The following is a 56409-nucleotide window of genomic DNA, read 5'->3' as shown; positions in this document are numbered from 1 at the left end:
GAGGGCGATCCCAACGAGATGCCGGCGATCCCCGAGGCGCAGAGCGACAATTTCCTCGGCTTCGAGGTGACGATCGACGGCGTCGACGCGAAGCCTCAGCTCGAGCAGAGGGCGTTTGCGCTGGGCATCGACATCACCGCCGACCTCAAGGCGCAGAACGTGCCGCTCTATCCGTTCGGCGATGCCGCCAAGGCGGCGCTGGCGAAACTGCCCAAGGATGTCACCAAGGACTGGGAAGACCGCGGCATCATCATCGAGGATACGGCCGATGACGGCTCGGGCATGCAGACCGCCTATGTGCCCTTCTGGCAATTGCGCTCGACCTATTGGTGGCGTTCGACCTTCCCGGCCAACAAGGAGATCCATGTCTCGCACCGCTACAAGCCAAGCGTTGGCGGCACCTCCTCGGTCAGCTTCTTTTCCGAGGGCCAGTTCCAGGATCCGCAATACAGTGCCTATAAGACCCGCTATTGCATGGACGGCGCGTTCGAGAATGCGGTCCGCAAGGCCGCGAAGGAAAATCCCGACGGCTATCCGAAATATTATGAGAGCCGGATCGCCTATATCCTCACTACGGGCGGCAACTGGGCATCCGGCACCATCGGCAATTTCAAGCTGACGATCGACAAGGGCAGCCCCAAGAACCTCGTCTCCTTCTGCGGCGACAATGTCAAAAAGGTCGGACCGACGACGTTCGAGATCACCGCGAAGGATTTTTATCCCGAGCGCGACATCGACATCCTGCTGCTCGAGCCGTCCGACAATGGCGGGAACGGCGGCTGATGGACATCGCGATCTATGTCGCCATCGCCGAAAACGGCGTGATCGGCCGCGAGGGCGGCCTGCCGTGGCGGCTTTCCACCGATCTCAAGCGCTTCAAGGCCGACACGATGGGCAAGCCGATCATCATGGGCCGCAAGACCTATGAGGGCATCGGCCGGCCGCTGCCCGGCCGGCTCAACATCGTGGTGACGCGCGACAAGGCCTGGCGCGCCGACGGCATCGAGGTGGCCCACTCGCTTGACGATGCGATCGCGCTGGCCAAGGTGCGCGGCCGCTGCATGGCGGGCGCCGAGGAGATCTGCGTGGTCGGCGGCGGCGAGATATATGCCCAGGCCTTGCCGCTGGCCGACCGGCTGCATGTGACGCATGTGCTGGCCAGCGTCGATGGCGACGCGCATTTCCGGCCGATCGATCCGAGCGTCTGGCAAGTCGTCAGCGCCGAGGATTTCCCCGCCGGCGAGAAAGACAGCCACGCCACGCGTTATACGGTTTACGAGCGCCGACGCGACGATCGTTGACGACGACAAAGGGTCGCTACCGATCCAAATCGCATGGGGACGATGGCCCATCGCGTTGAAAGCGGATCGACGCGTCCCTATAGAAGAACGGTGTTGCAGCGGTCCGCGTCCAACCGGACGCACAAGAGGTCGCCGTAATACTTTGATTTTGGCGCATGATTCCTTTTCGAAAACCGATATGGGTTTTCTGGGTCTTGCGTTAGGATTGCGCCGCAAGGCCTGAGGGAACCGAAGCGAAAGGACATTCATGCCCTGGAACGACAAGAGCGGCGGCGGCGGCCCATGGGGCGGCGGCGGCAATCAGGGACCCTGGGGGCAGGGACCGAAAGGGCCAAGCGGACCGCAGGGCTCCCCGCCCGATCTCGAGGACATCATCCGCCGTGGTCAGGACAGGCTGCGGCGCGCGCTTCCGGGCGGCGGCGGCGCCAGCCCGGCGGTGCTCGGGCTCATCGCTCTGGCGCTCGTCGTGCTGTGGGCCTTCAAGGCGATCTATACCGTGCAGCCCGACGAGGTCGCCGTCGAGTTGCGTTTCGGCCAGCCTAAGACCGAGCTCTCGCAGCCTGGCCTGCATTTCCACTGGTGGCCGATCGAAACGGTCGAGACGGCCAAGATCTCCGAGCAACTGGTCAGCATCGGCGGCGGCGCGAGCAGCGGCTCCGGGCTGATGCTCTCGGGCGACCAGAACATCGTCAACGTGCAGTTCTCGGTGGCCTACCAGGTCTCGGATCCCAAAGCCTACCTGTTCGACGTCTCCGATCCCGACGGCATGCTGGCGCAGGTCGCCGAGAGCGCTATGCGCGAAGTTGTCGGCCGGCGCCCGGCCCAGGATATCTTCCGCGATGATCGCCAAGGCATCGCCACCGGGGTGCGCGAGATCATCCAGGGCACGCTCGACGGCTACAAGACCGGCCTCCAGGTCAACGCGGTCTCGATCGAGGACGCGGCGCCCCCGCGCGAGGTGGCCGACGCGTTCGACGAGGTGCAGCGCGCCGAGCAGGACGAGGACAAGTTCGTCGAGCAGGCCAACCAGTACTCCAACCAGAAGCTCGGTCAGGCGCGCGGCCAGGCGGCGCAGATCCGCGAGGACGCGGCCGCCTACAAGAACCGGGTCGTTCAGGAGGCGGAAGGCGAGGCGCAGCGCTTCATCTCCGTCTACAACGAATACGCCAAGGCGCCCGACGTCACGCGCAAGCGCCTTTATCTCGAAACCATGGAGAGGATCCTGAAGGACTCGAACAAGGTCGTCGTCGAGCCTGGCAACGGTCAAGGCGTACTGCCTTACCTGCCGCTGCCGGCTTTGCAGCCGAAAGCGCCGCCGTCGCCCCTGGGCGCCACGACGGGAGGTAACCAGTGATGGCCAACCGTCTTCCCATCATCGCCGTCATCGCGGCTGTCCTCCTGTTCCTGCTCTATTCCTCGGTGTTCGTGGTCAATGCCGGCCAGCAGGCGATCGTGCTGCGGTTCGGCGAGATCATCGACGTCAAGAACGAGCCCGGCATCTACTTCAAGGCGCCATTCGCCTTCTTCGATGCCGACAGCGTGCAGATGGTCGAGAAGCGCGTGATGCGCTTCGACCTCGACAACATCCGCGTCCAGGTCTCTGGCGGCAAGTTCTACGAGGTCGATGCTTTCATCGCCTACCGCATCTCGGATCCGCGTACGTTCCGTGCGGCTGTGTCCGGCCAGGTTGAACTGGCCGAGGCCCGCCTGAGGACACGTCTCGACGCGGCGCTGCGCCGTGTCTACGGCCTGCGCGACTTCGAGGCCGCGCTCTCCGAGGAGCGCGGCAATATGATGCGCGAGGTGCGCGATCAGCTTCGCCCCGACGCGACCTCGCTTGGCCTCGACATCGAGGATGTGCGTATCCGCCGGACGGACCTGACCGCCGAGGTCTCGCAGCAGACCTATGACCGCATGAAGGCCGAGCGCCTGGCGGAAGCCGAGCGCCTGAGGGCGCGCGGTAACGAGGCGGCGCAGCGCATAAGGGCGCGGGCCGACCGCGAGGTCGTCGAGATCGTCGCCGAGGCGCAGAAGGAATCGGAAATCCTGCGCGGCGAGGGCGAGGCGCAGCGCAGCGCGACCTTCGCGGATGCCTATAAGCGCGATCCCTCCTTCTTCGACTTCTATCGCTCGATGAACGCCTATGGCACGGCGCTGGACAACACCGGAACGACGATGGTGCTCTCGCCCGAGTCCGAGTTCTTCCGCTACTTCCGCGATCCGGGCAGCAAGCCCGGTCCGGCTCCTGCCGCGCCTGCGACCCAACCCGGCACCGCCCAGTAGCGGGCGGTGCAGGATTTTCTGGCTGCAATCGGCCTGGTCCTTGTGATCGAAGGGCTGGTCTATGGTGGGTTTCCAGCCTTGGCCCGGAAACTCGCCGCCGAGATGCTGTCGATGCCGGAAAATGTGCTGCGCATCGGCGGGCTGGTTGCGATCGCCGTCGGCGTTGCCGTTGTCTGGCTGGTGCGCGGCTGACGAAATTCCTTGGTGCGGCGGCGATTGACGATTTATCCTTCGCCAATAGCTATGGCCGCAAACGTGCCGTATTTCTTGCCAACATGAACCGGACAGGCGCCTTTGCGGATGCGCCTTTCCTTTTTCAGAACCACCGGGAGGCCATGATGATATCCGACACCCTGTTGCGCGCGGCGCGGCGTATGGTCTTCGCCGGCGCCACGGCGTTCGCGGTCGGCATTGTCGCCGTTCCGTCCTTCGTCACGCCGACGATCGCCTCCGATGGACCGCCTTCGGTCGCCGATCTCGCCGAGCGGCTGCTCGGCGCGGTGGTCAACATCTCGACCTCGCAGACGGTGAAAGGCACCGAAGGACCGGGCGCGGTGCCGATGCCGCAACTGCCCGAGGGCTCGCCTTTCCAGGATTTCTTCGACGATTTCTTCAAGAACCGTGGCGGCGACAAGGGGGGAACTGCGCAGAAAGTGCAGTCGCTCGGCTCCGGCTTCGTCATCGACGCCGAGCAGGGCATCGTGGTGACCAACAACCATGTCATCGCCGATGCCGACGATATCGAGGTCAATTTCTCCGACGGCATCACGCTGAAGGCGACACTGGTCGGCACCGACACCAAGACCGATGTCGCGGTGCTGAAGGTTGATCCGAAAGGTCATAAGCTGACCGCGGTGAAATTCGGCGATTCCACCAAGATGCGCGTCGGTGACTGGGTGATGGCGATCGGCAATCCGTTCGGCCTGGGCGGCACGGTCACGGTCGGCATCGTCTCGGCGCGCAACCGCGACATCAACTCCGGTCCCTATGACGACTTCATCCAGACCGACGCCGCCATCAACCGCGGCAATTCCGGCGGTCCTTTGTTCAACGCCGAGGGCGAGGTCATCGGCATCAACACGGCGATTATCTCGCCGTCGGGCGGCTCGATCGGCATCGGTTTCTCCATTCCCTCGCAGCTTGCCGCCGGCGTCGTCGACCAGCTTCGCCAGTATGGCGAGACGCGGCGCGGCTGGCTCGGCGTTCGCATCCAGCCGGTGACGGACGACATCGCCGAAAGCCTCGGCATGGCGACCGCCAAGGGAGCGTTGGTCGCCGGCGTCATCAAGGGCGGGCCGGTCGACAACGGCACGGTCCAGGCCGGCGACGTCATCATCAAGTTCGACGGCAAGGATATCCATGAAATGCGCGACCTGCCGCGTGTCGTGGCGGAAAGCCCGGTCGGCAAGGCGGTCGATGTCGTCATCGTGCGCAAGGGCATCGAGCAGACGGTCAAGGTGACGCTCGGCCGGCTCGAAGATGGCGAGAAATTGGCCAGCGGCGAAAACGGCAGCACCGATCAGGGCAGTGGCGACAAGGCACCGCCTCCGGTATCGACGGCTTCGGTGCTTGGCATGACGGTCGGCGAGCTCAACGACCAGACGCGGCAGAAGTTCGGCATCGCTGCCGACGTGTCGGGCGTTGTCATCACCGATGTTGCCAAGGATTCGGCCGCCGCCGAGCGCGGCATCCAGCCCGGCGAGGTGATCACCGAGATCGCGCAGGAATCGGTCGGCACGCCGAAGGACGTGATGGACCGGATCGGCGCTCTGAAGGAGCAGGGCCGCAAGAACGCGCTCCTGATGCTGGCCTCGAAGACCGGCGAACTGCGCTTCGTGACGATCCGGATGGATTGAGTCCGGAAGCCGGCGCAACCAGCTGATTTCAACGAAAAAGGGCGGCTAGCGAGCCGCCCTTTTTCGTGCCTGCCAATCCTCGCGCGACAGCCGGTACATGACATGCCGTTTGAGATGCGGGTGGCTGTCGGGCACGTCGGGATGGTCGAAATCGGCGCTGGGATCGGCGCGCATGCCGAGCCGCTTCATCACCGCGGTCGAGCGATGGTTTTCGGCAACCGCAAATGACACGATCTCGTCGAGCTTGAGGGTTTCGAAGCCGAAGGCGAGCCAGGCTGCCGCTGCCTCGGTGACATAGCCCTTGCCCCAGAATTCCGGCGCCAGCCGCCAGCCGATCTCGATCGTGCTGTACGGCAGCGACGGCACATCATCCGTATCCAGGAGACCGACGAAGCCGATGCATTCGCCGGTGGCCGCGATCTCGGCGGCGGCGAAGCCATAGCCATCCTCCTCGATCCAGCCGCGGAATTCGTCCATCTTGGCGTCGGTCTCGGCCCGATTGCGACGAAACGGGAAGAACTCCATGACGCGCTCGTCGGAGTTGATGCGGTGGAAGAGCTCGCGGTCACGATCCTCCCAGTTGCGCAGGATCAAGCGTTCGGTTCGAATAGGTCTCACTCGGCGAACTCCTCGCGGAGATAGCCCTGCAGATAAAGCAGCGCGGTCAGGTCGCCGTGATCGATGCGGATCCGCGCCTGCTCGGCCACCGCCGGCTTGGCGTGGAGCGCGACGCCCGTGCCGGCAAGGCGGATCATGTCGAGATCGTTGGCGCCGTCACCGACCGCGATGGCATCCTCTGTCGTCAACGCGAACCTCGCGGCAATCTCCAGCAGCGCTTCGGCCTTGGCGGCGCGGCCGAGGATAGGCTCGGCCACCATGCCGGTGAATGCGCCGTCTTCCTCGATCAGGCGATTGGCCCGGTTTTCCTGGAACCCCAGCATGGCGGCGATGCGGCTGGTGAAGACGTCGAAGCCGCCCGAGACCAGCGCCGTCCAGGCGCCGTTGGCGCGCATCGTCTGCACCAGGGCGCGACCGCCGGCGGCGAGCGTCAGCCGGTTGGCGATGATGCGGTCGACCACGGCGGTGTCGAGGCCTTTCAGCAAGGCGACACGCTCGCGCAAGGCGGGTTCGAAGGCGATCTCGCCATTCATCGAGCGCGCGGTGATCGCCGCGACATGGTCCTTGACGCCGATCTCGTCGGCAAGCTCGTCGATGCATTCCTGGTCGATCATCGTCGAATCCATGTCGGCGAGCAGGATCTTCTTGCGCCTGCCTTCGGCGGGCTGGACGACGATATCGACCGGCTCGGAAGCCAGCGCGGCGCGCAGATTGGCGGTCATTTCGCCGACATCGGGCGTCCGCGGCAAAACGAGATCGCAGGCGACGTCTTCGTCCAGCCAATGAAGAGCGCTTGCGCCGGCAGCCCGCAAGGCCATATTCGCAAGCGAGGCCGGCACGGCGCGGGCTTCTGGACGGGACACTAAAGTGGCGATCAGCGGCATCGAACATTCCGGCAGGCAGGCGGGCGAAGGCCGCGTCAAGAACGCGATCCTGATAGCCGGGCCGACAGCCAGCGGCAAGTCGGCACTGGCGCTCGATCTTGCCGAGCGCGCTGGCGGGGTCATCGTCAACACCGATTCCATGCAGGGCTATTCGGTGCTCGACGTGCTGACCGCGCGGCCGACCGCCTCCGAAACGGCACGCGTGCCGCACTTCCTGTACGGCCACGTGCATCCCTCCACGGCCTATTCCACCGGCGCCTGGCTGCGCGATGTGACAAAGCTGATCGAGAACGGCTCCCTGTCGGGCCGTCCGGTTGTTTTCGTCGGCGGCACCGGTCTCTATTTCCGCGCCCTGGCCGAGGGCATCTCGGATATGCCGGACATTCCACCGGCGGTGCGTGAGCGCTGGCGCTACGAGCTCAAGGAACAAGGAGCCGAAAGGCTGCATCGCCTGCTGATGCATGAGGATTCAACCATGGCCATGCAGCTCAGGCCGACGGACGGCCAGCGGATTGTGCGGGCGCTCGAGGTGCTCGACGCGTCCGGTCGCTCGATCCTGGAATGGCAGGCGGCGCGCGGCCGCCCGTTGATCGACCGCGACAGCGCCCGTTTCCTGGTCATCGAGCCGGACCGAGCGCAACTGGTCCGGCGCATAGAGGCGCGTTTCGACCAGATGCTCGACAAGGGTGCACTGGACGAAGTGCGGCAGCTCACGGCGCTCGGCCTCGACCCGGACCTGCCGGCGATGAAAGCGATCGGGGTGCGCGAGCTGCAGGCGGCGATGGCCGGACAGTCGGGCTTTCCCGAGGCGATCGAGCGGGCCAAGATCGCGACCCGCCAGTATGCCAAGCGCCAATCAACCTGGTTCAGGCACCAGCTTGGCGCGGAGTGGCGCAGGCTGCGGCCGGGCGATGAATCGACGGTCCTTGACTGACGAAAAGCTTTTTCAATCAGCGTCTTAAAATCCTTTGTTCTAATTCTCGCCAGGGTTGTCCGGGTTAACGGTCCGTAAGGTCCGCTATGGCATAAGCTCAAGGGTTACAGTGGCGCGGGGAGTAGATGCGTTTCCACAAGGCGGAATCCGCATTTTTCGTGTTTATCTTTGTGATCCTGGCCGCTGGCCTGGTGACCATCCATTCCTATGGCCAGTTGCAGGACATCGCCTCGGACCTCGACGCCGCATCGCGCGTCGACAAAATCGTCTATCTGAACAAATTGCTGTTCGTCACCGGGGCGTTGCTGGCGACCGCCCTGTTCTTCGGCACCTTCTTCATCTATCCGCTGATCCGTGGCCAGGTGCGGGAAGAGGGGAAGCTCAGGGCCATGACGGTCTCGCTCAGCGCCCGTTCGCAGACGCTCGAGCAGGCCGCGCTCACCGACGGTCTGACCGGCATGCAGAACCGCCGCTATTTCGACGATGCGCTCCGCGAATACCTCCAAGAGTTTCGCCGCATCGACAGGCCTGTCGGGCTGATGATCCTCGATCTCGATCATTTCAAGCAGGTCAACGACACGCATGGTCACGATGTCGGGGACGAGGTGCTGCGGGCCGTCGCCACCTGCCTGAGAGGCATGACGCGCTATCACGATGTGGTGGCCCGGCTGGGCGGCGAGGAGTTTGCCGTCGTCACGCCCAATATGGATGTCGAGCTACTTGCCAGATTCGCCGAGCGTATCCGCAAGGCGATCGCCAACCTGTCGATCCTGTCGGGCAATGTGCGGCTGAAGGTCACCACCAGCGTCGGCCTCGCCGTCTGGGACCACAAGGAGAGCGCCGAGGATTTCTACCGACGCGCCGACCGCCAGCTCTATGAGGCGAAGAAGCAGGGCCGCAACCGCGTCTGCGCCTAAAATTCCGAAGATGAATTCGTGAGGCCGGTCGTATGCCGCCGTTTTCTGCGCTTCCGGTGCTCACGGACTTGATGTCCGCTCCGCTCCGGTTCTCGCAAACGACACCATCCGACTCGGCCTGACGAATTCCCTATCGGAATTTAATCACCGTCCGACGTCAGGCGGTTAGTCGTTGAACTGGCGCATGCCGAAGGTCGAGGGCTTCAGGCCGTAGCGGGTGTCGAAGTCGTCGTCCGGCTGGGGACGGGGGGCGGCGGTGGCCGGCTTCTTATAGTCCGGGTCGCCGGCCTGCCGGGCCGAGTCCACCGCCTCGGCGAAGGCCATGGCCTGCTGCGGCTTCGGCACGTTGCGGAGCCGCTCGACGATCATGGCCAGATCGACGTCGCTGCCGTCCACGGAGGGCTCGACCTGCTCTCTCTTCGCGGTTCCGGGGATGAACTCCTGCGCCAGCTTCTCGAATTTCAGCCGCGTGGTGGTCGCGACGCCTTCGCCGAAGGCGATGGCTTCGCGCTGCCCCATCGACGACAGGAACGCAAGCGTGGAAGCCGAAGAGTCGGCGATCGCCGAGCGGATGATTGCCTGGTCCTGCTCGTTGGCAAGGCGCATGGCGAAGAAGGTAGAGCACTGCGACAGGATGGTCGGGTCGAGCTCGCCCGGGCGCTGGGTGACGACACCCAGATAGCAGCCATATTTGCGGCCTTCCTTGGCGATGCGCGAAAGCGCGTGCCTGGTCGGCGCGAAGCCGAGGCGCGGATCGGCCGGCATGTAGCGGTGCGCTTCCTCGCAAAGCAGGAGCAGCCTCAGCCGGCCTTCGCTCCACAAGGCCAGGTCGAAGGCCAGGCGCGCCAGCACCGAGCAGACCGAGTTGACCACTTCCGAAGGCATGCCCGCCATCTCGAAGCAGGTGACCGGGCGGCCGTGGTTGGGGACACGGAAAATATTGCCGATCGTCTCGTGGATCGTGTCCTCGATCAGGCGGGAATTGAACATGAAGCGGTAACGCGGATCGGCGGCCGCCGATTCGATGCGCGTCTTCAGCGACTTCAGAATCGGGCGATCGTTCTTGCTTTCGAGCAGGCCCATGCGCTCGTCGATCTGCTTGATGAGATCGGCAATGCGGTATGGCACCGGCGTATCCGCCGTCAGCGCATCGCTGCCACGTCTGACATAGGTGCCGGAACTGGGGTTGCGATAGAGGTTCTTGGCCGCCGGGATCAGGTCGCGCAGGACATCCACTTCCTCGGGCACCGTCTCGCGGCCGCGAAACAGCACTTCGGCGAATTCCTCCAGCCTGAACATCCAGAATGGCAGGTCAAGCGTCTTGGAATCGACCTTGACGCAATATTCCGGCAGCGAGGCCGCGAACTCGTTATGCGGGTCGAGGATGAGCACGCGCAGGTCCGGCCGCGCCTCGATGGATTTGCGCAGCAGCAGCGAGACAGCCGTGGACTTGCCGACGCCGGTTGTGCCGACGATGGCGAAATGGCGCGCGAGCGTGTCGTCGATGGCGATGTTGGCGTCGATCGATTCATCCTGCGACAGCGTGCCGATGGTGACCGAATGGCGTCCGGCCAGATCGTAGACCGCTTGCAGGTCGCGGCTGCGAATACGGTGGGCAATGGCGCCGATATGCGGATAGGCGGTGATGCCGCGATCGAAGATCGGCTTGGCGCCCGGCTCCGCGCCGTCGCGCACCTCGCCAATCAGTTCGATGCTGACCTCGATCGGGTTCTGGCCCTCATTGCTCCAGGCGCGGTCCGATTTGCCGATCTCATAGACAAGGCCGACCGTGCGCGTGGTGCCGAGATTGATGGAGATCATCTTGCCGACCGTCCATTGGCCGGTGACCGTGCCCTCGGCATCCTCGGCGTAGGCGCTGATGGTGGCGCGCGCGCCGTCGCATTGCACGACATTGCCGAGAATGCGTTTGTCGCTTTGCAGGGCATTGCGGCGCTCCTGCGAAATCGGTTCGCCAACGGAGGCTTCGCGTTCGACAAACATCACTGACCTGGTCCCATTCCCTGGAGCGTCGACCTTATCCAGGCGGGGTTAAATTGAGGTGAGGTCGAATGGTGTAGACGGTATTAAGCCGGCCGCGACAATTCGATCGAATCGCCTCTTCCCAGATCTCGCAATTCCGATATATTGGACGAATGAACGATATATCGAATGACATCACCGCCACGATTGGCAGGCGAATACGTTCCGAAAGGACGGTGAGGTGCTGGTCGCTGGCCGAGCTTGCGGCGCGCTCGGACGTGTCCAAAGCGATGCTGAGCGCTATCGAGCGCGGCACGACCAGTCCGACCGCGGCACTCCTGGTGCGCATCGCGGCCGCCTTCGGCATGACACTGTCGACGCTGATCGCGCGGGCCGAACTGCAAGGCGGCGGCGTTTCGCGCAGCGACGACCAGCCGGTGTGGCAGGATCCGGCAACCGGTTACATCCGGCGGCATCTGTCGCCGGCATCGCAGATGCCGCTGGAACTGATCAGGGTCAGCCTGCCGGCAGGCGCCAGGGTCAGCCTTCCGGCTGCGTCTTACGCCTTCATCAAGCAGCAGATCTGGCTGATCGACGGAAGGCTGGATTTCACCGAGGGTGATGTGGTGCACCGGCTCGAGCCCGGCGACTGCCTGGCGCTGGGGGCGCCGGCGGACTGCGTCTTTCATGCTCCCGGACCGGGAGCGGCGGAGTATCTCGTGGCGCTGGTCAGGGACTGATCGGGATGCCTCGACGACCGAAACGCTCGCACAATGGCGGGCCGCCGCTCGACGACTATGAAGGACCGCCCTGGGGCAAGGGCGACGCCTATATTTTCCTCGCCTGGCGCGTCGCCCACGACAAGGCCTGGAAGGCGCCAAGCCAGGCCGTCATGCTGATGCGGCTGGAGAGAGCCGAACGGCTCGGGCTGACCTATGAGGAATATACGCTCGAGATACTGGAGCGTGGGCGTCATCTCAGCGAGGACGATGCCGACCGGATCGCTGAAATCCGGCGGGCGCGACGGCGCAAGCGGATCAGCCATTTCGAATGACCTTTTCCCGATGCCTGATCGCATGGAGAACACCAGCATGAACGCACTTGAAATCCGGGCCTTGACCGAAGATGCGGCAACCGCCGCGATGCTCGCCGATCTGTTGATCGAGACCGTTGCCGCCGGCGGATCGGTGAGCTTCATGCATCCGTTGCCGCCGGACGCGGCGCGGGATTTCTGGCGCAAGTCGCTGGCAGCGGCGGCGCGCGGCGAGAGGGCGGTGCTGGGCGCATGGCAGGATGGGGTGCTTGCAGGCACTGTCACGCTGCTGCTCGACTTTCCGCCCAACCAGCCGCACCGCGCCGAGATCGCCAAGCTGATGACCGGCCGGGATCATCGCGGCAAAGGAGTCGCGATGCGCCTGATGCGGGCCGCGGAGGAACTTGCCGTCGAGAAGGGCCGCACGCTGCTCGTGCTGGATACGGCGAGCGAGGAGGGCGCGGCTGGGCTTTATGAGAAGCTCGGCTTCACGCTGACCGGCGAGATCCCGGACTTTGCCCTGAAGCCGCATGGCGGACTGACCGGGACGCTGATCTACTGGAAGCGGATAGGGCCGGTCCGACCATAAGCGCCGTCCTGCTGCGAGCGCGGTGACACGCGACCGATGGCAGATATCCTGTCGCGACGCATCGAGTGCCATACGCAATGGGAAGCCCGGCCATCGCCGGGCTTCCACCGAGGCTCCGTCGCATCAACTTTTGTGATAGACCTCCTGCAGCCCATAGACCGGGGTAGGCAACCCGACCTGCCTGGCCTTCAACTGCAGCGCAAGATACTGCGAGTAGTGCCGCGACTGGTGGAGGTTGCCGCCATGGAACCACAGCGCCTCCTGCTGCGTCGGCTTCCACATGTTGCGCTGCTCGCCTTCCCAGGGACCCGGATCCTTGGTGGTGGCGGAGCCGAGGCCCCAGACCTTGCCGACCTTGTCCGCCACCTCCTGCGAGATAAGATCCGCGGCCCAGCCATTCATCGAACCGTAGCCGGTGGCGTAGATCACCAGGTCGGCCGGCAATTCGGTGCCGTCAACGAATTTGACGCCGGTTTCGGTCAGTTCCTGCACAGCGGCTCCCGGTCCGCTCTTCAGCTTGATCGAGCCGTCGATGACGAGGTCGCAGGCGCCGACATCGATGTAATAGCCGGAGCCGCGGCGCAGGTATTTCATGAACAGGCCTGAGCCGTCGTCGCCCCAGTCGAGCATGAAGCCGGCCTTTTCCAGGTCTTCGTAGAATTTCGCGTCACGCTCCTTCATCTGTTCGTAAAGCGGAATCTGGAACTCGTGCAGGATGCGGTAGGGTAGCGAGGCGAAGATCATGTCGGCCTTGCGCGTCGTCATGCCGTTCTCCACCGCCTGCTCGGAGTAGAGCGCGCCAAGCCCGATATCCATCAGCGTGTCCGACTTGACGATGTGGGTGGACGAGCGCTGCACCATTGTCACGTCGGCGCCGCCTTCCCATAGTGCCGCGCAGATGTCGTGCGCCGAGTTGTTGGAGCCGATGACCACCACCTTCTTGCCCCGGTATTTATCCGGGCCGGGATGGGTCGAGGAATGCTGCTGCTCGCCCTGGAAAATGTCCTGACCCTTGTATTTCGGCCAGTTCGCCTTGCCGGACATGCCGGTCGCCAGCACCAGCTGCTTGGGCTTGAGCGTGATCTCCTTGCCGTCGCGTTCGACGACGACGGTCCACTCCTTGGCCTTCTCGTCATATTTGGCGGATTTCGCTGATGTGGAGGACCAATAGTTCAGCTCCATCACCTTGGTGTACATCTCCAGCCAGTCGCCGATCTTGTCCTTCGGCGCGAAGACGGGCCAGTTCTTCGGAAAGTCGATATAGGGCAGGTGATCGTACCAGACCGGGTCGTGCAGGCAGAGCGACTTGTAGCGCTTGCGCCAGGAGTCTCCGGGCCGCTCGTTCTTCTCGATGATGATGGCGGACACGCCGAGCTGCTTCAGCCGGGCACCGAGCGCGATACCGCCCTGGCCACCGCCGATGATGACGACATAGGGTTGCTTGGTATGGCCGAGCTCGGCGATCTCATCGTCGCGCTCCTCGCGCCACGTCTTGCGGTCCTTGCCGTGTCCGTGCTTGGCGCCGAGCGGACGGGTGAAGCCAGCTTTCTCCTCATGCCCTTTCAGCTCCGCCATGGTGGTGAGCAGCGTCCAGATCAGGTCGCCCTTGAAGCGCACAAGGCCAAAGCCGCGCGCGACGCTCGTCTCGAAGGTGATCCAGGCGGCGATGACGCCGCCATCCTCGCTCGCTTCCTCGCCCTTGGCCACCGCCCAGCCGGTCGGCCTGGTGTTGGCCAGCGTCGCCTGCAGCATGTCGCGAACCTGGTCCTGGCCTTCCACGGTCTTCAGGTTCCAGGTGAAGGTGACGAGGTCGCGCCAGTAGCAGTCGGCCTGGAAGCAGTTGACGGCGCTGTCGATGTCGCCGGCTTCCAGCGCCTTGCCGAATTTGTCGAGCAGCGCCTGCGCCTTGGTGGTGGGTGTTCTCTCGAGCATTTGTTCTCCTCCACTTGCTAGAGTGCGGCATGAGCAGCAAGCGGCGTGCCAACCGCAGCGCTCATCATGGATGCAATGGAATCAAGCTGTTAGGGCGCTCTTCCGTCGCCTTTGCTGTTGCGCTCCTGTTGCAGGCGCTATGGCGCGCCACAGTCTGCAGTATCAGTTCGGTGCCTCCAGCCGCAGGCGCTTCATCCGGCGATGCACCGTGGTGCGGTCGACGGCGAGACGTCGCGCGGCTTCGGAAATGTTCCAGCCGGTCGCCGCCAGCACGGCCAGCAGGGCTGCGCGCTCTTCCTCGGGCGAGGCGGCGCGAAGCGCGACAAGGCTGGCGGAAGGCGCCGGTGACGCCACACGGGGCGTGGCGAAATCGGGCAGGTCGGAAGGCTGGATCGTCTCATCGTCGCAAAGGGCCACCGCCAGGTCCACGGCGTTGACGAGCTCGCGGATGTTGCCGGGCCAGCCATGGCGGATCAGCGCCAGCCGCGCCGCGGGCGACAGTCTTGCTGGCCGACCGGCAAGGCGCGCGCGCTCGCCAACCAGCCGTTCCAGCAGCCATTCGAAGTCGGTGCGCTCGCGCAATGGCGGCAATGTCAGCGATGCGGCGTTTAGCCGATAGAACAGGTCCTCACGGAAACGGCCCTCGGCAACCAGCTGGCGCAAGTCGTGGTGCGAGGCGGAGATGATCTTGATGTCGACAGGCCGGGGCGCAATGCCGCCGACGGGGATCAGCTCGCGCTCGGCGATCACCCGCAGCAGTCGCGATTGCAGCGCGTAGGGCATGTCGCCGATCTCGTCGAGGAAAAGCGTGCCGCCGTCGGCGCTCTCGATCAGCCCCTTGCGTCCCTTGGCCGTGGCGCCGGTGAAGGCACCGGCGGCGTGCCCGAACAGCTCGCTCTCGATCAGATGTTCGGGAATGGCCGCGCAATTGATGGCGACGAACGGGCCGGAGCGCCCCGAGCTGTCGTGGAGCGCGCGGGCGAGATATTCCTTGCCGGAACCGGTCTCGCCATGGATCAGGACCGGGATGGTGGTGCGCGCCAGCTTGGCGGCCCGCGTCTGCATGGCCGCCATGGCCGGATCGCCGCCCGAAAGCTCGGCGATCGGTTTCGGCAGCGCCTCGACAGGTGCGCGGCGTCCGCTCGACGGCTGCGGCTCGATGGCATGCGCGAACAGCGCGCTGCCGTTGCGGCCGAACACCAGCCGCTCTTCGGTCGGGCGCCCGCGCGTCAAATTCGGCAAGTCGTCGATGTCCATGTCGAGGTAACGCGAGATCGGCTGGCCGATCGGCGAGGAGAGCCTCCAGTCGACGCCTCCGGCCTGCGCCAGAAGCAGGGCCCCGCCGCGCGTGGTGCCGAGGACGCGACCCGAGGCATCGAGCGCCACGGCTGCCTCCGGATCGACATCGAGAAATTCGGGCGAACGCGAGAAGCGCAGCACCCATTCCGAATGCATCTGCGCCATCAAATTGGCGAGCTCGATGCGCCGGGCGGACGCCGTCACCAGGTGAAGGGCAAGGTTCTGGCTGACCTTCGGCTGCGGCGAGCGCAGCAGCGAGATGTCGAGCACGGCGGTCAGTTCGCCCTTGGTGTCGAAGATCGGCGCGGCGGTGCACGAGAGCGGCGTGTGGGTGGTGTCGAAATGGTCGGTCTGGTGGATGGTCATCGCCTCGCCGGTGACGATGCAGGAGCCAACGCCGCAGGTTCCGGTGCGGCTCTCGGACCATTCCGAGCCGAGATAGAGACCGGCCGTGCGCAGCTGATCCATGAACAGCGGGTCGCCGAGAAAGTCGACGGTGACGCCTTTCGCGTCGGCGAGCAGCAGGACGTAGTTCTGGCCGGCCACCTGCTTGAACAATGTCTCCAGCCCGCTGCGGGCAATGGCGATCAGCCTTTCGGACTGCTCGCGATGCTCGCGCAGCTGGGTATCGGGAACGATGTAGGCTTCGGTCGGACGTGCGGGGTCGAGCCGGTGCGTGTCGATGCAGCGCAGCCAGGACTGCACGACGATATCGTCGCGGGCCGACCGCGCGCCCGACAGAACCTCTTCGATCTCGCGGATATGCTCCCGTTCGCCAGCCATGCGTCCTCCTCGCAGCCAACGTCACACCATTGCATGTCGTGCCCCAAAACCGCTCCACCCTACTGGGCGACATGCATCGGCACATACTGGTGCCTCGGCGGCGCGCGCTCAACTGTACTATGGTAGCGCGAGACAGCGCGGTTTCTCACAGGCGGGTGAATTCGCGCCCGACCCCATTGACGAGCCCGCGTTTTCGCCCTTATTGTCCGCGCCCATGAAAACGGCACTCATTCTCGTAGGCTGGCGCGTGGGCAAGGCGGTGTAACCGCCGGGCGAAAACCTCCCATGCGCACCACACAGGCTCCCTCGGGGGCCTTTTTTATTGCCTGAAATCCAACTAAACGACCAGCAACGCCCAAACGGCGACAGTACGGGACCAGACCGATGAGCAATGGACAGAACGAGCGGCGCGAAATGACGGGCGCCGAAATGGTGGTGCAGGCGCTGAAGGACAACGGCGTCAAGCATGTCTTCGGCTATCCGGGCGGCGCGGTTCTCCCAATTTACGATGAAATTTTTCAACAGGACGATGTCGAGCACATCCTGGTCCGGCATGAGCAGGGCGCCGGCCACGCGGCCGAAGGCTATGCGCGCTCGACCGGCAAGGCCGGCGTGCTTTTGGTGACGTCTGGCCCCGGCGCCACCAATGCCGTGACGCCGCTGCAGGACGCGCTGATGGATTCCATCCCGCTGGTCTGCCTCACCGGCCAGGTGCCGACATCGCTGATCGGCTCCGACGCCTTTCAGGAATGCGACACGGTCGGCATCACGCGGCCCTGCACCAAGCACAACTGGCTGGTGAAGGACGTCAACGAGCTCGCCGCCACCATCCATGAGGCGTTCCATGTGGCGACGACCGGCCGCCCCGGCCCGGTCGTGGTCGATATCCCGAAGGACGTGCAGTTCGCCAAGGGCATTTACGTGCCGCCGCAGACGGCGCCGCGCACCAGCTATCAGCCGAAAGTTCAGGGCGACCTGGAAAAGGTCAAGGCCGCGGTCGAGCTGATGGCGGGCGCGAAGAAGCCGATTATCTATTCGGGCGGCGGCGTCATCAATTCCGGCCCGGAGGCCAGCCATCTGCTGCGCGAGCTGGTCGACCTCACCGGCTTCCCGATCACCTCGACGCTGATGGGGCTCGGCGCCTATCCGGCATCCGGCAAGAACTGGGTCGGCATGCTCGGCATGCACGGCACCTACGAAGCCAATATGGCGATGCATGATTGCGACGTGATGATCTGCATCGGCGCGCGCTTCGACGACCGCATCACCGGCCGTCTCAACGCGTTCTCGCCGAATTCGAAGAAGATCCACATCGACATCGACCCGTCCTCGATCAACAAGAACGTGCATGCCGATATCGGGATCTTGGGCGATGTCGGCCGCGTGCTGGAGGATCTGGTGCGTCTGTGGCGGGCGACCGCCAAGACCGACAAGAAGGCGCTCTATCCGTGGTGGGAGCAGATCGCGAAATGGCGCGCGCGCGACTCGCTCGCCTACAAGATGAACAGCGACGTTATCATGCCGCAATATGCGATCCAGCGGCTCTATGCGCTGACCAAGGACATGGACACCTACATCACCACCGAGGTCGGCCAGCACCAGATGTGGGCGGCGCAGCACTATCATTTCGACAAGCCGAACCGCTGGATGACCTCGGGCGGCCTGGGCACGATGGGCTATGGCCTGCCGGCGGCGCTCGGCGTGCAGATCGCGCATCCCGATGCGCTGGTCATCGACATCGCAGGCGACGCCTCGGTGCAGATGACCATGCAGGAGATGAGCTCGGCGGTGCAGTACGAGGCGCCGATCAAGATCTTCATTCTGAACAACCAGTATATGGGCATGGTGCGCCAATGGCAGCAGCTGCTGCACGGCAACCGGCTGTCGCATTCCTACACCGAGGCGATGCCGGATTTCGTCAAGCTGGCGGAGGCCTATGGCGGTCACGGCATTCGCTGCGACAAGCCGGACGAGCTCGATGACGCGATCCGCGAGATGATCTCGGTGAAGAAGCCGGTTCTGTTCGACTGCCGCGTGGCGACCTTGGCCAACTGCTTCCCGATGATCCCGTCCGGCAAGGCGCATAACGAGATGCTGTTGCCCGACGAGGCTACCGACGAGGCGGTGGCCAACGCCATCGACGCCAAGGGCAGGGAACTGGTGTAAGCAGCCATAAAGGCGGGGCTGTCGCGAGAAAGCCGTGCGCAAACAGAGAATTAGCTCAAAAGTCTGAAATCGAGATTCACGTCATGAACGCACAGCTTCAGCCGACCGGTTCGGCTTATTTCATCGCCAAGGAAACCGAGAAGCCGGAAACCCATACGCTTTCCGTGCTGGTCGACAACGAACCGGGCGTGCTCGCCCGCGTCATCGGCCTGTTCTCGGGCCGCGGCTACAACATCGAAAGCCTGACGGTTTCCGAGACCGAGCACGAGAAGCATCTGTCGCGCATCACCATCGTGACGCGCGGCACGCCGCATGTGATGGAGCAGATCAAGCATCAGCTCGAGCGCATCGTGCCGGTGCATCGGGTGGTCGACCTGACCGTGCGCTCGCATGAGCTTGGACAGGAGCGGCCGCTCGAACGCGAGCTCGCGCTGGTCAAGGTCGCCGGCACCGGCGACGCCCGCGTAGAGGCGCTTCGGCTTGCGGATGCTTTCCGCGCCTCGGTCATCGACGCCAACACCGAGCATTTCATCTTCGAGATCACCGGCAAGGGCTCCAAGCTCGACCAGTTCATCGCCATCATGAAGCCGCTCGGCCTGGTCGAGATCTGCCGCACCGGCGTCGCCGCGATGAACCGCGGTCCGCAGGGCATGTAACGATGACGCGGGGGGCGGCAATTCTGGCGGCCATCGTGGCCGTCGTCGCCACAGCGACGGCAGCGCTCGGCGACGAGCCGACGTTCGACCCCCGAGTGATGTCGAAATTGCTGAGGGAGGTCGGACGTAGGGGCACGCCCAATGCGTATTTCCAGCGATGCCCGGCGGACATCTGGCGCAAGTCGGTGCCGCGCAGCAACGTCGTGCTGCCGGAAATGAACTACGACCGTTGTGAGCGGGACGCGCTGGCCTGCGCCAGGCTTTGCTTCGAAGGGCGCAACCCCGAGGCATGTTTCGAGACCGCCAGGGTCATCCAGGAGAATGGCGGCGAGGACCAGCAACTGAAAGCCGAGGCGATGTTCGCCCAAGCCTGCGCCACCGGCAGCGCGGCCGGCTGCACAAATCGTGGCGCCGGCATGCGCCTCGGCAGATTGCCGGACAGTTTGCTCGGAAACGAGAAAGCGGCAAACCACTGCACATATGAGACCTTCAAGTTGAGCTGCAGCGAGGGCGATGCGTGGGGATGCACCATGTATGGCGCGGCGCTTCAAAACGGCGAGGGTGTAGCGAAAGACAAAGACGCGGCCACTACGGCGTTCAAGAAGGCCTGCGAAATCGATGCCAGCTTCGTAGCCTGCCAATACGCCAAATCTTACATGGAAAGCGGCCACTAGCTCGCCAATGGCAGCGTTTCGTCTGCTCGCGGGTGGACCAATCGCCTCGGCCTGACCTGAATCTCAACATATCTGGGCAGCTTTTCGGATCAGCCAAGGAGCTGTTAACAGCCGTATTAGCCGGCTGCCCGACAATTGTGCAGTGCACATTAAATTATCGTAATACCGCGTTTTGGCCCTTTTCCGCCAAAGCCGTGTCCTATCTATTCGGCGAAATTCGCGGCGAAAGACCGTGGATCGAGCTAGGATAGACCACCGGGATCGGCGTGTCGGGTAGAGGGCTTGTTTGTCGATGCGCGGAAAAATCGCCTTTGCAGTTGTGGCGGTCGCCTGCCTGGCAGGCGCCGGGCTCTACTATTCGCCCACGACGTTGACCAAGGTCCAGCAGCTGATTTCGGGCAAGCAGGCCGGCGCGGCCGCCACTGACAAGACGGCGAGCGGTGACAAGACGGCGAGCGCCCCGGACAATGCGAAAGGCGGCGGGCCGCGTTCGGCCTCGATCGTCTCCGCCACCGTGACAACCGCCGACTTTCCGATACGCCGCTATGCCATCGGCTTCGTCTCGTCCCCGGAGGTGGTCAACATCAATGCCCGGGTTTCCAGCCAGATCGTGTCGATCGCGGTGAAGGACGGGCAGATGGTCAAGGCCGGCGATCTGCTCATTTCGCTCGATGATCGCGCGCTGAAGGCGCAGCTCGCCAAGGATCAGGCGCAGCTCACCAAAGACCAGGCGATGCTGGTCAGCGCCCAGGCCGATCTGCAGCGCGCCAAGGACCTTGTCGCCAAGCAGGCCGGCACCCAGCAGACCTACGATCAGGCGCTGGCGGCACAGAAAGCCGCCGCCGCGACCATCGATGCCGACAAGGCCACCATCGACGCCGATACCGTGCAATTGAGCTACGCTACCATCTCGGCGCCGATCTCAGGCAGGCTGGGCGCCGTCAACGTCTCGGTCGGCGATCTCGTCACCACCAGCAATGGCAACTCCGGCAGCTCGACCCCGCTGGTCACCATCACGCAGATGGACCCGCTGCAGGTGAATTTCACGCTGCCGGAAAGCAACCTTGCCCTGCTGCACAAGGCGCTCGCCGATCCGCAGCAAGGCGACGTGACGCTGACCAAGGACGGCGACCCCACGCCGATCGGCAAGGGCACGCTCGACTTCGTCGATTCCAGCGTCGATACCGCTTCCGGCACCATCGCCACGCGGGCCAGCATACCGAACCCGGATCTTTCGCTGTGGCCGGGGCAATATGTGAATGTGGTGCTCGAGGCCGGCACGATGCCGCACATGACCTCGGTTCCGACGGTCGCGGTGCAGCCCAGCCAGAAGGGTCCCTTCGTCTATGTCGTCAAGCCGGACAACACCGTGGAGATGCGTCCGGTGCAGGTGGCGCTGACGGAGGGGCAAAACAGCGCCATCAGCGATGGTCTCAAGAGCGGCGAGAAGGTCGTCGTCGAAGGCCAGACACGGTTGAAGAACGGCGCGGCGGTGCATGAAGGCAAGGCTGCCGGATCCGGTGACCAGGCATCGCCCAAGGTCGCGGAGGCAGACAAGGCCGGCGGGGCGAGCCAATGATCTCCGAATTCTGCATTCGCAGGCCCGTCGCCACCCTTCTGATGTCGTTCGCCCTCATCCTGGGCGGTATTTTTGCCTACAAGTTCCTGCCGGTGGCGGCGCTGCCCAGCGCCGAATTTCCGGTGGTCAATGTTTCGGCCAGCCTGCCCGGCGCTTCGCCGGAGACGATGGCGACATCGGTGGCGACGCCGCTGATCAAGCAATTTGCGACGATCGCCGGCATCGATTCGATCTCGACCACCAATTCGCTCGGCCAGACCTCGATCGCCATCCAGTTCGTGCTGAACCGCGATATCGACGCGGCGGCCGCCGACGTGCAGGCGGCGATCGCGCGCACGCAAAAATCGCTGCCGCCGGAAATGACCTCGCCGCCAAGCTATCGCAAGGTCAATCCGGCCGACGCGCCGATCCTTCTGATGTCGCTGGTCAGCGACACGGTTCCGCTGACCGATCTCGACGCCTTCGCCGAGAACGTCATCTCGCCCTCGCTGTCGACCATAGACGGCGTGGCGCAGGTCTCGATCTTCGGCCAGCAGAAATACGCGGTGCGCATCCAGATCGATCCGACAGCGCTTGCCGCGCGCGGCATCTCCATCGACCAACTGCAGGCGGCCGTCGCCTCAGCCAACAGCAACACCCCGCTCGGCGTGCTGCAGAACAACAAGCAGCAGCTGACGATCACCGCCAACACGCAGCTTACCGACGCCGCCGGTTTCTCCAACCTCATCATCGCCACCAAGAACGGCCACCCGGTGCGGCTGGGCGAGGTGACGCGCGTCGTCGATTCCGTGCAGACCACCACGACGGCAAGCTGGTACGACGGCACGCGCGCGATCATCATGGCGGTGCAGCGCCAGCCCGACGCCAACACGGTCGACGTCGTCGACAAGGTCAAGGCGATGCTGCCGTCCTTCCAGGACCAGATGCCTGCCGCCGCCCAGATCAAGCTGCTCAACGACCGCTCGACCTCGATCCGTCAGGCGGTCGACGACGTTCAGTTCACGCTGCTCCTGACCATCGCGCTCGTCGTGATGGTGATCTTCGTGTTTCTGCGCAGGGTGACGGCGACGATCATTCCGGCCGTGGCCGTGCCGATCTCGCTGATCGCCACCCTCGGCGCCATGTTCCTGTTCGGCTTCTCCATCGACAACATCTCGCTGATGGGCCTGACTTTGGCCGTCGGCCTCGTCGTCGACGACGCCATCGTCATGCTGGAAAACATCTTCCGCCACATGGAAGAGGACGGCCTGTCGGCCTTCGACGCTTCGCTGAAGGGCGCGCGCGAGATCGGCTTCACCATCATCTCGATCTCGATCTCGCTGGTGGCGGTGTTCATCCCCGTGCTTTTGATGGGCGGCGTCATCGGCCGCATCTTTAACGAATTCGCCGTCGTGGTGACCGTCGCCATCCTGGCTTCGATGTTCGTCTCGCTGACGCTGACGCCGATGCTTTGCTCGCGGCTGTTGTCGGTGACGAAGGCCGATCGCGAGGCGCATGGCGCCGGCAGGCATGACATCGTCACTCGCGCCTATGACTGGCTCTTGAGCTTCTGCCTGCGCCACACCTTCCTGATCTTCCTGGTCTTCATTACCACGGCCGCGGCGTCGGTGTGGGTGATCCAGGTCTCGCCGAAGGGCTTCTTCCCGCAGGAGGATATCGGCCAGATCTCGGTGACGACGATCGCGCGCCAGGACATCTCGTTCGACGCCATGGCGAAGCTGCAGGGTCAAGTGGCCAGTGTGTTCTCGAAGTCGCCCTATGTCGACCATGTGGCGTGGTCGGCGGGCAGCGGCAACAACGCGCTCAACCAGGGGCAGCTCTTCGTCCAGCTCAAGGGCAAGGACCAGCGTCCCAACATCGAGAAGGTGCTTGCGGATCTCAGGCGCCAGCTCGCCGGCGTGGCGGGCATCGAGACCTATATGCAGCCGGTGCAGAACCTCAGGCTGGGCTCGCGGTCGTCGGCCAGCGCCTATCAGCTCGTGGTCCAGGGGCTCGATACCGCCCAGACGGATATCTGGGCGCAGAAGCTGAACGACGCGATGGCGGCGGACCATACAAACTTCACCGACGTCACCAGCGATCTGCAGAATAATGCCCTGCAGGCGTCGCTGGTGGTCGACCGCGACAAGGCAGCCCAACTCGGCATCGACACCAGCACGCTGCGTTCGGCCCTCTATGGAGGCTTCGGCACCGACCAGGTCTCGACGATCTTCGGTTCGGCCGACAGCTATCAAGTCATCACCGAGCTCGATCCCAAGATCGAGTGGTCGCCCGAACATATGCTGGCCATCCAGGTAAGGACGGCGAGCGGCAGTCTGGTGCCGCTTGGCGCCTTCGCCCGTGTAGACCGCACGGCCGGCGCCCTGACGGTCAATCAGCTTGGGCAGCTGCCGGCGGTGACGATCTCCTACAACCTGCCGCAGGGCGTGTCGCTCGGCGATACGGTGACCCGCATCGACCACCTCAAGGAACAGATCGGGATGCCGACAGCGATCTCGACGAGCTTTGCCGGTACCGCCAAGACCTTCCAGGATTCGCTGGCCAACCAGGGCCTGCTGATCGGCGGCGCCATCCTGACGATCTATATCGTGCTCGGCATGCTCTATGAGAGCTTCATCCATCCGCTTACCATCCTCACCGGCCTGCCGTCGGCGGTGCTTGGCGCGGTGGTGGCGCTGCGTTTTGCCGGCATGGATCTTTCGGTGATCGCGGTGATCGGCATCCTGATGCTGATCGGCATCGTCAAGAAGAACGGCATCATGATGGTCGACGTCGCGCTGGAGCTCAGGCGACAAGGCATGTCGGCGAAGGAGTCCATCCACAAGGCCTGCCTGATGCGTTTCCGGCCGATCATGATGACGACGCTGGCCGCGCTGATGGGAACATTCCCGATCGCGCTCGGCACCGGCGCCAGCGCCGAATTGCGCCAGCCACTCGGCGTTGCCGTGGTCGGCGGCCTGCTTGCCTCGCAGGCGCTGACGCTGTTCGTCACGCCGGTGATCTACGTCTATTTCGAGAATTTCTCTGGCTGGCTGCTCAGCCTCTCGTCGAAGAAGAGCCAGCCGGCGCTGCATGTGGTGGAAGGCGGCGAGCAGGGCTCGCTGTTCGACGGCGAGGCAGAGCCGAAGAAGGTGGCGGCCGAGTAGGGGCACGATCCCGAAAAGTTGCAGACTTTTCGGACAAGATCATGCCTCAGAAAACAAACCTGGAGCGAAGCTCAGCTTCGCTCCAGTTCCACTGGCCCAAGGCGTCGCGCTTGCGGCCAACGGCAGCCGATCCTAGTCTCGGGGCATGACCCACGATCATGACCACGACAACGAGCTCGATCCGTTCGCGGCGCGCGTGCGCGCGCTGGAGACCATCCTGACCCAAAAGGGCCTGATCGATCCCGCGGCCATCGACGTCATCGTCGATACATACGAGACGAAGATCGGTCCGCGCAACGGCGCGCGGGTGGTGGCGAAGGCCTGGAACGATCCGGCCTATGCCGAATGTCTGAAGCGCGACGCAACCGCCGCGATCGAGTCGCTCTCCTATACTGGCCGCCAGGGCGAGCACATGCAGGCCGTGTTCAACACCGAGGAGACGCACAACCTCGTCGTCTGCACGCTCTGCTCCTGCTATCCGTGGTCGGTGCTTGGCCTGCCGCCGGTCTGGTACAAGGCGCCGCCTTACCGCTCGCGGGCGGTGATCGATCCGCGCGGCGTGCTGGAAGAATTCGGGCTGAGGCTGCCTAAGGATAAGAAGATCCGCGTTTGGGATTCCACCGCCGAGCTTCGCTATCTCGTGGTGCCGATGCGGCCGAAAGGCACCGAGGGCTGGAGCGAGGAACAGCTCGCCGAGCTGGTCAGCCGCGACGCGATGATCGGTACGGCGCTGGCCAGAGAGCCGGATGGAGAGCCGGCATGAACGGACCACAGGATCTCGGCGGGCAGATGGGCTTCGGGCCGGTCGCGCCCGAGAAGGACGAGCCCTATTTCCACGCCGCATGGGAGAGGCGGGCGCTGGGCGTGACGCTCACCGCAGGCTCCATGGGCGCCTGGAACATCGACGAAAGCCGACATGCGCGGGAATCGCTGCATCCCGCCGACTACTATTCGTCGAGCTACTACCAGATCTGGATCAAGGCGCTGGAAACGCTGCTGAAGCGCCATGGCTTCGTCACCGAGCGCGACCTTGCCGCCGGCAAGGCAGTCGATGCGGCCGCGACGCCGAAGAGAGTGCTGAAGGCTGCTGATGTGCCGGCCGTGCTCGCCAAGGGCGGGCCGTGCGACCGGCCGGTCGCCACGCCGGCTCGGTTCCAAGCGGGCGACCGGGTGCGGACGAAGAATTTCAACCCGACCGGCCATACGCGCCTGCCGCGCTACGCGCGCGGCAGGAACGGGAGGATCGAGGCCGTTCGCGGCGGCTTCGTCTTTCCGGACAGCAATGCGCATGGCAAGGGCGAGAACCCGCAATGGGTCTATACCGTGGTGTTCGACGGGGCCGAAATCTGGGGCGAGGGCGCCGACCCGACGCTCAGCGTCTCGATCGATGCCTGGGAGAGCTATCTTGAGCCGGCATGAGGGCGCCTTGCCGGCAGGATTCGACGAGCCCGTCTTCGCCGAGCCCTGGCAGGCCGAAGCCTTCGCCCTGACCGTTGCGCTGCACGACAAGGGCCTGTTTTCCTGGAGCGAATGGGCGGAGGCCCTGTCCGCCGAGGTGAAGCAGCCGGGCGCGGCGAGTGACGGGCACGACTATTACGAGCATTGGCTGGCGGCGCTGGAGAAGCTGCTGGCGGCCAAGGGCGTCGCCGGCAAGAATGATGTCGATGCGCTCGCCGCCGCCTGGGAACGCGCCGCGCACGCCACGCCGCACGGCAAACCGATTCTGCTGGAGAACGATCCGCGCGCAACGCGATAGATCATTTTGTTCTCTTTACGTTCTTGTTTGCGGCTGGTAGCCTGAGTTGTCGGATGCGCTGGCTATTGCTGCCGACAACGGTCGGTATGGCGGCCAATCTTGTCTTTCGCTTGCGAATCCGGTCTGTCGCACTGATGGAATTTTCTCCCCAACAGGACGAGGCTTTGAAAGCGGTCGGGCGCTGGCTCAAAGAGGGCCGGCCGCAGGTCTTTCGGCTGTTCGGCTATGCCGGCACCGGCAAGACGACGCTGGCGCGCTATTTCGCCGAGCATGTCGACGGCCAGGTGCAGTTCGCCGCCTTCACCGGCAAGGCCGCGCAGGTACTGCGCTCGAAGGGAGCGACCAACGCCCGCACCATCCATTCGCTGATCTATAGGCCCAAGGGCGAGGAATCGGTCGCGGACGAGGTGACGGGGAAGACCTCGATGTCGCCGACCTTTTCACTCAACCGGCAAAGCCCGATTTCGCGCGCCAAGCTCGTCGTCATCGACGAATGCTCGATGGTCGACGAGCAGCTCGGCCGCGACCTCCAGAGTTTCGGCACGCCGATCCTGGTGCTTGGCGATCCGGCGCAGCTGCCGCCGATCTCGGGCGGCGGCTTCTTTACCGAGCACGAGCCCGATGTGTTGCTCACGGAAATCCACCGCCAGGCGCGCGACAACCCGATCATCCGGCTGGCGCTCGACGTGCGCGAGGGCCGGGAGTTCATGCATGGCGATTATGGCACGGCACAGGTGATCGGTAGGGAAGCAGTCAACCAGGAACTTGTGCTCAAGGCCGACCAGGTGCTGGTCGGCACCAACCGCACGCGCCGGCGCTACAATCAAAGGCTGCGCGAGCTGAAAGGGTTCAATGCCGACTTTCCGCAAGCCGGCGACAAGCTGGTCTGCCTGCGCAACGATCCGGCCAAGGGGCTGCTCAACGGCTCGCTGTGGAAGGTGATGACCTCGTCGCGCGAGACGGTAAAGCCCGGCATCAATCTTCTCGTCTCGCCGGAAGAGGACGATCCCGACCGCGGCGTCGCCAAGATCAAGCTGCTCAAGGCGGCGTTCGAGGATCCGGATGCCGAGATCCCCTGGCAGCAGAAGAAGCGCTTCGACGATTTCGACTATGGCTATGCCCTGACGGTGCACAAGGCGCAGGGCTCGCAGTGGAACGACGTTGTGCTGTTCGACGAAAGCTGGGCCTTCAAGGAAACAAGGCAGCGCTGGCTCTATACGGCAATCACCCGTGCCGCCGAGCGGTTGACCATCGTTCGCTGACGTTTTTGGCCATCAGGTCGGCCTTGCGCCAAGCCACTGCCAGGCGGCTTCCTCATCGTCGACATCGAAGCGTCTGACTTCGAAAGGCAGCGTTTTCGGAAAGACGCCGGCGACGAGGGAGGCCCAACTCGCTCCGCCGATGACGGCGCAGCGCACGACATGCTCCATGGCGTCGGCCACGCCTTGCTTGAGCGTGTCGGGCGAAATATTGGCCCAGTCGACGCTTTCCGCGTCCGTCAGCCGCACCAGCACGTCGATCCTCGGATGCAGCGCATAGGCGGCCTCGAGCAGGCCGAACAGGTTTTCCGCATCGGCCGGCGAGACATCGCCGACGACATCGATGGCGAAAAGCGCGTCGCGGTTCGTCTCGATGCGGCGGATCGCCGGCACGGCTTCCAGGAAATTCACTGGCAAATCCTCATCTTAGCCTCCAACTATCCCCTGGAACACGCGAAACCCCCTATCTGTTCCCACCAAAGGCGGTATAGATGCCCGCCGACCCACTGGACCCCAGCTCATGCCCGCCAAGCTCTCGGTCAATCTCAACGCCGTCGCCATGCTGCGCAACCGCCGCGACCTGCCGTGGCCGAGCGTCACCGGACTTGGCCGCATCGCCCTTGCCGCCGGCGCGCACGGGCTGACGGTGCATCCGAGGCCCGACGAGCGGCACACAAGGCATTCCGACCTGCCGGAGATCAGGGCGCTGATCGACGATGAGTTTCCCTGCGCGGAGTTCAACATCGAGGGCTATCCGACCGAGGATTTCCTGGCCCTTGTCGAGAAGAACCAGCCCGAACAGGTGACGCTGGTGCCGGACGACCCTGCGCAAGCGACCTCGGACCATGGCTGGAACTTCGTCGCCCAGGCGGCGTTCCTCACTCCGATCGTCAAGCGTTTGAAGAGGGGCGGATTCAGGGTGTCGCTGTTTTCCGATGCGGACCCTGTGGGTGTGAATGCGGCACGCGATACCGGCGCCGACCGCATCGAGCTCTATACCGGGCCGTATGGAGGTTTCCATTCCGATTCCGAAAAGGCGGCGAAAGAGTTGGAAAGGCTGGGAAAAACCGCCGACGCCGCATTCAAGGCCGGGCTCGGCGTCAATGCCGGCCACGATCTGACCGTAGAGAACCTGCCGCCATTGGCCAAACGCATTCCGGCATTGGCCGAAGTATCGATCGGACATGGGTTGACAGCGGATGCGCTGGAGTATGGCATGGCTGGTACGGTCGGGCGGTTCTTGAAGGCCTGCGGATGGTAGGGCGCCTTGCGTAGTTTCGGCAATTCCGGTGCATCCCGCGCGTCGCGGCGGCCTCGGAACGTAGCGAATCCGGTGATATGGGGTTCATGGTGCTAGCCAACGTCGGCGAAACGGAATCCCTCGAACGTGCGGGCCATGCCGAAAACGAGCGGCAGCACAGCACCAAGGTGCTCATGCTTGGGGCGCTGGGCGTCGTCTATGGCGATATCGGCACGAGCCCGATCTATGCCTTTCGCGAAGCGCTGCACGCGTCTTCGAGCTCGGTTGCCCGCAATGACGTGCTCGGCGTGCTGTCGCTGATCGTCTGGGCGCTAACGATCATCGTCACGATCAAATATGTCGCCTTCGTGCTCAGGGCCGACAACAAGGGCGAGGGCGGCACGCTGTCGCTGATGGCGCTGGCGCGCAGCGCCTACCCGCCGGGTTCCAAGCTCATCCTGGTGATTGGCCTTTGCGGCGCCGCGCTGTTCTTCGGCGATTCAATCATCACCCCGGCGATATCGGTGCTGTCGGCGGTCGAAGGCCTGGAGGTCGTCACGCCGGCGCTCGATGCCTTCGTGGTGCCGATCACTCTGATCATCTTGGCGGTGCTATTCGCCGTGCAGCGCTTCGGCACCGGCAAGGTGGCGGCGGTGTTCGGGCCGGTGACGGCGACATGGTTCGTGGCGATCGGCGCAGCCGGCGTCTACCACATCGTCGACGATCCATCCGTCTTTCTGGCGATCAATCCGTATTACGCGATCTACTATCTCGCCACCACGCCGACAGGCGCCTTCGTCACCGTCGGCGCCGTATTCCTGGCGGTCACGGGCGCCGAGGCGCTCTATGTCGACCTCGGCCATTTCGGCCGCAAGCCGATCGTGATGGCCTGGTTCGCGATTGTGTTTCCTTGCCTGCTGCTGAACTATTTCGGCCAAGGCGCCTTCGTGCTCTCGCACGGCGGCAAGCCGACCAACCCGTTCTTCCAGATGCTGCCCGAATGGGCGCTGATGCCGATGGTTGGCCTGGCAACGGCAGCCACCGTCATCGCCAGCCAGGCGGTCATTTCCGGCGCCTTCTCGCTGACCAGGCAGGCGGTGCAGCTCAACCTTCTGCCGCGCATCGAAGTGCAGCACACATCCGAGATGCAGAGCGGCCAGATCTATATGCCGCGGGTCAACCTGCTGGTGGCACTCGGCGTGATGCTCCTGGTCGTCGGCTTTGGCAGCTCGAGCGCGCTTGCCTCCGCCTACGGCATTTCGGTCACCGGCGAGATGCTGATGACGACGGTGCTTCTGTTCGTCGTCATGCGCTGGCTGTGGAAATGGCAGGTTGCGACCGCGCTGGCCCTGGTGGTGCTCTTCGGCGTCATCGATCTCGGCTTCTTCTCGGCCAATGTCGTCAAGGTCGTCGAGGGCGGCTGGGTCTCGATCACGGTCGCCTCGATCATGGGATTGGTCATGTGGACCTGGATCCGCGGCACCCGCTATCTGTTCGACAAGACCCGCCGCAACGAGATCCCGCTCGATTTCCTGGCGGCGAACCTCCTGAAGAAGAAGCCGCAGCTGGTGTCGGGCACCGCAGTGTTCCTGACCAGCGATCCGCTGAGCGCGCCGACGGCGCTGATGCACAGCCTGAAGCACTACAAGGTGCTGCATGAGAAGAACGTGATCCTGTCGGTGGTGACGGCGCCGCAGCCGGTGGTGCCCGACAGCGAGCGCGTCAAGCTGGAGACGGTCAACGAGCTTTTCATGCGGGTGACGCTGACCTTCGGCTATATGGAGCAGCCCAACATTCCGCGCGCGCTGGCCATCTGCCGCAAGCAGGGCTGGAAGTTCGACATCATGACGACGTCTTTCTTCCTGTCGCGGCGCTCGCTGAAGGCTTCACCCAATTCCGGCATGCCGGTCTGGCAGGACCGGCTGTTCATCAGCCTGGCGCGCTCGGCTGCGGATGCCACGGAGTACTTCCAGATCCGACCGGACGCGTGGTGGAGATCGGCACGCAGGTTGCGATCTGACGAAACCGGATCTTCTACCGGATGAAGAGGTCCGGCCGTTTCGTATGCCGAAACCCGTGCACGGGCTGCATGGGAGCCCTCACGCAAGGGCACTTGATATTGCACTGCAGCAAGCGTAGAGCACCGCGCGTTTTATCGGAGTGTCGTCCATGGCCCTCGCCAATGGTGGTGCAGACGCAGAACCCGCCGACCAATCGAGCCACGCTGAAATCGAGCAGCACAGCACCAAGGTGCTGATGCTGGGTGCGCTCGGCGTCGTCTATGGCGATATCGGCACCAGCCCGATCTACGCCTTCCGCGAGGCGCTGCATGCTTCCTCGGGCGGCGACGTCGCCAATCGAGCCGACATTCTGGGCGTGCTGTCGCTGATCATCTGGTCGCTGACCATAACGGTCACCGTAAAGTACATCATGTTTGTGCTGCGCGCCGACAACCGCGGCGAGGGCGGTGTGCTGTCCTTGATGGCGCTGGCGCGCGGCACTTTTCCGGCGCGTTCGGCGATCGTGCTTGGCATCGGCATCGTTGGCGCCTCCCTGTTCTTCGGCGACGCGGTCATCACGCCCGCCATCTCGGTGCTGTCGGCGGTCGAGGGCATGAATGTCGTCACGCCTGCCTTCCAGCCTTATGTCGTGCCGCTGACGCTCTTGATCCTTGCGATGCTGTTTGCGGTGCAACGCTTCGGCACCGGCGGCGTGGGCCTGGTGTTCGGCCCGGTGACAGCAGTGTGGTTTCTCGCCATCGGCCTGTCCGGCCTCAATCACATCATCGACGATCCGGAAATCTTGTGGGCCATAAGCCCGCATTACATCGTCGCCTTCCTGATCAATTCGCCGGACGTGTCTTTTGTCACCATCGGCGCGGTCTTCCTGGCCGTGACCGGCGCCGAAGCGCTCTACGCCGACCTCGGCCATTTCGGCCGCAAACCGATCGTCCTGGCCTGGCTTGCCATCGTGTTCCCGTGCCTGCTTTTGAACTATGCCGGGCAGGGCGCCTATGTGCTCGCCAAGGGCGGCACGGTCGGCCACCCGTTTTTCGAGATGAACGAAGGCTGGGCGCTGATCCCGATGGTAGTGCTGGCGGCGGCGGCGACGGTCATCGCCAGCCAGGCGGTTATCTCCGGCGCCTATTCGCTGACCCGGCAGGCTGTGCAGCTCAACATGCTGCCGCGCCTCGAGATCCTCCATACGTCCGAAAAGCAGTCCGGCCAGGTCTACATGCCCCGCGTCAATATGCTGATCGCGCTGGTGGTGATGCTGCTGGTGGTCGGTTTCGGTGAATCCAGCAAGCTAGCCTCGGCTTACGGCATCTCGGTCACCGGCAACATGCTGGTGACGACGACGTTGCTGTTCATCGTCATGACGCGAATCTGGAAATGGAACATCTGGCCGGCTGTCGCTCTGACGGTGGTTTTCGCGCTGATCGACATAGGCTTCTTCGCTTCCAACATCGTCAAGGTGTTCGAGGGTGGCTGGGCGTCGCTCGCGGTCGCCTTCGCCATCATCCTCGGCATGTGGACCTGGGTGCGCGGCAGCCGCTACCTGTTCGACAAGACGCGCCGCAACGAGATTCCGCTCGATTTCCTGGCGGCGAACCTCCTGAAGAAGAAGCCGCAGCTCGTCTCAGGCACGGCAGTGTTCCTGACCAGCGATCCGCTGAGCGCGCCGACGGCGCTGATGCACAGCCTCAAGCACTACAAGGTGCTGCACGAGAAAAACGTCATCCTCTCGGTGGTGACGGCGCCGCAGCCGGTGGTGCCGGACAGCGAGCGCGTGAAGATGGAGACGGTCAACGACCTGTTCATGCGCGTGACGCTGACCTTCGGCTATATGGAGCAACCCAACATTCCGCGCGCGCTGGCCATCTGCCGCAAGCAGGGCTGGAAATTCGACATCATGACAACGTCGTTCTTCCTGTCGCGACGCTCGCTGAAGGCTTCACCCAATTCCGGCATGCCGATCTGGCAGGACCGGCTGTTTATCGGCCTGGCCAAGACCGCCGCGGATGCGACGGAGTATTTCCAGATCCCGACCGGACGCGTGGTGGAGATTGGCACGCAGGTCGCGATCTGACAGACTGCGCCCCACAGGCTGGAGCAAGAGTCGAATCGAGGCGGGCAGCATCACGTATCACGACCAGAGTGCTGCCGGATTGGCTGGTCCGGTTCGACGGGCTGTTCGGCGGGCAGGCGGCGCAGATCGTGACGGAACTGGGCAAGCCGAGGAACGCGACGGGCGCCAAGGCCATGCGGCTGCTCGGCTGGACGCCGCGATCGCGGGAAGAGGCGCTTGTCGCGACCGCCGAGAGCCTCATCCGGCTTGGATTGCTCAAGAAGTCGAAGTGAAGCGCGCCTGAGAGGCCCTCTCAGACGCGCCAGTTTTCAACCGAGCAGGGCCGTCTTGTTCGCTTCGAGGAACTGCTTCAGCGTGCGCGGCTTGCGGCCCGAGAGTTTTTCGACGGCATCGGTCACCTCGCCTATGCGACCGGCGCGGGTGTTCACATCGAAAGAGACGATGATGCGGGCGAAATCCTCGGGAAGGCCTGCCGCCTTGACGCCTTCGGTCAGCGCCTCATCCGGCAGTTGGATGACCTCCAGCGGCTTGCCGGTGACCTCGCTTACCAGTGCCGCGATCTCTTTCGTGGTGTAGGCCTGCGGGCCAGTCAGCGTGTAGATGTGGCTTTCCTTGGAGCCGGACGCGAGGCCGGCGGCGATAGCGGCCGCCATATCGTCGCGCGCGCCGTGGGCGACGCGCCCGTCGGCAGCCGACGTGTACCACTTGCCCGACGAAATGGCGTGCGGCAGCGACATGAACAGGTTCTCCTGATACCAGCCGTTGCGGAAGATGGTGTAGGGGATGCCACTCGCCTTGATCGCCTGCTCGGTGCCGTAGTGATCGCCGGCAAAGAGCACGGGCGAGCCGGGTTCGGGATTGGGCATCGAGGTGTAAAGCAGATGCGAAACGCCCACTGCCTTGGCCGCAGCAACTGCTGTCTCGTGCTGTTTCAAACGCCGGCCTGTCTTGAGGTCGAGGTCACTGGTCGAGATGATCAGCACCCGGTCGGCGCCTGCGAACGCCTTCTCCAGCGAGAGGCTGTCATTGAAGTCGGCGGCCCTGACGGCAATGCCGCGCGCTGCAAGGTCGGCAAGGTTCTCGGGGTTGCGGGTGGCGGCGATGATGCTCGCCGGCGCCACCTTTTGCGTGTCCAGCAAGTGATTGATGACGGCGCGGCCAAGCTGGCCGGAAGCGCCGGTGACGAGGAGGGTTTCGGTCATGGGAGGGTCCCTGAAAATTGTGTCGGAGGCGGATCAAGTGGTAGTCTCAAAAAGAGACCAGCACTAAAATAGGAATTGACCTCAAGCCGTAAAGAAGGCAGTTTTCCGGGAGGTAGGCACAGCCAGGGAACCACCCCGGCCGGCCTAAGGCGCGTCGCGATCGTTCAGATTCGCTCCATGCGCTTTAGGGTTTTGATTTCACGCATGTCTCCCGAAACCGGTTTCCACTTTCGGGAGACATGCTTCAGTTTCGATCAGCGGATGTCGCGATGGACAGCAAGATCTTCAATCTGAAAGCCAAGCTCGAGGTCTATAAGGCGATGACCAACGGCGGCAATTTCGCCGACTGTCCGGTCCGCGACGTCATCCAGGGCATCAGCGGCAAATGGAGCTCGCTGCTGGTCATGGCATTGGCCGAGAAGCCCTACCGCTTCGGCGAGTTGCGCCGGCTGGTCCCGGACATCTCGCAGCGCATGCTGACACAGACGCTCTACGACCTGCAGCGCGACGGCTATGTGCATCGCGAGGTGTTCCCGACCAAGCCGCCGAGTGTGGAATACAGCCTGACCGATCTCGGGCGCTCGATGTTTGCGCCCTTGCAGATGCTGGTCCAATGGGCCGAGCTCAATCATGACGCCGTGCGCGAGGCGCGTGCCGCTTTCGACGCGGCTCAAGCCTGACGGGCGTCAAAGCGCCAGCTTGATTTGACTGCTGCGTTGGCAGATTGTCCGGCCGGCTTGGCTTGGGCGGGCAATGAGCAGATCCTACGACATCGCGATTGCCGGCGCCGGGCCGGCCGGATTGGCCGCGGCGCTCTATCTCAAGCGGGCGGGGCACAAGGTCACCATCTTCGAGCGCTTCGACGAGCCGAAGCCGGTCGGCTCCGGCCTGATCCTGCAGCCGACCGGGCTGACCGTGCTCGCCGACCTTGGCCTGCTCGACGAGATTCTTCCGCTTGGCAGCCGCATCGAGCGGCTGCACGGCACCGATGCCCAGACCGGACGCACGGTGCTCGATGTCCGCTATGATGCGCGGCGCGGCGGCCGCTTCGGCCTCGCGGTCCACCGCGCGGCGCTGTTCGGCGTGCTTTACCGGGCCGCCTTGCGCGAAGCGATCGCCATCGAGACCAGTGTCGAGGTCGAGACGCCGGAGGCGGCCGAGCGCGCGACGCTGGTCTGCGGCAATGGCAAGCGGCTTGGGCCATTCGACCTGATCGTCGACGCCAGCGGCGCGCGCTCGAAACTGCGGCACTATCTCGGCGATGCCGCCATGCCGCGGCCGCTCGCCTATGGGGCATTCTGGGCGTCGCTGGCCTGGCGTGACGGCTTCGACCGGAGCGCCCTGCTGCAGCGCTACGACAAGGCAAGCATCATGGTCGGCGTGCTGCCAATCGGCCGGCCGCAGCCTGGTGCGCAAGACATGGCCGCCTTCTTCTGGAGCCTCAAGCCGGCCGCTGCCGAACGGATCAAGGCCGAGGGGCTCGAAGCCTGGAAGGCGAGAGTGGTTTCGGTGTGGCCGGAGTGCGAGGCTTTCACCGGCCAGATCGACAGTTTCGAGCAGCTCTCGCTCGCCCGTTACGGGCACCACACGATGACGCTGCCCGCCGGCCGGCGGGTTGCCGTCATAGGCGACGCCGCGCACTCGACCAGTCCGCAGCTCGGGCAGGGCGCGAACATGGCGCTGCTCGACGCTGCGGCACTCAGCCATGCACTGGCAAAAGCGAACAGCGTCGACAAAGCGCTGGAAATTTACGCGCGCGCACGCCGCTGGCATGTGCGGGTCTTCCAGGCGCTGTCGTCGTCGCTGACGCCGTTCTACCAGTCGGACTCAGCGACCTTGCCCTTTGTCCGCGACCGCATGGTGGCCGCGCTGGCCAGAATTCCGCCGGGGCCGCAATTCCTTGCGGCCATGGTCGCCGGAACCGTGATCGACCCGTTCAGGCGGATCGGGCTTGCGGAGTTGCAATGGCCTGAAGCCGGATGACCTCCGACAGATAAGATCTTTTTGCCCGCAGGAAGGCAAGCAGCCGTTGCGGATAGTCCGCGCCGACCGCCTCCGCGATCGATTGCCGCTTGCTCAACGCCTGGCGCCAGGCGCGGACGAGCGGCTTGCCGTCGAAAATGCCGAAATCGCCGATGCGGTCAAACGTGTCGAAATAGCGGAAGATCGGCCCGTAGACGGCGTCGACCAGCAAGAAGCGCCCGCCGGCGAACCACGGGCCATTTTGCCTGGCGGCAAGTTCCGCTTCCACGCGCGCGAACATCTCGGACAAACCTCTGCTTTCATGGAGGAAAGCGGCTTCGTCGGCGGCGGAATAGAAGCGGCCTATGGCATTGAGGATAGCCGAGCCGAATTCGATCCAGGCGCGATGCCTGGCTCGCGGCAGCGGATCGGCAGGGTGCAAGGGATTGGCTTCGGTCTCCTCGAGGAATTCGAGGATGACGGCGGATTCGAAAATCACCTCCTCCGAGTGGCCGTGCCGGACGCGGAGCAGAGGCACCTTGCCGAGCGGCGAGATGGCTCTGAACCAGTCCGGCTTGTCGGCAAGGTCGACGTTGACCCGCTCGAACGCCACGCCTTTTTCGGCAAGCGCAATCGCGGCGCGCTGGACATAGGGGCACAAATGATGGCTGACGAGGGTCAGTCTTGCGGTCATCTCATTCCCCCCAGACATAATTGAGCGCGCCATCCTCGACGCGGGTCGACAGGAACATCAGGCGCGAGCCCTTCGGCGCCGGTCCTTCGAGACGCTCGCCGTTATCCATGTCGAATTTCGCGCCGTGCCATTGGCAGACGAGCGTGCCGTCCTTGCAGTCCAGCGGTCCGCCAAAATGCAGGCAGACATTGGCCGCCGCACGGATGCGCTCGCCGCTGCGCCAGACATGGACCTCGCGGCCGAAGAAGGGCGCGATCAGGCTGCCGGTCTGGGGGATATCGGCGATCTTGCAGATTTCATGTTTCATCGGAGAACTCCCTATCGATGCAATTGCATCTATATGGATGCAATTGCATCGATCGTCAAGCTTGATGCAATTGCATCTATCCGTTAGGCTGCGCCGATGACGAAGAAATCGCCGTCGCCAGAGGCCATTGCAGCCTGGGCGCGCCTCGTGCGCGTCTCGCGCCAACTGGTCGAAAGGACCGAGGATGCGCTGAAGGCAAACGGCCTGCCGCCGCTCGCCTGGTATGACGTGCTGCATGAACTGGCCGAAGCGGGCGAGGGCGGGCTCAGGCCGTTCGAGCTGATCGATCGTGTGCTGTTGGCGCAGTACGGCGTCTCACGGCTGCTGGCCCGGCTGGAGGCGGATGGCCTGGTCGAAAAGCTGCCCGTCTCCGACGATGGCCGCGGGCAGACCGTTCGCATCACGGCAAGCGGCCGGGAGATGCGCCGCCGCATCTGGGCGGTCTATGGCGCTTGCATTGCCGACCGAATGGGCGACAGGCTTTCAGCCCAGGACCTGAAGACATTGGCCAGCCTGCTCGGACGGCTGCGCGACCCGCCGACCAGCGATTAACTGGCGAGCCTTCGCAATTCCGCCGGTCATTTTTCGCGGCAGCCCTTGCATCGGAAACCGGAATGCGCAATAAGCCGAACCGTAACGTACGGTACGCATCTGAGCGACCGGAAGAACGGGAAAGACCGTGCTGCAGGCAGGCGCCGACATTGATAGAAGCGAAACGCTGACGGAGCGCCAGCAGGCCGTTCTGGACGCGGCACTCCGCCTGCTAGTGGAAGAGGGCGACAACCTGACCATGACCGCGGTGGCGCGGCGGGCCAGCTGTTCCAAGGAAACGCTCTACAAATGGTTCGGCGACCGTGACGGGCTGCTGACAGCGACGGTGCAGTGGCAGGCCTCGAAGGTGCGTGTCGCGGCGGTCGATCGCGACAGGCTGGACCTTGTTTCGCTCACCGCAAGCCTGGAACGCTTCGCTTCAGACTGGTTGAAGGTTATCTCCAGCGACACTTCAATTGCATTGAATCGTGTGGCAGTCGGTCACGCCGGTTCCGGTAAGGATGACCTCGGCGCGGTCGTGCTGCAGAATGGCCGCTTCGCGCTCGCTAGGCGGCTGAAGCCGGTGCTTGAAGCAGGGCGCCAAGCCGGGCTGCTCGATTTCGAAGACGCCGAGACGGCGTTCCGGACCTTTTTCGGCCTGGTCGGCCGCGACGTGCAGATCCGTCTGCTGCTCGGCGACCGGGTGGAATTGACTGAGGCGACGATCGGCGGCGATGCCCGCCGCGCGACGCAGCAGTTTCTCGCTCTTTTCGGAGCAACAAACCGGCCCTAAGGCCTATGATCTTCAAACGGGAAGGAAGACCAAAATGCGTGTCTATTACGATCGTGACGCCGATCTCAATCTCATCAAGGGCAAGAAGGTCGCCATCATCGGCTATGGTAGCCAGGGCCGGGCGCATGCGCTCAACCTCAAGGATTCCGGCGTCAAGGAGATCGCCATCGGCCTGAAAGCCGGTTCCGCCACCGCCAAGAAGGTCGAGGCCGACGGCCTCAAGGTGATGAGCGTGGCGGACGCCGCCAAATGGGCCGACCTGATGATGATGGCGACGCCCGACGAATTGCAGGCCGACATCTACAAGAACGAGATCGCCCCGAACATCCGCGACGGCGCCGCGATCGCCTTCGCGCACGGCCTCAACGTGCATTTCGGCCTGATCGAGCCGAAGGCTTCGGTCGACGTCGTCATGATCGCGCCGAAGGGCCCGGGCCATACGGTGCGCGGCGAATACCAGAAGGGCGGCGGCGTGCCGTGCCTCGTCGCCGTCAACCAGGACGCTTCGGGCAACGCACTTGATCTGGCGCTCTCCTATGCCTGCGGCGTCGGCGGCGGCCGCTCCGGCATCATCGAGACCAATTTCCGCGAGGAATGCGAGACCGACCTGTTCGGCGAGCAGGTGGTGCTGTGCGGCGGTCTGGTCGAGCTGATCCGTGCCGGCTTCGAGACGCTGGTGGAAGCCGGCTACGCGCCGGAAATGGCCTATTTCGAGTGTCTGCACGAGGTGAAGCTGATCGTCGACCTGATCTATGAGGGCGGCATCGCCAACATGAACTACTCGATCTCGAACACCGCCGAATGGGGCGAATATGTTTCGGGTCCGCGCATCATCACCGCCGACACCAAGGCCGAGATGAAGCGCGTGCTGAAGGACATCCAGACCGGCAAGTTCACCTCGGAGTGGATGCAGGAGTATCGGGCCGGCCTGGCGCGCTTCAAGGGCATCCGCCGCAACAATGACAGCCACCAGATCGAAGAGGTGGGTGCGAAGCTGCGGGCCATGATGCCGTGGATCGCCAAGAACAAGCTGGTCGACAAGGCCAAGAACTAAGGCGATCCACGTTTCTTTGCTTTGCGCGTCCTCGGGCTTCGCCCTGCGGTCGCGCGGGGTGATCGCCAAGAACAAGCTGGTCGACAAGGCGAATAACCAGTTCGAAATTCGATACCGCTTGGAGAAGCCGGTGGAGTGATCCGCCGGCTTTTTTCGTCAGGCTGTTTCATTCCGGTACGACTACGCTGGCACACGATTCGCTTCGCATCGCCCAGAACGTGGTGGGAGACTGGTGATGGAAACGACGGACAATGGCTCCGCATTTGCCGGCGAACGCCGGATGGAGCGGCGCAGGCGTGTGCTCAGGGGCGCAACCTTGCGGTTCAACGGCGGCTTCGGAGCAGTGGAAGGATCGGTGCGCAACGAGTCCGAACACGGCGCGCAACTGAGCTTCGGCGATGCGACCGGCGTGCCGCAGTGCTTCGAGCTGGTGGTCAATGGCGCTGCGCGTGCCGCGCTTGTGCGCTGGCGCTCGGCGAGGCTGGTCGGCGTTCAATTCGTTGCCTGAGAAGGCGCGATCAGCCCTTCAGCCGTAGTGCCAGTGTGGCTTAGGCTCGGTGCCGGTGAACTCGACGCCGATGCGGTCCTCGCGGCGCCAGCGCACCACGGCCCTGTAGCCGATGCCGTCGACCGGCACATAGAGCAGGAATTCGTCCGGCACGCGCGAATCGATCGGCACTTTCAGCTCCGCGCCGTTCGAATGCATGTTGCGCACCGTGCATCTCACTTCGGAATTGTTGATGCCGGTCAGGATCGCCGCGCCCTTCAGCACGCGTTGCCTGTGTTGGTTTCTGTGTTCGTTTTCGGCCATGGCGAGCACGTCTCGCGCCTCGTTCGCGCGAATCGTTATACTGGGGGACATCCGCAAGGATGAATAGCCGCCGCCGATGAATTTAGGGTTATGTCGGCCGGCGTCGACCACAGGTTGCGCCAAAATAAAACGGCGCCCGCGAAGGGCGCCGTTTCTGTGCCAGCAGGCCGCTCAGATATAGGGCGAAATGCACTGCCGGCGCGGGCCGTAGTTGGGCTGGAACGTGTTGTCCCAGGCCCGATAGGACCGGTAGCGGTCGTAGCACCATTGGACATGGGCCCTGGAAAGCCGCTCGGTCCGGTAGATGCGCCGCGGCTGAACGTAACGCGGGTAGGGGTCGTAGTAGTAGGGATCGTAGTAATTGTTGTAGGCCAAGCTGCCCAGGCCCAGGCCGAGACCCAACCCAAGCAGCGCCGCGTCGCTGTCCCGGAAGTGGCGATGATGGTGGTGCCGCCAGCGCCAGTCGCCATCGCCATTCCAATTGCCGCCGTCCCAGTTGCGGGAGAAGTGCCGATCGCCGCGCCACCTATCGCCGCGCCACCTGAAGTCGCCGCCGCGCCGCCAGCGCCAGTCATACATCTGCGGCGAGTAGTTGTTGCCGCCAGCCCAACTGTCGCGGACGGGGACGATCGTGGGTGCCACCGCGCTGGTGGCGACCGAGAGATCGGGTTGCAGGATCGGGCCTGCGACCGACGGCGTTGTAACGCCGGCGGCCAGACCCAGGGCCAGGAACCCGGATCTTAGGGAAGAAAACAGCGTTTTCATTTCACTCTCCAAGGAGTAAAGGCCCCACGCCCAGAGCACCCCGGGGATGGGGTTATTGTTGGAACTTTCCGTCTGAACGGAAGATGAACGGAAAGGTTCCATCAACCATAACGAGCATCTAGCCTGGCTCTTGTCTTCGCCTTCGCTTGCAGGCAAAGGTCAGGCCATGTCGCTGCGCCTCGCCACCTTCAATGTCGAGAACCTGATGAACAGGTTCGATTTCTCGGGCTATCGCAACCAGCTCAATGAAGACCGCACGCTGGCGCTGTTCGACATCCAAAGCGAGGCAGAATATCGGGTCCTCGAACAGGCCCGCGCGATCGCCCAGTCCGACGACACCCGTCAGTTGACGGCGCTCGCCATCGCGGCCACCCGCGCGGACATCATCTGCATGCAGGAGGTCGACAATATCGAGGCGCTGAAGGCGTTCGAATATGGCTATCTGTTCAAGATGATCGGGCAGGGCTACCGGCAGAAATACACCACGGCAGGGAACGACTCCCGCGGCATCGATGTCGCGGTGATGATGCGCAACGAGACCATGCAGGGCCAGCCGATCGAGTTCGAGCGCATGACGAGTCATGCCTATATCACGTTCGAGCGGTTCGGCCTCTTCACGCCGGAGCTTGCGGCGCTCGGGCATGTGGCCAGCGATCGCATCTTTCGCCGGGACTGCCTGGAGGTCGACCTCACTGTCGGCGGCGTGCCGCTGACACTCTATCTCGTGCATTTCAAGTCGATGGGCTCGCCGCGCAACGGGCTGGACGGCCGGGAGGCGACAATGCCGCTGCGCATGGCCGAGGCGCAGGCCGTGCGCCGCATCATCGAGGAGCGTTTCGGCAAGGACCATGCCGCCGACAAGCGCTGGGCGATCTGCGGCGACATGAACGATTACCGGCAGCGTGTGAGGATCGAGGGCGACAGCTTCGACGGCTATCGCTTCGAGGTCGTCGATGAAGCCCAGTCCTCGATCAACGTGCTGACCGCCGGCGGGTTCTGCGAGAATGTCGTCGAGCGGCGGCCGGAGATGGATCGCTGGAGCTTCTACCACACGCGCGGCCCGGAGGAGCGGCATCTCTGCCAGCTCGATTACATCCTCCTGTCGAGGGCGCTGGCGGCGAAGAACGCGACCGCCGTGCCGGACATCATCCGCAACGGCCAGCCCTGGCGCACCATCTTCCCGGCGGGCCAGGAGGTCGAGCGTTTCCCGCGCGCCGGCTGGGACAGGCCGAAAGCGTCGGACCATTGCCCCGTGGCGATCACATTGGACATGGCGTGACCCCTTGAGTTTCGATCTGCCCCGCAATGTCATCCTGCCGGTCGATGCGATCGACGTCCGCCTCGATCCCGGGCCGCATCCCTTCGCGCTGAGCAATGCGGCGGCGATCGCCGAGAACTGGCGGCAGGAAATGGCGGCCAACCCGGCGCTGTTCGATGGCACGGTGGTGCTGCTTTCCGAGCTCGCTTACAGAGACAGCCGCCTCGTCGGCCGCTGCCACGCGGTGAGGTTCTCGACCTTCATGCTATGGCGCAAGCGGCGCGAGAACTCCGGCGCCGAGCATGCCTATGCGCACGCTGTGCTGGTCGCCGGCGACAATGCGCTTGTGGCGATCCGCATGGGCCGCCACACGGTCAATGCCGGCCGTATCTACTTCGCCGCCGGCTCGTTCGAGCCGATCGACTTCCGTGCCGGGCTGGTTGATGTCGATTTCAACATGATCCGCGAGGTGGGGGAGGAGACAGGGCTCGACCTGTCGCAGGCCGAACGCGGACAGCGCTATCACGCGCTGTCGACGGCGAGCGGCACGGTGATCTTCCGCCGCTACCGTGTGGCCGAAACGGCCGATGAGCTGGCGCGGCGTATCAGCGCCTTCGTCGCCAGTGAAGATGAGCCGGAGATCGAGGGGCCGGTCATCATCCGCAACGCCACCGATCTGCCGGATGGGCTGATGGGGCATATGAAGCCGCTGATCGAATGGCATTTCGCTGACAGCGGCGAGGTCCGCTAGAGCGTTTCACTGTTTCACGGAAACGGCGAAGCGCTCTAGCTCTTTGTTTTTACGCAGTTCCGGACGGAAAACCGATCACACTTTACCTGGAACTGCTCTAACTCCTCAAGGAAAGAGCGGCGGCAGCGCGTCGTCATGCGGCGCGCCTTTTCCGGGGGCGCCGTCGTCCTTGTAGTAATAGCTGTAACCGTTGATGGCCGGCGCGCCGCCGAGATGCGCATAGAGAATTCTCGAACCTTCGGGGAAAAACCCCTTCCGGGTCAGGTCGATCAGCCCCTGCATCGACTTTCCCTCATAGACCGGATCGGTGATCATCGCCTCGGTGCGGGCAGCCAGCCGGATCGCGTCGTTCGTTTCGTTCGATGGAACGCCATAGGCCGGATAGGCATAGTCGGGATTGATGACGATTTCGTCCTCGCGCACGGCGCGGCCCAGCCCGACGAGAGCGACGGTGTCGTCGACGATGCGGCGGACCTGCGCGCGGGTCTGGTCGAGCGTGCCGGAGGCATCGATGCCGATCACCCGCTCGGCGCGGTTTTGCGCGGCGAAGCCGACGATCATGCCGGCCTGTGTCGAGCCGGTCACGACACAGACGATGATGTAGTCGAATTTGAAACCGAGTTCAGCTTCCTGCTTCGCCACTTCCTCGGCGAAGCCGACATAGCCCAGGCCACCGAACTTGTGCACCGAGGCGCCGGCTGGGATAGGGTAGGGCTTGCCGCCCGCATCCTTCACCGACTGAATCGCATCCTGCCAGCTCTTGCGGATGCCGATGTCGAAACCGTCGTCGACGAGCCGGCTGTCGGCGCCCATCAGGCGCGTCAGCAGGATATTGCCGACCCGGTCGTAGACCGCATCATAGTGCGGCACCCATTTCTCCTGGATCACCACGCATTTCATGCCGATCTTGGCGGCCGTCGCGGCGACCATGCGCGTGTGGTTCGACTGGACGCCGCCGATCGACACCAGCGTGTCGGCGCCCGACGCGATCGCATCGGGCACGATGTATTCGAGCTTGCGCAGCTTGTTGCCGCCCATGGCCAGCCCGGAATTGCAATCGTCACGCTTTGCGTAGACCCGCACCTTGCCGCCGAGCGCCGCGCTGAGGCGCGGCAGATGCTCGATCGGCGTCGGTCCGAAGGTCAGCGGATAGCGTTCAAATTTCTCGAGAAGCGACATCGACCTGCCCTCCGCCATAGCCATTTTTCAACAGGCCCAGGATAGGCCGAAATGCATGAAAAGTGCTCTCGAGCTTGCCTTCAAGATTTTTGTATAGCCGCCAAAGGCCGTGCTAGTGTTGGATAAAACAGCTATTCAGGTTACGAAAATGGAAGAATCTTCCACTTCGGCTTTCGACCGGATCGACGTCAAGATCCTGCGGGCTCTGCAGGCCGAGGGGCGGTTGACCAATGCCGAGTTGGCGGCCCGGGTGAATGTCAGCGCCGCCACCTGCCATCGGCGCACGCAACGCCTGTTCGAAGAGGGCTACATCACCGGAGTAAGGGCGGAAATCGCGCCCGCCGCGGTGGGGCTCGGCGCGCTGGTCATGGTCGGGGTCGTGCTCGATCGCTCGACGCCCGAAAGCTTCGGCGCTTTCGAGGAGGCGGTGCTGAAGCTCAAGGAGGTTCTGGACTGCAATCTCGTGGCCGGCGACTTCGACTATCTACTGAAGATACGCGTGCGCGACATGGCGGATTTCAACAAGCTGCACGGCCAGAAGCTGATCGCGCTGCCCGGAGTCCGGCAGACCCGGACGTTCTTCGTCATGAAGGAGGTCAAGGAGAACGCGCGGCTGCCGTTCTGACAGGCCACAACCCAAAAGCCGCCTTACTCGTGCCGCAGCGCGTCGATCGGGTCGAGGCGGGCGCCGCGCAGCGCCGGGAAGAAGCCGAACACCATGCCGATCAGCGCCGAGAAGCCGACGGCGAGCAGGATGACGGCCGGGCTTGGCGCGAAAGGTATCGTCAGCGCCATCGAAGTGAGGCCGGCGAGCGTCAGCCCGATCAGGATGCCGATGATGCCGCCAAAGAGCGACAGCACCGTCGCCTCGACCAGGAACTGGATGAGGATGTGCTTTTCATGCGCGCCGATCGCCAGCCTGATGCCGATCTCGCGCGTGCGTTCGGTGACCGAGACCAGCATGATGTTCATGATGCCGATGCCACCGACCAGGAGGCTGACACCGGCGACGGCGCCCAGCATGCCGGTCATGGTGGTCGTGGCGCTGGTCATCGCGTCGGCGATCTGGGTCATGTCGCGGATGGCGAAATCGGCATCGCGATCCGGCGTGATGCGGCGCGTGTCGCGCAAAATGTCCTCGACGCGGGGCTGCAGCTCGCTGGTCGGCGTGCGGTCGTCAGCGGCGATGTAGATGTTGTCGATGTCGCGGTTGCCGGCGATGCGCCGCTGATAGGCATGCAGCGGCATCAGCACGACATTGTCCTGATCCTGGCCGAAGCCGGTATAGCCCTTTGGCTCGAGCAGGCCGATGATCTTGCAGGAGGTGCGGTTGACGCGGATGATCTCGCCCTCGGGATCGCCGGCGCCGAAGAATTGCTGGCGCACCGTCTCGCCGATCAGGCAGACACCGGTGCCGGCCCGTGTTTCGGAATCGCTGAACGACCGCCCCGACACCAGCTTCCAGTCGCGGGCGTCAAGATAGGCGCTGTCCGTGCCGGTCACGCCCGAGGTCAGGCTTTCGGTGCCGAAGATGACGCGGACCTGTTTTTGCGAAGCAGGCGAAATCGTGCGCGCGCCGCTGAGATGCGCGACGAGCGCCGCGACGTCCTTTTCGGCGAGCGGCCGCACCGCCTGGTCGAGACCTCCCGGTCCGCCTGGGCCGGCGGGCCGGCCGGCGCGAACGACGAGCAGGTTGCTGCCGAGCCTCGAAATATCGGCCTTGACCTTCTCCGTCGTGCCGGAGCCGATGGTGAGCATGGCGATGACTGCGGCGACGCCGATGACGATGCCAAGCAGCGTCAAGAAAGAGCGCAGCACGTTGCGGCGGATCGAGCGCAGCGAAAGGCGGACGGTTTCCCAGATCATGCCGCTGCCTCCGCTTTCAAGGTATCGGAGGCAACATGGCCGTCGAGGAAGCGGATGGTGCGGCCGGCATAGTCCGCGACATCGGCCTCATGCGTGACCATGACGATGGAGAGGCCGAGCCCGGCATTGAGCTTGGTCAGCAGCTCCATGATCTCATGCGTGCGCGCGGTGTCGAGATTGCCGGTCGGCTCGTCGGCCACGAGCAATGTCGGCCTGGTGACAATGGCGCGGGCGATCGCCACGCGCTGCTGCTGACCGCCCGACAGCTCAGCCGGGGTGTGGTGCTCGCGCCCGACAAGCCCGACCTCGGCCAGCGCCTGCATGGCGAGATCGCGGCGCTCGCGCGCGGCAACGCCGCGATAGATCAGCGGCAGCTCGACATTTTCCGCCGCGGTGGTGCGCGGCAACAGATTGTAGCCCTGGAAGACGAAGCCGACATAAAGATTGCGCAAAAGCGCGCGGCGGTTGCGGTCGAGCCGGCCGGCATCGATACCCATGAAGGAGTAGGTGCCGGCCGTCGGCGTGTCGAGGCAGCCGATGATGTTCATCGCCGTCGACTTGCCCGAGCCCGAGGGACCCATGATCGCAACGAATTCGCTGCGGCGTATCGCGAGATCGACGCCGGCCAGCGCATGCACGCGGGCCTCGCCCTCGCCATAGCTCTTCCAGACCTTGTCGAAGGTGATGAGGAGGGGAGCCGACATGTCGTCAGCTCCTCTGCTGCGCGCCGGTGATGACCTGAGCGCCCTCGTCGAGGCCGGACGTGATCTCGGTCAGCTCGCCATCGGTCGAACCGATCTTGACGTTGACCGGATGCGGCCTTCCGTTCTCCAGCACGTAAAGCGTGCGCGAGCCGTCGGTCGGCGCCTTCGTCACCTCGCGCTGCCGGTTGGGGCGGCCCATGCGGCCGGTGAAGAGGTCGCTCAGGCTCCAACCGCGCGCCACCTGTTGCATCGGGCGATAGCGGAAGGCGGTCGAGGGAACGGTGAGCACGCCCTTGGCCTGACGGGTGACGACCGAGACCGTCGCCGTCATGCCGGGCCTGAGCAGAAGCTCGCCATTATCGACTTCAAGGCGCGCTTTGTAGGTGACGACGCCATCGGTGGTGACCGAGGCGTAGGAGATGTCGCGGATCTCGGCGTCGAACGGCCGGTCCGGGAAAGCGTCGACGGTGAAGCGGGCGTGCTGGCCGGGTTTCACCGCGCCGATGTCGGCTTCGTCCACGGCCGCCTGCAATTCCATATTGCGAAGGTCGGCGGCGATGACGAACAGCACTGGCGCCTGCAGCGAGGAGGCGACCGTCTGTCCGGGATCGACCGAGCGCGTCAGCACGATGCCGTCGATCGGCGCATAGATGGTGCTTTTCGCCAGATCTGTCTGCTGCGCCTTGAGGTCGGCCTGGGCGATGGCGAGATTGGCCTCGGCGCTGTCGAGCGCCGCCTTCGAGCGGTCGCGCGTCGCGGTTGCCGCTTCGAGCGACTGGTCCGTCGCCATGCCGCGCTTGGTCAGCGCGCTCGCGCGCACCACGGCGTTCTCGTTTTCCTGCAAGGTCACCTTGGCGTCCTCGACGCTTGCTGCCGCCGCCTTGGCGGAGGCGGTGGCGCGCTCGATCTGGACCTCCAGCTTGGCGGTATCGAGCGTCGCCAGCACGTCGCCCTTCTTGACCTGCTGGTTCTCGTTGACCGCAACCGAACGGATGATGCCGGACAACTCGCTGGAGATGTCGACCTGGGTGAGGGGCTGCAGCGTGCCGGTGGCAGATACCTCGACGGTGAGGTCGGCGGTCGCCGCCGGCACTGTGGTATATTCAATCCTGGGGGACGCCGCGGCGTACCATTGATAAAGGGCAATGCCGGCCGCGACGACCGCTATCGCCAGCAGGGCGTAAAGCCAGAAGCGGCGACGCTTGCGGCTTACGCCCTTCCGGTCGAGCCCGAGCTCGGCCTCTATGGAAGCACCGGATTCCGCCTTTGGCGGATTGACAACCTGGTCCACCCCGGACCCCTATGCTGGAAAGTGATGTCCCTATCCGTCCACAGATCAGGCCTCGAGGTTCGAATTTCAAATTAAATTTCCCTCATGTTGGGATTGGGGCAGAAATTCGAGGCGAGGCGAAAGGTTTTCTAAATGGCGCGCAATTACTTGCTTTACGATGTGTTTACCACCGAAGGGCTGGCCGGAAATCCGCTTGCGGTGGTGCTCGACAGCGATGAGCTCGACACAGCCGGCATGCAGGCGATCGCGCGCGAATTCAATCTTTCGGAGACGGTGTTCGTGCTGCCCCCGGACAATCCCAAGCACCGCAACCGTATCCGCATCTTCACGCCCGACTACGAAATGCCTTTCGCCGGACATCCGACGGTCGGCTCGGCGATCGCGCTGGCTGAACTCGCCGGCGAGGCGGCCGGCATCTTCGTGCTGGAGGAGAATATCGGGCCGGTGCGTTGCGCGGTGAGCAAGCATGACGGCTCGACCTTCGCCGAGTTCGACCTGGCGAAACTCCCCGAGCCGCTGGAGCTCAAGGCCGATCCCGAGGCGATCGGCGCGGCGCTCGGCCTTGCTCCGCATGAGATCGGCTTCGAGAACCACCGCGTCGCCTTCTGGTCGGCCGGCGTGCCTTATGTGACGATTCCCGTTGCCGGGCTGAAGGAGGCCGCCAAGATCAGGCTCGACAACCAGGCATGGTCGGATCTTGCGCCGCGCAAGAGCGAATGGGCCTTCGCCAGCCCCTATGTCTATTGCCGCGAGACGGTGCATCACGACAGCGCCTTCCATGTGCGCATGATCGTGCCCGGCACCCCGTCCTATGAAGACCCCGCGACTGGTTCGGCCGCAGCTGCCTTTGCCGGCGCCATCATGCATTTCGACGCCCCGACCAACGGCATCTCGCAGCTCTGGATCGAGCAGGGCCTGGAAATGGGTCGGCCCTCGCGCATCCGCCTCGAGCTCAACGTCGATGGCGGAAAACTGGCCTCCGCGCGCATCGGCGGCCATGCTGTCAAGGTGGCGGAAGGCAAGCTTTTTGTGTGACAGGTGCGGCAATTCGGCGATTTGTCGGGAAATGATCCGGCAGGGCTGGACATCCCCGAAAGCGGCGGCTATATGCGCCGCCGACGCTGAGTTTTCCGGCGGTGTGGGTGTGTAGCTCAGTTGGTAGAGCAGCTGACTCTTAATCAGCGGGTCCACAGTTCGATCCTGTGCACACCCACCATCTAGTCCCTTGTTTTTACTAGCTGTTTATCCGTGCCGAAAAGACACCGTCTTTTCCGGGCCTTAGCGGGTCGCTGCTCGGAAGTACGGGCGCTGAGACGGCCGAAAGTGTGATAATTGCGGCAATATGTGCCTTCGGTCTCTGTCGAGGTTTCTTCGGGTCCCGCACATTTCCTGGTAGATGCACGACGATGGTGCGCTGATGGAAAGTGGCGGTGCGAAGTTCGGTGGCGTGTCAGAAGCCAAGCAGCGTGCGCTGGTTGGTCCACAAATTCGGAAGCTCTGACAGCCGAAACAAGCGCTTGCGTGTCAACTCGGTAGGCTGACGTCCTTCGATGATCGCCTGGCAGATATCGGGAGCCAGGAAGGCAGATCGCAGGACGCGACTGAGGTCGGAGACGTCCATCCGCTCGCGCTCTGCCAAATCTGCGATAGTCAGACCCGAGCCATCTGTAAGAGTTCCGAGCAGTCGGTGAGCCTGCCGCAGCAAATCCAGGAGCCCTGGATCGGCTGCGGATGCTTCGGCACCGCCTTTGTTGTTCACAACGAGCCTGGTTTCGATGCCACGGCGACGAAGCTCGATCGGAATAGTGATTGCGTGGCGTGTGGAAGCGGCGTCGGGTTCGCTGGCTTTTAGGCCAAGTGTCTTTAGCAGCCCGACGATGAGTTCTATCGTGATACAGTCGGCATTCAGGACGATCTTCTGGATAAGAGCGGTCACGAGCTCTTTTCGTCGATCGACAGATGGAGCTTGCAACTCGTCTGCTGTGGCTCGGGCCGCAGAAAGCACGACGGTCAGATCGGCCGAAGCAGCACTCGATGATGGAATGGCATCCAGAAGCTGTGTATCCGACTTTAGGAATTGGAGGAGTTCACCCTGAACGACCTTTTCGATTTCTGCCGCTGAAAGCCGCCAAGCTTTTGACTCACCCTTTGCCGAGCTGGTGACCAATCGGCGAGATACATAGTAGCGATAGCGCTTGCCCTTCTTGGTCGCGTGACTGGGGCTGAGGCGATCGCCGGTCTCATCGAAAATAAGCCCGGTCAGCAGATGCAATCCGTCAGCCCCTGCAGCAGAGGACGAGGTGTTGGCGTTTGCGGCAATCCGGTCTCGAACGAGATCGAAGGTTTGCTGATCGAGGATCGGGTCATGCAGCCCTTTGTGAAGCTCCTTCCCTTGTCGGATCATTCCGACATAGATCGGGTTGGTCAGAATTGCCCGTAGGTGTCCGCATGAGAAACCCAGGCCGCCTCGCCGCACGCCATCCGCTCCAACGTGACGCTTCGTGACTAGGCCGAGCTGCTGAGTTCGGCTCTGGAGAGAGCGGATGGAGCCGAGTTCGAGATAGAGTGCGAACAGCTGACGAACTGTGACAGCCTCTCCAGGATTGACCACCAGCTTCCTATCCCTGACGTCGTAACCGAGGGGCACCACGCCTCCCATCCACATCCCCTTCCTCTTAGAGGCGGCAATCTTGTCCCTGATGCGCTCGCCGGTGACCTCTCGCTCGAACTGGGCGAACGAGAGGAGTACATTCAGCGTCAGACGTCCCATCGATGAGGTGGTGTTAAATGATTGTGTGATCGACACAAACGAAACCGAACGCCGATCGAAGACCTCGACGATCTTGGCAAAGTCGGTCAAGGAGCGGGTCAATCTGTCGATCTTGTAGACGACCACAACATCCACGCGACCGCTTCGTATGTCGTCGAGCAACCGCTGTAGGGCAGGGCGGGCCAACGTTCCGCCTGAGATGCCGCCGTCGTCGTAGCGATCGGCAAGGAGCTTCCAGCCAAGGCCAGCTTGCGAGGCGATGAAGGCCTCGCAAGCGTCACGCTGTGCATCGAGAGAGTTGAACTCCTGTTCGAGACCTTCCTCGGATGATTTCCGCGTATAAATGGCGCAGCGAAGGCGAGGAGAATTGCTCATAGACCGAAGAACCTTGGTCCCGACCAATGAGCGCCGGTTATCGCTCGAGCGATCATGGACAATGACTTGTAGGTTTTGCCCTCCCAGATGTAGCCGGTGGCGACGACATCGACGACGTGGGTCTTACCGTGCCATTCGCGAATGAGGCGTGCGCCGGCAGAAGGCAGGGCGCGGCTCGACCGACCTCGTGCACTTGCCTCATCAGGTTCGGCCGTGTCGACGCGAGCCGATTGTGTTGCGGAAGCTTTGAAGAGAGACCTCTGCGCGTCTTTGTCGATGCCGCCAAACGCCTTCGCCTGGATGTGCCAAGCGATGGCTCGTTCAAGAAAGACGCGCCGTGCGCCTCTCGGCGCCGGCACCCCATAGATCTTCAACCAACGGTCAGCGAGTTCATCGCGGATGAGGTCGCCGACAGCGGCGACCTCCGCTTCGATGTCGAGATTGGCGCGCATGGCGATCACGCGTCCTTGGCAGTGTCATCGATGCGATAACGGCGCAGCCCGTCCTTGCCGACATCGCTCACCAGGTTGAGGCCAAGCTTCTTCTTGACCACCGCCGACAAGAAACCCCGCACCGAATGCGCCTGCCAGCCGGTCGCCTCCATCAGCATCTCGATTGTGGCGCCCTTAGCCAAGCGAAGCTTCTTAAGCACCAGATCCGATTTGCTCTGCTTGGTATCGTTGGCTCGAGGTGACGCTTTTGACAATTTGGCAGCGGTGGCACTGATCTCGCGTGCCGGAGCGCCATCGCTGGCCTTCGGTGCTTTCGCCGACCTTTTGCGTTTTGGCTTTGCCAGATCGGCCGCTGCCGGCGTTGTCTCCGCCGTAGGCTGCAAATCGTCAGCGTCGTGATCTTCTTCTTCGGTGCTCAGGTTGCTGTTGAGGTGTGCCATGTTGGTTCTCCGTTCATGTTGCAGTGCCGACCAATCCGGCGCCTGTACTGACACGAGCCCGCAGTGCGGGCTGGAGAACGGGAAGGCCTGATATTTCGGCCTTCAGCTAATGCAGCAATGCTTGCTTTGGCGCCGAAGTCCAGCAGAAGAATCGGCTTCCGAGGCCACTTTAGTCATTCTGAATAGCTGCGAAGGCCGTTTGCCATGCAGACGACAGCGCCTCGTACGTCCTGCGCCCTGAGCTTGCCAGGACCGACAACGCGATCGGTTCGACAGAGTCTTGGGCTTCACTCAGGATCGTCAGTAAGGCGACAAGACCGCTCAGATCACGCAGCTCCGCTTCCATATCCAAGACCGCGCCCCTGACCGTGCTATCTATCGGTTGGGTCGGGCCAGATTCAGGTGCTGTTGGTTGCCGTTTCATTGGTGGTACTCGGTTCGTCGAACCGAGCAATGCTTGCTTGCGGCGTGAAGTCCAGTGGAATAGGCCAGCCCGAAGCTGGCCATTTCGAAAATGTCAGCTAAGAAGCATTGGGCTCGATTTGCGTAAAAGGATTGTCGCGATGTCAGACGAACACGACCATGCTCAAACTGCTTTGATCGAACTTACAGCCGAGATCGTCTCGGCCTATGTCAGCAAGAATGCTGTTCCGGTTTCGGCGCTGCCTGACCTGATCGAGAGCGTGAACTCGTCGTTGTCAAGGATCGGTACGCCCGCGGAAGAGCCGAAGCCTGTGCTGACGCCCGCTGTAAATCCGAAGAAGTCAGTGACTCCCGACTATATCATCTGCCTTGAGGACGGAAAAAAGTTCAAATCGCTCAAGCGTCACCTAGGCACACACTATGGGCTGACGCCTGATGATTATCGTTCCAAATGGAGCTTGCCGGCCGACTACCCGATGGTTGCGCCGAATTATGCTGCTGCTCGTTCGCAACTGGCTAAGGCCAGCGGGCTGGGGCGGAAGCCGTTGGCGAAATTGTCGAAACGACGCCCTGCCAGCTCGAAGGCCAAGTGACAACAATTCGGGTGCAGTCTTCAAACGACGGTCGCCGCGTGAAGCCTGTCCAAAGGCAATGGAGGATTTGGGGCTAACCGGACTGTCAGGCCTTCACGGCAGTTACGCAGAAAGCTGCCCTTCTGCAGCCGACCTCTTGTCTGCCATTAGGCGGAGGATAACCGCCGCGTCGTCAAAGCTTGCGTGCGAAACAAAGTCCAACGAAATAGCGAGGCCGTGTTCGATCGCTTCTCGCGCTGGAAGGAAGTCCCGTTCCGTCGCTCAGAGCCAATTCCGCTCTGAGACTCGTCTGCAATCTGGATTCTAGAAGTGCCGAGACAAAATTGCCGAGGAATTCCAAACTCTGCCCATACAGGCAATCAGTCCGCCCTAGCGTTGTCCCCATAGAGTATCTGGCGCTCCGTCGTGGTAAGCTCGTGCAATCGAGCTTCGATATGGACTTTTTCGAAATCAAGTATCTCGCGTCTGCAACGTCATAGCGTGACATCACCGCACAACTGTGGAACGACCGCAGGATTAGCTTGATCCGGAGGGGCGCTTTTGATTGGAGTAACATTGACGACAAACGGCCAGTATCGTGGCCGCAACAACAACAGGGCGTAACCCTGGGGGCAACCTAATGAACGTAAGAGAATGGGGCGTCAGGCCTGCTGTCGAGCGCAGCCCGATCGCGGCAGAGAGACTGGAGCGCCTGAGAGCCAAGTTGCTTGACCTGTCGACGATGAACCGGATGCTGAGCTTTCGGCATCCGAGGGCCTCATGCCTGCGCGTCGTGGATGAGCTCCCCGAGGTTCTGTTCCAAGGTCTCTTGCAGGGTGACCAGCTAGTATTCGATCCGGTGGAAGAACCGGCTCGACGGGACCTTGAGGCCTGGCACGCCCGGCGCGACCAGGTCCCCCGCGCCGGCGAGCCAGCAGACCTGAAGCGACCGGATGCCGCGACGTGGGCAAGGCATCTCGGATTCAACACCGATTACGACTTGCCAGTCGAAACGGACAGCTTTCTCAGGCCGGATCGGCACGGCGACAAGAAAATCCAAACGCTGCACTATTCCGACGAGCTAGATGCCAGGCTTCGGAAGATCCGATCCGCAGGCCGGACGGCGATCGAGGAGAGCGGCGCCAATATGCTCTACATGGCGTTTGGCTTCCTCGAATGGCACGACCAAGCGACGTCGAAAGCGCACCAGGCGCCCCTCCTCTTGTTGCCGGTCGAACTCGATCGCGAGCAGACGCGGGGAGGGCGGTATAGAAGCAGGGTCCGCTGGACCAACGAGGAACTGCAGACGAACCTGTCGCTGAGGAAGAAGCTCGAAGAGTTCAACATCAAGTTGCCGGAGTTTCAGGAAGACCAGAAGCTGGAGGCTTACCTCACCGAGGTCGCGCGGGCGGTCCGGCACAAGTCCGACTGGCTTGTGAGGCGCTACGTCACCCTCGGACTTTTCGAGTTCGGCAAAATTCTTCTCTATCTTGATCTCGATCCCGAGCGGTGGCCGAGCCATGCGCCCATCGACGGACATCCGTTGGTAAGGACTATGTTGGAAGGCGGGGACGACGAGGGGGGCTTTACGCGCGTCTCGTTCGCGGCGCAGGAGAACGTCGATCAATCGTCGCGGGCGGTCGAATTGCGGGATCTGCACCTGGAGCTCGTGGATCGAGCAGACGGCTCGCAATGCGAGGCGCTTCAGACTGCTCTGGACGGCCGCAATCTCGTTATTGAGGGCCCTCCTGGGACGGGAAAATCCCAGACGATCACAAACCTCGTGGCGGCGGCTTTGGCACGTGGCAAGACAGTGCTGTTCGTTGCGGAGAAACTGGCGGCATTGGAAGTCGTGCGGCGCCGGATGCGGGAGCTCGGGCTGGGCGATTTCTGTCTGGAATTGCATAGCCATAAGACGCGCAAGACCGATGTGCTGGAGGACATCTCGGATCGGATTAGAGCTTCCGCCCGCTCTCGACCGCAAAGGGACCTCGAAGCAGCACTGGCCCGCCTCGCGGAACGCCGCAAGAAACTGTCGGACTATATCGACGTCATCAGCCGTCCGGCAGGCAGTTTCCGCGATTTCACAGTTGGCGAAGCTTTGATGCGCGCTGGGCAAGCGCGGCGGAAGCTCGGCGCTGCCGCGAGGGCGCTCGAAGGCGCAGGGCCTAAAATCGAAGAAGTGGGAAACCTAAGCTGGGCACAAATGGCCGATGCAAAGATGCGTCTTCGCCAATTCGCGGCGGCTTTCGAGGATTTGCAGGTCACCGGCTCGGCTTATGAGCACCCCTGGGCCGGCGTTTCCGTGGGCAGTGCACTCCCGCATGACAGAGACCGCATCGCAGCTCTGGCCGACGTTTGGGCTGCCGCCGCCGAGGAACTGCGCGCCACGCTAGAGCAAGCAAGTCTCCCCGAATTGTCGGCCACGGATCTAATCATGGCACCGGAAAGATTTCAGGTGCTCGATAATCTGAGGTCTTTCGCTCAACGCGGCGAAGATCTGGCCGGCGCAATCGAGACTACGCTGGGCGTTGCCGTTGCCCGATCGGCGGCGGGCGCGGAAGCGATCATCAATGCCCTTCGTCTTGCTGCTGCTGCCCCCTTGGGCAGTCTTGAGACAAGGAATTCCTTCATCCTCACTGCTGGCGCGGCCCAATGGCTGCGCCAGCACCGCCAACGGGTGGAAGAGATCAGCCAGCGGCAAGCCAAGCTGCGGGAGATTTTCAAGGAAGACGCGTTCTCAAAGGCTGCTGACGACCTTGAAGACTGGTCGGCCGCACTCAGCCAGGGCGGACTCTTCGCTCGGTTCGGGAAGCGATGGAGAGCAGCCTCATTGGCTTGGGAAGGGGTCGTCCGCCCGGGCTACCTGAAGGTCAAAGCCCAGGAAAAAGCGGCTCACCTGGCCTCGTTGCGCGCGTTCGTTCTCGATCACTCCGCATTGCGGTCCGACCGGGGCATCGAGGAACGTCTTGGACTGGGCGCGTACGAGCCCTCCTTCGATCACGAAGGGGTCATTGCCGTTGCGGAATGGGCGGACCGGATCCAGTCGGCCTTGCCAGCTTCCTTTTCCGGACCACTGGCCCGTTGCAACAGGGTTCTGATTGAAGAGCTAGCTGTGGAGCCTCAACAGGTTGTCCTCGGTTAGAGCGAGGCGACTGATAGGTGTTTTGGACTTTAGGCTCCCGTGGGGACGGTGCCAATTGTATCTGTGCAGCCAGACCGGCAACTCTGCGGC

General features: G+C 63.4%; 53 protein-coding genes, 1 tRNA gene and 2 pseudogenes (1 of these 56 only partly in view). 37 read left to right on the top strand and 19 right to left on the bottom strand.

Going from position 1 to position 56409, the window contains the following annotated elements; all coding sequences use genetic code 11:
* The 6 genes from EN852_RS29060 to EN852_RS29035 all read left to right on the top strand — a co-directional run.
* On the top strand, window positions 1-783 hold the 3' portion of the coding sequence (locus EN852_RS29060; RefSeq protein ID WP_127878846.1) for a DUF4424 domain-containing protein. 234 nt of this gene lie to the left of the window's left edge; 783 of the gene's 1017 nt are visible here — the last part of the coding sequence; its start codon lies off the left edge, out of view; the stop codon is at window positions 781-783.
* Window positions 783-1301, top strand: a complete 519-nt coding sequence (locus tag EN852_RS29055) for a dihydrofolate reductase (RefSeq protein ID WP_127878848.1) — start codon at window positions 783-785, stop codon at window positions 1299-1301. The genes EN852_RS29060 and EN852_RS29055 overlap by 1 nt, the downstream gene beginning before the upstream one ends.
* A 247-nt stretch (window positions 1302-1548) precedes the next feature.
* A complete protein-coding gene (gene hflK / locus EN852_RS29050) occupies window positions 1549-2655 on the top strand; it encodes an FtsH protease activity modulator HflK (RefSeq protein WP_127878850.1) in 1107 nt (368 codons plus the stop codon).
* Window positions 2655-3584 carry a protease modulator HflC gene (locus EN852_RS29045; protein ID WP_127878851.1) on the top strand — a complete coding sequence of 310 codons (930 nt, stop codon included), beginning with the start codon at window positions 2655-2657 and terminating at the stop codon, window positions 3582-3584. Before hflK ends, EN852_RS29045 begins: the two co-directional genes overlap by 1 nt.
* Window positions 3585-3590: 6 nt before the next feature.
* Entirely contained in the window at window positions 3591-3776 is a 186-nt protein-coding gene (locus tag EN852_RS29040; protein WP_127863281.1) for a DUF2065 family protein, read from the top strand.
* 146 nt (window positions 3777-3922) lie between these two features.
* Window positions 3923-5440: a DegQ family serine endoprotease gene (locus tag EN852_RS29035; RefSeq protein ID WP_127878853.1), complete on the top strand. Its 1518-nt coding sequence runs from the start codon at window positions 3923-3925 to the stop codon at window positions 5438-5440.
* Between the two features lie 45 nt (window positions 5441-5485).
* Here EN852_RS29035 and EN852_RS29030 read toward each other — a convergent pair whose 3' ends face one another.
* Entirely contained in the window at window positions 5486-6058 is a 573-nt protein-coding gene (locus EN852_RS29030; RefSeq protein ID WP_127878855.1) for a GNAT family N-acetyltransferase, read from the bottom strand.
* Window positions 6055-6942 carry a phosphoserine phosphatase SerB gene (serB, locus tag EN852_RS29025; protein ID WP_127878857.1) on the bottom strand — a complete coding sequence of 296 codons (888 nt, stop codon included), beginning with the start codon at window positions 6940-6942 and terminating at the stop codon, window positions 6055-6057. The genes EN852_RS29030 and serB overlap by 4 nt, the downstream gene beginning before the upstream one ends.
* On the opposite strand from serB, the gene miaA reads away from it, so the two are divergent.
* Complete coding sequence (gene miaA / locus EN852_RS29020; RefSeq protein ID WP_127878931.1) at window positions 6932-7876, top strand: tRNA (adenosine(37)-N6)-dimethylallyltransferase MiaA; 945 nt, start codon at window positions 6932-6934, stop codon at window positions 7874-7876. The genes serB and miaA overlap by 11 nt on opposite strands.
* Window positions 7877-8001: 125 nt before the next feature.
* On the top strand, window positions 8002-8793 hold the full coding sequence (locus EN852_RS29015; RefSeq protein ID WP_127878859.1) for a GGDEF domain-containing protein: 792 nt from the start codon (window positions 8002-8004) through the stop codon (window positions 8791-8793).
* A 165-nt stretch (window positions 8794-8958) separates the two neighbouring features.
* Here the strand turns inward: EN852_RS29015 and EN852_RS29010 are convergent, their stop codons facing one another.
* Entirely contained in the window at window positions 8959-10794 is a 1836-nt protein-coding gene (locus tag EN852_RS29010) for an ATP-binding protein (protein WP_127878861.1), read from the bottom strand.
* A 152-nt stretch (window positions 10795-10946) separates the two neighbouring features.
* On the opposite strand from EN852_RS29010, the gene EN852_RS29005 reads away from it, so the two are divergent.
* From EN852_RS29005 to EN852_RS28995, 3 genes are read left to right on the top strand one after another with little or no spacing between them, the layout of a single operon-like run.
* On the top strand, window positions 10947-11513 hold the full coding sequence (locus EN852_RS29005; protein ID WP_127878863.1) for an XRE family transcriptional regulator: 567 nt from the start codon (window positions 10947-10949) through the stop codon (window positions 11511-11513).
* Window positions 11514-11518: 5 nt separating this feature from the next.
* The gene (locus EN852_RS29000) at window positions 11519-11827 is read left to right on the top strand and encodes a hypothetical protein (protein ID WP_127878869.1); all 309 of its coding nucleotides are present in this window, start codon (window positions 11519-11521) and stop codon (window positions 11825-11827) included.
* A gap of 37 nt (window positions 11828-11864) precedes the next feature.
* A complete protein-coding gene (locus EN852_RS28995; protein ID WP_127878871.1) occupies window positions 11865-12395 on the top strand; it encodes a GNAT family N-acetyltransferase in 531 nt (176 codons plus the stop codon).
* Window positions 12396-12518: 123 nt separating this feature from the next.
* On the opposite strand, the gene EN852_RS28990 is transcribed toward EN852_RS28995, so the two are convergent.
* The gene (locus tag EN852_RS28990; RefSeq protein WP_127878873.1) at window positions 12519-14327 is read right to left on the bottom strand and encodes an NAD(P)/FAD-dependent oxidoreductase; all 1809 of its coding nucleotides are present in this window, start codon (window positions 14325-14327) and stop codon (window positions 12519-12521) included.
* Window positions 14328-14489: 162 nt separating this feature from the next.
* Complete coding sequence (locus EN852_RS28985) at window positions 14490-16409, bottom strand: sigma-54-dependent Fis family transcriptional regulator (RefSeq protein ID WP_127878875.1); 1920 nt, start codon at window positions 16407-16409, stop codon at window positions 14490-14492.
* Window positions 16410-16793: 384 nt separating this feature from the next.
* Here EN852_RS28985 and EN852_RS28980 point away from each other — a divergent pair, with 384 nt between their 5' ends.
* The 9 genes from EN852_RS28980 (at window position 16794) to EN852_RS28940 (ending at window position 27648) form a co-directional block, all read left to right on the top strand.
* Window positions 16794-18575 carry an acetolactate synthase 3 large subunit gene (locus EN852_RS28980; RefSeq protein ID WP_127863294.1) on the top strand — a complete coding sequence of 594 codons (1782 nt, stop codon included), beginning with the start codon at window positions 16794-16796 and terminating at the stop codon, window positions 18573-18575.
* A gap of 83 nt (window positions 18576-18658) precedes the next feature.
* The gene (gene ilvN, locus EN852_RS28975) at window positions 18659-19231 is read left to right on the top strand and encodes an acetolactate synthase small subunit (protein WP_042644054.1); all 573 of its coding nucleotides are present in this window, start codon (window positions 18659-18661) and stop codon (window positions 19229-19231) included.
* 35 nt (window positions 19232-19266) lie between these two features.
* Complete coding sequence (locus EN852_RS28970) at window positions 19267-19905, top strand: sel1 repeat family protein (protein ID WP_127876794.1); 639 nt, start codon at window positions 19267-19269, stop codon at window positions 19903-19905.
* Between the two features lie 292 nt (window positions 19906-20197).
* Window positions 20198-21484, top strand: a complete 1287-nt coding sequence (locus EN852_RS28965) for an efflux RND transporter periplasmic adaptor subunit (protein WP_127863296.1) — start codon at window positions 20198-20200, stop codon at window positions 21482-21484.
* Window positions 21481-24630 (top strand): efflux RND transporter permease subunit, encoded by a 3150-nt coding sequence (locus EN852_RS28960; protein WP_127878878.1) that lies wholly within the window; start codon window positions 21481-21483, stop codon window positions 24628-24630. The genes EN852_RS28965 and EN852_RS28960 overlap by 4 nt, the downstream gene beginning before the upstream one ends.
* 145 nt (window positions 24631-24775) lie before the next feature.
* Window positions 24776-25393, top strand: a complete 618-nt coding sequence (nthA, locus tag EN852_RS28955; RefSeq protein WP_127878880.1) for a nitrile hydratase subunit alpha — start codon at window positions 24776-24778, stop codon at window positions 25391-25393.
* On the top strand, window positions 25390-26049 hold the full coding sequence (nthB, locus tag EN852_RS28950) for a nitrile hydratase subunit beta (protein WP_127878882.1): 660 nt from the start codon (window positions 25390-25392) through the stop codon (window positions 26047-26049). Before nthA ends, nthB begins: the two co-directional genes overlap by 4 nt.
* Window positions 26036-26386: a nitrile hydratase accessory protein gene (locus EN852_RS28945; protein WP_127878884.1), complete on the top strand. Its 351-nt coding sequence runs from the start codon at window positions 26036-26038 to the stop codon at window positions 26384-26386. Before nthB ends, EN852_RS28945 begins: the two co-directional genes overlap by 14 nt.
* Before the next feature lie 134 nt (window positions 26387-26520).
* Window positions 26521-27648: an ATP-dependent RecD-like DNA helicase gene (locus EN852_RS28940; RefSeq protein ID WP_127878886.1), complete on the top strand. Its 1128-nt coding sequence runs from the start codon at window positions 26521-26523 to the stop codon at window positions 27646-27648.
* Window positions 27649-27660: 12 nt separating this feature from the next.
* On the opposite strand, the gene EN852_RS28935 is transcribed toward EN852_RS28940, so the two are convergent.
* Complete coding sequence (locus EN852_RS28935; RefSeq protein ID WP_127863302.1) at window positions 27661-28056, bottom strand: STAS/SEC14 domain-containing protein; 396 nt, start codon at window positions 28054-28056, stop codon at window positions 27661-27663.
* A 109-nt stretch (window positions 28057-28165) separates the two neighbouring features.
* Between EN852_RS28935 and EN852_RS28930 the strand changes: the two genes are divergently transcribed.
* From EN852_RS28930 to EN852_RS28915, 4 genes and pseudogenes are all read left to right on the top strand, one after another.
* The gene (locus EN852_RS28930; protein WP_127878888.1) at window positions 28166-28906 is read left to right on the top strand and encodes a pyridoxine 5'-phosphate synthase; all 741 of its coding nucleotides are present in this window, start codon (window positions 28166-28168) and stop codon (window positions 28904-28906) included.
* Between the two features lie 86 nt (window positions 28907-28992).
* Window positions 28993-30905, top strand: a pseudogene (locus EN852_RS28925) (potassium transporter Kup).
* A 149-nt stretch (window positions 30906-31054) separates the two neighbouring features.
* Window positions 31055-32974 carry a potassium transporter Kup gene (locus EN852_RS28920; protein WP_127878890.1) on the top strand — a complete coding sequence of 640 codons (1920 nt, stop codon included), beginning with the start codon at window positions 31055-31057 and terminating at the stop codon, window positions 32972-32974.
* 68 nt (window positions 32975-33042) lie between these two features.
* A complete protein-coding gene (locus tag EN852_RS28915; protein ID WP_246694442.1) occupies window positions 33043-33246 on the top strand; it encodes a hypothetical protein in 204 nt (67 codons plus the stop codon).
* Window positions 33247-33282: 36 nt separating this feature from the next.
* On the opposite strand, the gene EN852_RS28910 is transcribed toward EN852_RS28915, so the two are convergent.
* Window positions 33283-34176 (bottom strand): SDR family oxidoreductase, encoded by an 894-nt coding sequence (locus EN852_RS28910; protein WP_127878892.1) that lies wholly within the window; start codon window positions 34174-34176, stop codon window positions 33283-33285.
* A gap of 269 nt (window positions 34177-34445) precedes the next feature.
* Between EN852_RS28910 and EN852_RS28905 the strand changes: the two genes are divergently transcribed.
* Window positions 34446-34856: a helix-turn-helix domain-containing protein gene (locus EN852_RS28905; protein ID WP_127876796.1), complete on the top strand. Its 411-nt coding sequence runs from the start codon at window positions 34446-34448 to the stop codon at window positions 34854-34856.
* A 73-nt stretch (window positions 34857-34929) separates the two neighbouring features.
* Window positions 34930-36159: an NAD(P)/FAD-dependent oxidoreductase gene (locus EN852_RS28900; RefSeq protein WP_127878894.1), complete on the top strand. Its 1230-nt coding sequence runs from the start codon at window positions 34930-34932 to the stop codon at window positions 36157-36159.
* On the opposite strand, the gene EN852_RS28895 is transcribed toward EN852_RS28900, so the two are convergent.
* Together EN852_RS28895 and EN852_RS28890 are read right to left on the bottom strand one after the other, a co-directional pair.
* A complete protein-coding gene (locus EN852_RS28895) occupies window positions 36113-36832 on the bottom strand; it encodes a glutathione S-transferase family protein (RefSeq protein WP_189546250.1) in 720 nt (239 codons plus the stop codon). The genes EN852_RS28900 and EN852_RS28895 overlap by 47 nt on opposite strands.
* Window position 36833: 1 nt before the next feature.
* Window positions 36834-37139 (bottom strand): Rieske (2Fe-2S) protein, encoded by a 306-nt coding sequence (locus EN852_RS28890; protein WP_127878898.1) that lies wholly within the window; start codon window positions 37137-37139, stop codon window positions 36834-36836.
* Window positions 37140-37235: 96 nt separating this feature from the next.
* On the opposite strand from EN852_RS28890, the gene EN852_RS28885 reads away from it, so the two are divergent.
* From EN852_RS28885 to EN852_RS28870, 4 genes are all read left to right on the top strand, one after another.
* The gene (locus EN852_RS28885; protein WP_127878900.1) at window positions 37236-37691 is read left to right on the top strand and encodes a MarR family winged helix-turn-helix transcriptional regulator; all 456 of its coding nucleotides are present in this window, start codon (window positions 37236-37238) and stop codon (window positions 37689-37691) included.
* 127 nt (window positions 37692-37818) lie between these two features.
* Complete coding sequence (locus tag EN852_RS28880) at window positions 37819-38463, top strand: TetR/AcrR family transcriptional regulator (protein ID WP_127863313.1); 645 nt, start codon at window positions 37819-37821, stop codon at window positions 38461-38463.
* Between the two features lie 34 nt (window positions 38464-38497).
* Entirely contained in the window at window positions 38498-39517 is a 1020-nt protein-coding gene (gene ilvC, locus EN852_RS28875; protein ID WP_042644009.1) for a ketol-acid reductoisomerase, read from the top strand.
* A 235-nt stretch (window positions 39518-39752) separates the two neighbouring features.
* Window positions 39753-40025 (top strand): hypothetical protein, encoded by a 273-nt coding sequence (locus EN852_RS28870; protein WP_127878902.1) that lies wholly within the window; start codon window positions 39753-39755, stop codon window positions 40023-40025.
* A gap of 18 nt (window positions 40026-40043) precedes the next feature.
* Here EN852_RS28870 and EN852_RS28865 read toward each other — a convergent pair whose 3' ends face one another.
* Both EN852_RS28865 and EN852_RS28860 read right to left on the bottom strand, forming a co-directional pair.
* Window positions 40044-40328 carry a PilZ domain-containing protein gene (locus EN852_RS28865; protein WP_095815564.1) on the bottom strand — a complete coding sequence of 95 codons (285 nt, stop codon included), beginning with the start codon at window positions 40326-40328 and terminating at the stop codon, window positions 40044-40046.
* Window positions 40329-40499: 171 nt separating this feature from the next.
* Window positions 40500-41093: a BA14K family protein gene (locus EN852_RS28860; protein ID WP_127878904.1), complete on the bottom strand. Its 594-nt coding sequence runs from the start codon at window positions 41091-41093 to the stop codon at window positions 40500-40502.
* Between the two features lie 166 nt (window positions 41094-41259).
* Between EN852_RS28860 and EN852_RS28855 the strand changes: the two genes are divergently transcribed.
* Together EN852_RS28855 and EN852_RS28850 are read left to right on the top strand one after the other, a co-directional pair.
* Window positions 41260-42372: an endonuclease/exonuclease/phosphatase family protein gene (locus tag EN852_RS28855; protein WP_127878906.1), complete on the top strand. Its 1113-nt coding sequence runs from the start codon at window positions 41260-41262 to the stop codon at window positions 42370-42372.
* Between the two features lie 4 nt (window positions 42373-42376).
* Window positions 42377-43102 carry a hypothetical protein gene (locus EN852_RS28850; protein WP_127878908.1) on the top strand — a complete coding sequence of 242 codons (726 nt, stop codon included), beginning with the start codon at window positions 42377-42379 and terminating at the stop codon, window positions 43100-43102.
* Between the two features lie 105 nt (window positions 43103-43207).
* Here the strand turns inward: EN852_RS28850 and EN852_RS28845 are convergent, their stop codons facing one another.
* Window positions 43208-44281, bottom strand: a complete 1074-nt coding sequence (locus EN852_RS28845; RefSeq protein ID WP_127863318.1) for a 1-aminocyclopropane-1-carboxylate deaminase — start codon at window positions 44279-44281, stop codon at window positions 43208-43210.
* A gap of 148 nt (window positions 44282-44429) precedes the next feature.
* Here EN852_RS28845 and EN852_RS28840 point away from each other — a divergent pair, with 148 nt between their 5' ends.
* Window positions 44430-44906 (top strand): Lrp/AsnC ligand binding domain-containing protein, encoded by a 477-nt coding sequence (locus EN852_RS28840; RefSeq protein WP_127863319.1) that lies wholly within the window; start codon window positions 44430-44432, stop codon window positions 44904-44906.
* Between the two features lie 23 nt (window positions 44907-44929).
* Here the strand turns inward: EN852_RS28840 and EN852_RS28835 are convergent, their stop codons facing one another.
* From EN852_RS28835 to EN852_RS28825, 3 genes are read right to left on the bottom strand one after another with little or no spacing between them, the layout of a single operon-like run.
* Entirely contained in the window at window positions 44930-46147 is a 1218-nt protein-coding gene (locus EN852_RS28835; protein ID WP_127878910.1) for an ABC transporter permease, read from the bottom strand.
* Window positions 46144-46851, bottom strand: a complete 708-nt coding sequence (locus EN852_RS28830) for an ABC transporter ATP-binding protein (protein ID WP_127878912.1) — start codon at window positions 46849-46851, stop codon at window positions 46144-46146. Before EN852_RS28830 ends, EN852_RS28835 begins: the two co-directional genes overlap by 4 nt.
* Before the next feature lie 4 nt (window positions 46852-46855).
* Window positions 46856-48142 (bottom strand): efflux RND transporter periplasmic adaptor subunit, encoded by a 1287-nt coding sequence (locus EN852_RS28825; protein ID WP_127878914.1) that lies wholly within the window; start codon window positions 48140-48142, stop codon window positions 46856-46858.
* Window positions 48143-48274: 132 nt separating this feature from the next.
* Here EN852_RS28825 and EN852_RS28820 point away from each other — a divergent pair, with 132 nt between their 5' ends.
* On the top strand, window positions 48275-49177 hold the full coding sequence (locus tag EN852_RS28820) for a PhzF family phenazine biosynthesis protein (protein ID WP_127878915.1): 903 nt from the start codon (window positions 48275-48277) through the stop codon (window positions 49175-49177).
* Window positions 49178-49282: 105 nt separating this feature from the next.
* A tRNA-Lys gene (locus EN852_RS28815) sits at window positions 49283-49358 on the top strand.
* Between the two features lie 234 nt (window positions 49359-49592).
* Here the strand turns inward: EN852_RS28815 and EN852_RS28810 are convergent.
* From EN852_RS28810 to EN852_RS28800, 3 genes are read right to left on the bottom strand one after another with little or no spacing between them, the layout of a single operon-like run.
* Window positions 49593-51287, bottom strand: coding sequence for a recombinase family protein (locus EN852_RS28810; protein ID WP_127878917.1), 1695 nt, complete (start codon window positions 51285-51287; stop codon window positions 49593-49595).
* Window positions 51284-51739, bottom strand: a complete 456-nt coding sequence (locus EN852_RS28805) for a DUF2924 domain-containing protein (RefSeq protein WP_127878919.1) — start codon at window positions 51737-51739, stop codon at window positions 51284-51286. Before EN852_RS28805 ends, EN852_RS28810 begins: the two co-directional genes overlap by 4 nt.
* A 5-nt stretch (window positions 51740-51744) precedes the next feature.
* Window positions 51745-52179 (bottom strand): DUF3489 domain-containing protein, encoded by a 435-nt coding sequence (locus EN852_RS28800; protein ID WP_127878921.1) that lies wholly within the window; start codon window positions 52177-52179, stop codon window positions 51745-51747.
* A gap of 563 nt (window positions 52180-52742) precedes the next feature.
* Here EN852_RS28800 and EN852_RS28795 point away from each other — a divergent pair.
* Together EN852_RS28795 and EN852_RS28790 are read left to right on the top strand one after the other, a co-directional pair.
* On the top strand, window positions 52743-53195 hold the full coding sequence (locus tag EN852_RS28795; protein WP_127878923.1) for a MucR family transcriptional regulator: 453 nt from the start codon (window positions 52743-52745) through the stop codon (window positions 53193-53195).
* A gap of 619 nt (window positions 53196-53814) precedes the next feature.
* Window positions 53815-56319, top strand: a complete 2505-nt coding sequence (locus EN852_RS28790; RefSeq protein ID WP_127878925.1) for a DUF4011 domain-containing protein — start codon at window positions 53815-53817, stop codon at window positions 56317-56319.
* Here the strand turns inward: EN852_RS28790 and EN852_RS28785 are convergent.
* A pseudogene (locus EN852_RS28785) lies at window positions 56284-56409 on the bottom strand (IS481 family transposase); the annotation flags it as partial. The gene EN852_RS28790 and the pseudogene EN852_RS28785 overlap by 36 nt on opposite strands.

This window comes from Mesorhizobium sp. M2E.F.Ca.ET.209.01.1.1, assembly GCF_004010375.2.
In the GTDB taxonomy this organism is placed as follows: Bacteria; Pseudomonadota; Alphaproteobacteria; order Rhizobiales; family Rhizobiaceae; genus Mesorhizobium.
This window is presented reverse-complemented; position numbering and strand designations above follow the sequence as displayed.

What these genes read in the sequence shown, in the direction of transcription:
- EN852_RS29015 (WP_127878859.1), top strand. Translation starts at nt 8,002, where the DNA reads ATGCGTTTCCACAAGGCGGAATCCGCATTTTTCGTGTTTATCTTTGTG.
- EN852_RS28840 (WP_127863319.1), top strand. Translation starts at nt 44,430, where the DNA reads ATGGAAGAATCTTCCACTTCGGCTTTCGACCGGATCGACGTCAAGATC.
- EN852_RS28985 (WP_127878875.1), bottom strand. Translation starts at nt 16,409, where the DNA reads ATGGCTGGCGAACGGGAGCATATCCGCGAGATCGAAGAGGTTCTGTCG.
- EN852_RS28995 (WP_127878871.1), top strand. Translation starts at nt 11,865, where the DNA reads ATGAACGCACTTGAAATCCGGGCCTTGACCGAAGATGCGGCAACCGCC.
- EN852_RS28905 (WP_127876796.1), top strand. Translation starts at nt 34,446, where the DNA reads ATGGACAGCAAGATCTTCAATCTGAAAGCCAAGCTCGAGGTCTATAAG.
- EN852_RS28820 (WP_127878915.1), top strand. Translation starts at nt 48,275, where the DNA reads ATGGCGCGCAATTACTTGCTTTACGATGTGTTTACCACCGAAGGGCTG.
- serB (WP_127878857.1), bottom strand. Translation starts at nt 6,942, where the DNA reads ATGCCGCTGATCGCCACTTTAGTGTCCCGTCCAGAAGCCCGCGCCGTG.
- EN852_RS28930 (WP_127878888.1), top strand. Translation starts at nt 28,166, where the DNA reads ATGCCCGCCAAGCTCTCGGTCAATCTCAACGCCGTCGCCATGCTGCGC.
- EN852_RS28890 (WP_127878898.1), bottom strand. Translation starts at nt 37,139, where the DNA reads ATGAAACATGAAATCTGCAAGATCGCCGATATCCCCCAGACCGGCAGC.
- EN852_RS28910 (WP_127878892.1), bottom strand. Translation starts at nt 34,176, where the DNA reads ATGACCGAAACCCTCCTCGTCACCGGCGCTTCCGGCCAGCTTGGCCGC.
- EN852_RS28965 (WP_127863296.1), top strand. Translation starts at nt 20,198, where the DNA reads ATGCGCGGAAAAATCGCCTTTGCAGTTGTGGCGGTCGCCTGCCTGGCA.
- EN852_RS28920 (WP_127878890.1), top strand. Translation starts at nt 31,055, where the DNA reads ATGGCCCTCGCCAATGGTGGTGCAGACGCAGAACCCGCCGACCAATCG.
- ilvC (WP_042644009.1), top strand. Translation starts at nt 38,498, where the DNA reads ATGCGTGTCTATTACGATCGTGACGCCGATCTCAATCTCATCAAGGGC.
- EN852_RS28990 (WP_127878873.1), bottom strand. Translation starts at nt 14,327, where the DNA reads ATGCTCGAGAGAACACCCACCACCAAGGCGCAGGCGCTGCTCGACAAA.
- EN852_RS28940 (WP_127878886.1), top strand. Translation starts at nt 26,521, where the DNA reads ATGGAATTTTCTCCCCAACAGGACGAGGCTTTGAAAGCGGTCGGGCGC.
- EN852_RS28860 (WP_127878904.1), bottom strand. Translation starts at nt 41,093, where the DNA reads ATGAAAACGCTGTTTTCTTCCCTAAGATCCGGGTTCCTGGCCCTGGGT.
- EN852_RS28870 (WP_127878902.1), top strand. Translation starts at nt 39,753, where the DNA reads ATGGAAACGACGGACAATGGCTCCGCATTTGCCGGCGAACGCCGGATG.
- EN852_RS28895 (WP_189546250.1), bottom strand. Translation starts at nt 36,832, where the DNA reads ATGACCGCAAGACTGACCCTCGTCAGCCATCATTTGTGCCCCTATGTC.
- nthA (WP_127878880.1), top strand. Translation starts at nt 24,776, where the DNA reads ATGACCCACGATCATGACCACGACAACGAGCTCGATCCGTTCGCGGCG.
- EN852_RS28835 (WP_127878910.1), bottom strand. Translation starts at nt 46,147, where the DNA reads ATGATCTGGGAAACCGTCCGCCTTTCGCTGCGCTCGATCCGCCGCAAC.
- EN852_RS28900 (WP_127878894.1), top strand. Translation starts at nt 34,930, where the DNA reads ATGAGCAGATCCTACGACATCGCGATTGCCGGCGCCGGGCCGGCCGGA.
- EN852_RS29005 (WP_127878863.1), top strand. Translation starts at nt 10,947, where the DNA reads ATGAACGATATATCGAATGACATCACCGCCACGATTGGCAGGCGAATA.
- EN852_RS28960 (WP_127878878.1), top strand. Translation starts at nt 21,481, where the DNA reads ATGATCTCCGAATTCTGCATTCGCAGGCCCGTCGCCACCCTTCTGATG.
- hflK (WP_127878850.1), top strand. Translation starts at nt 1,549, where the DNA reads ATGCCCTGGAACGACAAGAGCGGCGGCGGCGGCCCATGGGGCGGCGGC.
- EN852_RS28830 (WP_127878912.1), bottom strand. Translation starts at nt 46,851, where the DNA reads ATGTCGGCTCCCCTCCTCATCACCTTCGACAAGGTCTGGAAGAGCTAT.
- EN852_RS28795 (WP_127878923.1), top strand. Translation starts at nt 52,743, where the DNA reads ATGTCAGACGAACACGACCATGCTCAAACTGCTTTGATCGAACTTACA.
- ilvN (WP_042644054.1), top strand. Translation starts at nt 18,659, where the DNA reads ATGAACGCACAGCTTCAGCCGACCGGTTCGGCTTATTTCATCGCCAAG.
- EN852_RS28805 (WP_127878919.1), bottom strand. Translation starts at nt 51,739, where the DNA reads ATGCGCGCCAATCTCGACATCGAAGCGGAGGTCGCCGCTGTCGGCGAC.
- EN852_RS29035 (WP_127878853.1), top strand. Translation starts at nt 3,923, where the DNA reads ATGATATCCGACACCCTGTTGCGCGCGGCGCGGCGTATGGTCTTCGCC.
- EN852_RS28810 (WP_127878917.1), bottom strand. Translation starts at nt 51,287, where the DNA reads ATGAGCAATTCTCCTCGCCTTCGCTGCGCCATTTATACGCGGAAATCA.
- EN852_RS29055 (WP_127878848.1), top strand. Translation starts at nt 783, where the DNA reads ATGGACATCGCGATCTATGTCGCCATCGCCGAAAACGGCGTGATCGGC.
- EN852_RS28885 (WP_127878900.1), top strand. Translation starts at nt 37,236, where the DNA reads ATGACGAAGAAATCGCCGTCGCCAGAGGCCATTGCAGCCTGGGCGCGC.
- EN852_RS29000 (WP_127878869.1), top strand. Translation starts at nt 11,519, where the DNA reads ATGCCTCGACGACCGAAACGCTCGCACAATGGCGGGCCGCCGCTCGAC.
- EN852_RS28845 (WP_127863318.1), bottom strand. Translation starts at nt 44,281, where the DNA reads ATGTCGCTTCTCGAGAAATTTGAACGCTATCCGCTGACCTTCGGACCG.
- EN852_RS28790 (WP_127878925.1), top strand. Translation starts at nt 53,815, where the DNA reads ATGAACGTAAGAGAATGGGGCGTCAGGCCTGCTGTCGAGCGCAGCCCG.
- EN852_RS28980 (WP_127863294.1), top strand. Translation starts at nt 16,794, where the DNA reads ATGAGCAATGGACAGAACGAGCGGCGCGAAATGACGGGCGCCGAAATG.
- EN852_RS29045 (WP_127878851.1), top strand. Translation starts at nt 2,655, where the DNA reads ATGGCCAACCGTCTTCCCATCATCGCCGTCATCGCGGCTGTCCTCCTG.
- nthB (WP_127878882.1), top strand. Translation starts at nt 25,390, where the DNA reads ATGAACGGACCACAGGATCTCGGCGGGCAGATGGGCTTCGGGCCGGTC.
- EN852_RS28855 (WP_127878906.1), top strand. Translation starts at nt 41,260, where the DNA reads ATGTCGCTGCGCCTCGCCACCTTCAATGTCGAGAACCTGATGAACAGG.
- EN852_RS28800 (WP_127878921.1), bottom strand. Translation starts at nt 52,179, where the DNA reads ATGGCACACCTCAACAGCAACCTGAGCACCGAAGAAGAAGATCACGAC.
- EN852_RS29010 (WP_127878861.1), bottom strand. Translation starts at nt 10,794, where the DNA reads ATGTTTGTCGAACGCGAAGCCTCCGTTGGCGAACCGATTTCGCAGGAG.
- EN852_RS28865 (WP_095815564.1), bottom strand. Translation starts at nt 40,328, where the DNA reads ATGGCCGAAAACGAACACAGAAACCAACACAGGCAACGCGTGCTGAAG.